The sequence below is a fragment of the Nocardioides sp. WJ219 genome (assembly GCF_058559815.1).
Genome location: NZ_JBZUJV010000001.1, coordinates 785,920 through 829,226, shown reverse-complemented (window position 1 = coordinate 829,226; position 43,307 = coordinate 785,920). Strand labels below are relative to the sequence as shown.

General features: G+C 70.3%; 37 protein-coding genes and 1 pseudogene (1 of these 38 running past the window's edge). 27 read left to right on the top strand and 11 right to left on the bottom strand.

All coding sequences use genetic code 11. The annotated features are described in order from the left end of the window. Positions 1 to 248: 248 nt before the first annotated feature. Entirely contained in the window at positions 249 to 608 is a 360-nt protein-coding gene (locus tag AC4MBH_RS04020; RefSeq protein WP_491793047.1) for a DUF7674 family protein, read from the bottom strand. Between the two features lie 811 nt (positions 609 to 1,419). Here AC4MBH_RS04020 and AC4MBH_RS04015 point away from each other — a divergent pair. Together AC4MBH_RS04015 and AC4MBH_RS04010 are read left to right on the top strand one after the other, a co-directional pair. Further along, a complete protein-coding gene (locus tag AC4MBH_RS04015) occupies positions 1,420 to 1,656 on the top strand; it encodes a hypothetical protein (protein ID WP_491793046.1) in 237 nt (78 codons plus the stop codon). Between the two features lie 232 nt (positions 1,657 to 1,888). Then, entirely contained in the window at positions 1,889 to 2,449 is a 561-nt protein-coding gene (locus AC4MBH_RS04010) for a sigma-70 family RNA polymerase sigma factor (protein WP_491793045.1), read from the top strand. A 137-nt stretch (positions 2,450 to 2,586) separates the two neighbouring features. Here the strand turns inward: AC4MBH_RS04010 and AC4MBH_RS04005 are convergent, their stop codons facing one another. Further along, a complete protein-coding gene (locus AC4MBH_RS04005; RefSeq protein ID WP_491793044.1) occupies positions 2,587 to 3,636 on the bottom strand; it encodes a serine hydrolase domain-containing protein in 1,050 nt (349 codons plus the stop codon). A 796-nt stretch (positions 3,637 to 4,432) separates the two neighbouring features. Between AC4MBH_RS04005 and pdxS the strand changes: the two are divergent. The 4 genes and pseudogenes from pdxS to gcvPB form a co-directional block, all read left to right on the top strand. Next, a pseudogene (gene pdxS, locus AC4MBH_RS04000) lies at positions 4,433 to 5,308 on the top strand (pyridoxal 5'-phosphate synthase lyase subunit PdxS); the annotation flags it as partial. A gap of 2 nt (positions 5,309 to 5,310) precedes the next feature. Continuing rightward, positions 5,311 to 6,603, top strand: a complete 1,293-nt coding sequence (locus AC4MBH_RS03995) for an ATP-NAD kinase family protein (RefSeq protein WP_491793043.1) — start codon at positions 5,311 to 5,313, stop codon at positions 6,601 to 6,603. Positions 6,604 to 6,639: 36 nt separating this feature from the next. Further along, complete coding sequence (gene gcvPA / locus AC4MBH_RS03990) at positions 6,640 to 8,043, top strand: aminomethyl-transferring glycine dehydrogenase subunit GcvPA (protein WP_491793042.1); 1,404 nt, start codon at positions 6,640 to 6,642, stop codon at positions 8,041 to 8,043. Beyond that, positions 8,040 to 9,587: an aminomethyl-transferring glycine dehydrogenase subunit GcvPB gene (gcvPB, locus tag AC4MBH_RS03985; protein WP_491793041.1), complete on the top strand. Its 1,548-nt coding sequence runs from the start codon at positions 8,040 to 8,042 to the stop codon at positions 9,585 to 9,587. Before gcvPA ends, gcvPB begins: the two co-directional genes overlap by 4 nt. 299 nt (positions 9,588 to 9,886) lie before the next feature. On the opposite strand, the gene AC4MBH_RS03980 is transcribed toward gcvPB, so the two are convergent. Next, on the bottom strand, positions 9,887 to 10,822 hold the full coding sequence (locus AC4MBH_RS03980) for an NADP-dependent oxidoreductase (protein WP_491793040.1): 936 nt from the start codon (positions 10,820 to 10,822) through the stop codon (positions 9,887 to 9,889). Between the two features lie 229 nt (positions 10,823 to 11,051). Between AC4MBH_RS03980 and AC4MBH_RS03975 the strand changes: the two genes are divergently transcribed. Next, positions 11,052 to 12,206 carry a sensor histidine kinase gene (locus AC4MBH_RS03975; RefSeq protein WP_491793039.1) on the top strand — a complete coding sequence of 385 codons (1,155 nt, stop codon included), beginning with the start codon at positions 11,052 to 11,054 and terminating at the stop codon, positions 12,204 to 12,206. Between the two features lie 197 nt (positions 12,207 to 12,403). On the opposite strand, the gene AC4MBH_RS03970 is transcribed toward AC4MBH_RS03975, so the two are convergent. After that, on the bottom strand, positions 12,404 to 12,811 hold the full coding sequence (locus tag AC4MBH_RS03970) for a RidA family protein (RefSeq protein ID WP_491793038.1): 408 nt from the start codon (positions 12,809 to 12,811) through the stop codon (positions 12,404 to 12,406). 602 nt (positions 12,812 to 13,413) lie between these two features. Between AC4MBH_RS03970 and AC4MBH_RS03965 the strand changes: the two genes are divergently transcribed. Beyond that, positions 13,414 to 13,992: a TetR/AcrR family transcriptional regulator gene (locus AC4MBH_RS03965; protein ID WP_491793037.1), complete on the top strand. Its 579-nt coding sequence runs from the start codon at positions 13,414 to 13,416 to the stop codon at positions 13,990 to 13,992. 8 nt (positions 13,993 to 14,000) lie between these two features. On the opposite strand, the gene AC4MBH_RS03960 is transcribed toward AC4MBH_RS03965, so the two are convergent. Continuing rightward, entirely contained in the window at positions 14,001 to 14,675 is a 675-nt protein-coding gene (locus AC4MBH_RS03960) for a response regulator (protein ID WP_491793036.1), read from the bottom strand. 170 nt (positions 14,676 to 14,845) lie between these two features. On the opposite strand from AC4MBH_RS03960, the gene AC4MBH_RS03955 reads away from it, so the two are divergent. The 4 genes from AC4MBH_RS03955 to AC4MBH_RS03940 all read left to right on the top strand — a co-directional run bounded on the left by AC4MBH_RS03955 (position 14,846) and on the right by AC4MBH_RS03940 (position 18,518). Next, positions 14,846 to 15,790: an ABC transporter ATP-binding protein gene (locus AC4MBH_RS03955; RefSeq protein WP_491793035.1), complete on the top strand. Its 945-nt coding sequence runs from the start codon at positions 14,846 to 14,848 to the stop codon at positions 15,788 to 15,790. Beyond that, positions 15,790 to 16,575 carry an ABC transporter permease gene (locus tag AC4MBH_RS03950; protein WP_491793034.1) on the top strand — a complete coding sequence of 262 codons (786 nt, stop codon included), beginning with the start codon at positions 15,790 to 15,792 and terminating at the stop codon, positions 16,573 to 16,575. Before AC4MBH_RS03955 ends, AC4MBH_RS03950 begins: the two co-directional genes overlap by 1 nt. A gap of 94 nt (positions 16,576 to 16,669) precedes the next feature. Continuing rightward, positions 16,670 to 16,969, top strand: coding sequence for a DUF1330 domain-containing protein (locus AC4MBH_RS03945; RefSeq protein ID WP_491793033.1), 300 nt, complete (start codon positions 16,670 to 16,672; stop codon positions 16,967 to 16,969). A 100-nt stretch (positions 16,970 to 17,069) separates the two neighbouring features. Beyond that, positions 17,070 to 18,518, top strand: a complete 1,449-nt coding sequence (locus AC4MBH_RS03940; protein WP_491793032.1) for a dihydrolipoyl dehydrogenase family protein — start codon at positions 17,070 to 17,072, stop codon at positions 18,516 to 18,518. Here the strand turns inward: AC4MBH_RS03940 and AC4MBH_RS03935 are convergent. Further along, complete coding sequence (locus tag AC4MBH_RS03935; RefSeq protein WP_491793031.1) at positions 18,509 to 18,889, bottom strand: hypothetical protein; 381 nt, start codon at positions 18,887 to 18,889, stop codon at positions 18,509 to 18,511. The genes AC4MBH_RS03940 and AC4MBH_RS03935 overlap by 10 nt on opposite strands. Further along, positions 18,886 to 19,935, bottom strand: coding sequence for a phosphatase PAP2 family protein (locus AC4MBH_RS03930; protein ID WP_491793030.1), 1,050 nt, complete (start codon positions 19,933 to 19,935; stop codon positions 18,886 to 18,888). Before AC4MBH_RS03930 ends, AC4MBH_RS03935 begins: the two co-directional genes overlap by 4 nt. A gap of 119 nt (positions 19,936 to 20,054) precedes the next feature. Between AC4MBH_RS03930 and AC4MBH_RS03925 the strand changes: the two genes are divergently transcribed. From AC4MBH_RS03925 to AC4MBH_RS03915, 3 genes are all read left to right on the top strand, one after another. Next, positions 20,055 to 20,804 carry a 3-keto-5-aminohexanoate cleavage protein gene (locus AC4MBH_RS03925; RefSeq protein ID WP_491793029.1) on the top strand — a complete coding sequence of 250 codons (750 nt, stop codon included), beginning with the start codon at positions 20,055 to 20,057 and terminating at the stop codon, positions 20,802 to 20,804. A 66-nt stretch (positions 20,805 to 20,870) separates the two neighbouring features. Beyond that, the gene (locus AC4MBH_RS03920; RefSeq protein WP_491793028.1) at positions 20,871 to 21,677 is read left to right on the top strand and encodes an SDR family NAD(P)-dependent oxidoreductase; all 807 of its coding nucleotides are present in this window, start codon (positions 20,871 to 20,873) and stop codon (positions 21,675 to 21,677) included. Positions 21,678 to 21,717: 40 nt separating this feature from the next. Then, a complete protein-coding gene (locus AC4MBH_RS03915) occupies positions 21,718 to 22,185 on the top strand; it encodes a MarR family winged helix-turn-helix transcriptional regulator (RefSeq protein WP_491793027.1) in 468 nt (155 codons plus the stop codon). 96 nt (positions 22,186 to 22,281) lie between these two features. Here AC4MBH_RS03915 and AC4MBH_RS03910 read toward each other — a convergent pair whose 3' ends face one another. After that, positions 22,282 to 23,184 carry a helix-turn-helix transcriptional regulator gene (locus tag AC4MBH_RS03910; RefSeq protein ID WP_491793026.1) on the bottom strand — a complete coding sequence of 301 codons (903 nt, stop codon included), beginning with the start codon at positions 23,182 to 23,184 and terminating at the stop codon, positions 22,282 to 22,284. Between the two features lie 153 nt (positions 23,185 to 23,337). Here AC4MBH_RS03910 and AC4MBH_RS03905 point away from each other — a divergent pair, with 153 nt between their 5' ends. From AC4MBH_RS03905 to AC4MBH_RS03885, 5 genes are all read left to right on the top strand, one after another. Continuing rightward, positions 23,338 to 24,183: an SDR family oxidoreductase gene (locus AC4MBH_RS03905; protein WP_491793025.1), complete on the top strand. Its 846-nt coding sequence runs from the start codon at positions 23,338 to 23,340 to the stop codon at positions 24,181 to 24,183. 146 nt (positions 24,184 to 24,329) lie between these two features. Further along, positions 24,330 to 24,926 (top strand): TetR/AcrR family transcriptional regulator, encoded by a 597-nt coding sequence (locus tag AC4MBH_RS03900; protein ID WP_491793024.1) that lies wholly within the window; start codon positions 24,330 to 24,332, stop codon positions 24,924 to 24,926. 71 nt (positions 24,927 to 24,997) lie between these two features. Beyond that, positions 24,998 to 25,825 carry a pyridoxamine 5'-phosphate oxidase family protein gene (locus AC4MBH_RS03895; protein WP_491793023.1) on the top strand — a complete coding sequence of 276 codons (828 nt, stop codon included), beginning with the start codon at positions 24,998 to 25,000 and terminating at the stop codon, positions 25,823 to 25,825. A 47-nt stretch (positions 25,826 to 25,872) separates the two neighbouring features. Next, on the top strand, positions 25,873 to 27,054 hold the full coding sequence (locus tag AC4MBH_RS03890) for an MFS transporter (protein WP_491793022.1): 1,182 nt from the start codon (positions 25,873 to 25,875) through the stop codon (positions 27,052 to 27,054). Position 27,055: 1 nt separating this feature from the next. Beyond that, on the top strand, positions 27,056 to 27,265 hold the full coding sequence (locus AC4MBH_RS03885) for an SDR family oxidoreductase (protein ID WP_491793021.1): 210 nt from the start codon (positions 27,056 to 27,058) through the stop codon (positions 27,263 to 27,265). 1,087 nt (positions 27,266 to 28,352) lie between these two features. Here AC4MBH_RS03885 and AC4MBH_RS03880 read toward each other — a convergent pair. Continuing rightward, entirely contained in the window at positions 28,353 to 29,201 is an 849-nt protein-coding gene (locus tag AC4MBH_RS03880; RefSeq protein ID WP_491793020.1) for an alpha/beta fold hydrolase, read from the bottom strand. A gap of 176 nt (positions 29,202 to 29,377) precedes the next feature. Between AC4MBH_RS03880 and AC4MBH_RS03875 the strand changes: the two genes are divergently transcribed. Beyond that, positions 29,378 to 29,959: a TetR/AcrR family transcriptional regulator gene (locus tag AC4MBH_RS03875; protein WP_491793019.1), complete on the top strand. Its 582-nt coding sequence runs from the start codon at positions 29,378 to 29,380 to the stop codon at positions 29,957 to 29,959. Between the two features lie 448 nt (positions 29,960 to 30,407). Next, on the top strand, positions 30,408 to 33,164 hold the full coding sequence (locus tag AC4MBH_RS03870) for an ATP-binding protein (protein ID WP_491793018.1): 2,757 nt from the start codon (positions 30,408 to 30,410) through the stop codon (positions 33,162 to 33,164). A gap of 13 nt (positions 33,165 to 33,177) precedes the next feature. On the opposite strand, the gene AC4MBH_RS03865 is transcribed toward AC4MBH_RS03870, so the two are convergent. Continuing rightward, entirely contained in the window at positions 33,178 to 33,501 is a 324-nt protein-coding gene (locus AC4MBH_RS03865) for a helix-turn-helix domain-containing protein (protein ID WP_491793017.1), read from the bottom strand. A 691-nt stretch (positions 33,502 to 34,192) separates the two neighbouring features. Here AC4MBH_RS03865 and AC4MBH_RS03860 point away from each other — a divergent pair. Beyond that, positions 34,193 to 34,687 carry an SUKH-3 domain-containing protein gene (locus AC4MBH_RS03860; RefSeq protein WP_491793016.1) on the top strand — a complete coding sequence of 165 codons (495 nt, stop codon included), beginning with the start codon at positions 34,193 to 34,195 and terminating at the stop codon, positions 34,685 to 34,687. 110 nt (positions 34,688 to 34,797) lie between these two features. Further along, a complete protein-coding gene (locus AC4MBH_RS03855; RefSeq protein ID WP_491793015.1) occupies positions 34,798 to 35,748 on the top strand; it encodes a GntR family transcriptional regulator in 951 nt (316 codons plus the stop codon). Positions 35,749 to 35,844: 96 nt separating this feature from the next. Here AC4MBH_RS03855 and AC4MBH_RS03850 read toward each other — a convergent pair whose 3' ends face one another. After that, positions 35,845 to 41,286: an Ig-like domain repeat protein gene (locus tag AC4MBH_RS03850; RefSeq protein WP_491793014.1), complete on the bottom strand. Its 5,442-nt coding sequence runs from the start codon at positions 41,284 to 41,286 to the stop codon at positions 35,845 to 35,847. Positions 41,287 to 41,950: 664 nt separating this feature from the next. On the opposite strand from AC4MBH_RS03850, the gene AC4MBH_RS03845 reads away from it, so the two are divergent. The 3 genes from AC4MBH_RS03845 to AC4MBH_RS03835 form a co-directional block, all read left to right on the top strand. Beyond that, entirely contained in the window at positions 41,951 to 42,154 is a 204-nt protein-coding gene (locus AC4MBH_RS03845; protein ID WP_491793013.1) for a hypothetical protein, read from the top strand. A 123-nt stretch (positions 42,155 to 42,277) separates the two neighbouring features. After that, positions 42,278 to 43,036, top strand: a complete 759-nt coding sequence (locus AC4MBH_RS03840; protein WP_491793012.1) for an ABC transporter ATP-binding protein — start codon at positions 42,278 to 42,280, stop codon at positions 43,034 to 43,036. Between the two features lie 143 nt (positions 43,037 to 43,179). Beyond that, positions 43,180 to 43,307, top strand: the start of a protein-coding gene (locus tag AC4MBH_RS03835; protein WP_491793011.1) for an FtsX-like permease family protein. It continues 1,657 nt past the right edge of the window; the window shows 128 of its 1,785 coding nt (coding positions 1-128); it begins with the start codon at positions 43,180 to 43,182; the stop codon falls past the right edge of the window.

Genomic DNA, 43,307 nt, shown 5'->3' with positions numbered 1-43,307 from the left:
CCGGTCGCAGACCATGGAAGAGCCACACCAACACCCGGTGGGCAGCCGCACAGAGAGCCACCCAGCCAGTCACCTAGACCGCAGTCTGGCCAGACCCCGATCCTGCAGTCGAGTCTCTAGTAGCCGCGCTGCGCGCGATCCGGGCCACACGGATGGCCGCGATGACGACCGTGAATGGGTCCCAAAGACTCCGCTCAGCCGACGACTGTCGCGAGCCGATCGCCCGCTCGTGCCGATGGGCGGATGGGTCACTTGCTGGCGTGCCGCTGCCGCTCGACCTCGTTCGCCAACTCGCCTGGCAGGGTCGTGATGAGCGGCTGCATGTCCGCTTCCCACCAGGCGAGGTCTTCGACAAACGACACGGCGATGGCGTTTCCGACGTACTCGTCGCCCTCGCGCAGCGCCGCTTCCAACACGCCAAGGAGACGAACGAGCGCGTCGGCCCTACCTTCTTCGAACCAGGCGAGCGCCAGCCGACGTAGGTCTGCGATCAGCAGGTGCAGGAGCAGTTCACCCTCTTGCTCGTCGAGGTACTCCCGCAAGGTAGTCGAGGACTCGGGCACCCCCAACGAAAGTCGGGAGACGAACTCCGGGGCGGTGAGGGCCATGCCCACATCTTGCCGCAAGAGTGCACGCTCATGCCGCGTAGCGGGCTCCGCCCGGCTGACCGCCAGATGGGCGGCAACCCGGCTCTCGATACTCCCCGTTTACTCCCCTAATTCAGCATGCCCAGACGTGATCTCGGGTGATGCCCAGCCGCCGGGATGACGCAGTTTCAGGCTTGGTTGACACGGATTGGTGATCATCAGTGATTCGGCGTGAAACGGCTTGGCCTACTCAGCGGGTTCGGGGTTCGAGTCCCTGATGCCGTACCACCACAGCCTCCGACCTGGTCACCCAGGTCGGAGGCTGTTGTCGTCTCAGGCCAGGTTGCTCCTTCCACTCGCCCCTCGTCCGTGCGGACCGCTTGCCGATCACGCCCCGCCGGCCGCGATGAGCAAGGACGAGAAGGCTCTACGTCCTCGTGGTCTCGCGTCGGTCGCCTGCGTAGGTGTCCATCGTTCCGGCGAGCGAGGTGCCGGCCCGTCCACGACGTCAGGGCGTCCGCGAGCCCCCTTCATCCGTACGGTCCGCCCCCCTACCAAAGCCCGACCCCCGGCGCCCTCTCGTCCGATGTGCCCGCCTTCCACGATCTGGATGATGCTCCACATGGGCACGAACCACCGGCGTACCGCACCTCGGCTCCGTCGTAGGACATCGGCGTGCCGGTCGGTCGAGGTCGATGCCACACGGTCGGCATGTCTCATCGCCGAGCACTTCCCTGCATGACCCGTCAGGTACCTCGCGACCGACGCAACGCCGCCCAGCGGTGGGCACGTGACGACTCACGGGGCCCCTCGCCGACCCAAGGAGAGATCGATGGATCAACCAGGCACCGACCCACAGGTACTGAATCGCCGCCTGAGCATGGCCGGCGCCGTGCTCGGCTTCGTGGCACTCCTCGTGGCTCCTTTCATCATCGGCCCCATGGGAGCCTTCTTCGGCTTCCTCGCCTACGGCCGAGGCGACAGGCCCTTCGGCTTGTACGTCGGCATCGGTTCCATCGTGACCACCATCATCGGAACCGTCATCGCCGTAGCGGTCCTGAACGATTGAGGGCTCGAACCTGCGTCCGGCGTCGAGACCACGACCGTTGACGTGGAGAGCTCACGGCCGACGCGGCCGAGACATGTTTCCTGGTGCGCCACTCCTCCGTGGGGGACGCAACCTCGACGACGCGCACGACACGGCGCGCCAGCTGCTGCAGCGACGCCTCTCGGGAGGAATGTTCATGCCTGGTCCCTGCCCGGCTGCGGGCCGGTCCGCTCCTGCCCTCATCGAGGACTTGGTGGCCGACCACGCCATGTCGGTCCTCGCATATGTCCGCACGATCCTCAAGGACCACCATGCGTCCGAGGACGTCGTCCAGGAGACGATGCTGAGGGCGTGGCAGCACCGGTCTCGGCTCTCCGCCGACGGCGGGTCGGTACGCGGCTGGCTCCTGACTGTGGCCCGCAACATGGCCCTCGACCGGCTTCGGAGCGCCGTGTCTCGGCACGAGGTGCTGACATCCCACGATCACGGTCTGTGGGACGAGCCGGGCGGACGCGGCTGCTCGGCGCGTCCTCGTCGGCCTGGCGATGGGGCAAGTCCTCTCCCCAGCCGCTCGACCTCGGGTGCACGACAGCTCGACCACGCCGATTCCATCGAGCGACGTGACGAGGTCGTCTCACTGCTCTCCGGGCTCTCACCCGCGCATCGCGAGGTACTGGTGTGGACCTACCTGGTCGGCCTCGGGGAGAAAGAGACTGCTGGAGAGCTGGGGGTGCCGGCTGGCACCGTCAAGTCTCGACGCCACTACGCGCTCATCGAGCTGCGCCGACGCGGTGCGCTGCCTCCAGAGGAGTAGAGCGACGGTCGATCGCTCTCACCCACCGCGGACGCAGGTCGGCCCCGGCGGACGGTGCTCGCGCACCTGACCACCGGGGCCGTCGTCGCGCCCGGTCGGCGCCGTCCGTCGGGGCGCGACGCCGACCGGGAACCAGGTCAGTGGCAGAGTGCCGCGTCGACGTCCCGCTCCACCTGGAGGATCTGAGCAGGATCCGTCGCGGCGCTGTTGACCGCGATGGCAGCGGAGCGTCCATCGACGGCGGTGGCGTGACGGATGTGGTAGCCCGGGACGTCACCGCCGTGGCCCCAGGCCTCGACGCCGCACGAGGTCGTGAGGCGCACGATGCCCAGACCGTAGCGGTCACCGCCGATCTGGGTGACGCCGGACGGCACCGTCTTCTTCATCTCGGCGAGCATCGCTCGGCCGAGCAGCCTCCCGCCGAGCAGGCCCGCGAAGAAGTTGTTGACGTCGCGGGGCGTGGAGATCAGCTGGCCGGCCGCCCAACCCCAGGACGGGTCGATCTCGGTCACGTCGACGCCGCCGTAGTAGCCGTGGAGGGCGTCGGCGGGCATGCTCCGGTCGCGCGGCGCCGGCCAGTAGGTGCGCGCGAGGCCCAGCGGCTTGATGATCCGCTCGGTGATCAGCCGGTGGATCGGACGGCCGGACGCCTTCTCCGCCACGAGGCCGGCGACGACGTAGTTGGTGTTGGAGTAGGAGAAGGCGGCCCCGGGGGTCCCGGTGGCCGGCTGGGTGAGGGCGGTCCGGACGAGGGAGAGCGGCGCGTAGTACTTCTTGATGGCCGCGAAGAAGTCCCCGGCGAGGATGAGATGGTCGTAGTCCGGCAGCCCGCTGGTCTGCTGCAGGAGCTGACGGATGGTGATGGTGCGGCCGTCGATGCCCTCACCACGCAGCAGGCCGGGCAGGTAGGTCTCGACGGGGGCATCGAGGGCGACCTTGCCCTCCTGGACCAGCTGCAGCACGACCGTGGCCGTCATGGGCTTGGTGCTGCTGCCGATCCGGACCTGGGCGCTGGGCTGGGCGGTCCGACCGGTCGCGGTGTCGGCGAGACCGGCGGCGAAGTTCTTGGAGCCACCCCACGAGCCGCGGACCGAGCCGGTCGCACCGACGAACCCCAGGTCGCTCACCAGGTGGTCGAGGCGCCCCTGCAGGGGATGCGTGGACGTCGTCGTGGTGGACGTGGTCACCGCCTGAGGCGGTGTCGGAGCATCGGCCGTGTGGGCGGCCGGGACGGTCACCAGGCCGGTGGCCAGCATCGCACCGACAGAGGCCGAAACCGCCCATCGGAGACGCCGCCCGCCGTGCCTGGAGGACGGGACGGAAGGGGGTTGAACCTGCATGTGGAGACTCCTCGAGTGTGGACTAGATGACGGGATGGGTCTTGGTTTGATCAACGAGAACGACGAGGCAGCAGTGGATCGTCGGGGGGCTACTTCGCCGGTCAGGTGCGGCCGAGGGGCTGCCCCGGGACGAGGGCGTTGACCCACCTCGAGCCGTCGCCTCTCGCGGCGAGCCCGGGAATGGCGCTCCGGTCGCGGCAGTCTCACCGGCAGTCCTGACTGGTTCGTCGACGATGTACGAGACCGAGGCGCGAGGGGTTCACTGCCGGACCTCGAGGCGACTCGTGACGAGACGCGACGCCTTGTGGCGAGACGAAGCGTCTTGACACGAGACGGACCGACTCGTATCGTCCGAGCATTGGAAAGTCCAGTCGAGACCGAGTGCTGCACCTGCCCCGTGTGGCTCGGGTCGGGCCGCGAGGTCGTCTCGACCGACGAGCCCGCCCGAGAAGAGGCGAACCCGATCGCGTCCGGCCATCCGGTCAGCGAGGCCGCGGTCCCGGGGTCCGTCCGCGAGCTCGCCGACGTCCACGTCGAGGAAGAGGGGTCCACCCAGATGCTGCAGGACGACACCAGACCGAACGGCTCGGGGTCACGAGATGGAACGGCGTGGGCGGTCGGTGGCGCCCACCCCCCGGTCGCCTCCGGCACGTCGCGCGTCAAGCGCGGCATGGCGGACATGCTCAAGGGGGGCGTCATCATGGACGTCGTCAACGCCGAGCAGGCGAAGATCGCCGAGGACGCTGGCGCGGTCGCCGTGATGGCTCTCGAGCGGGTCCCGGCTGACATCCGCTCACAGGGCGGCGTGGCGCGGTCGAGTGACCCCGACCTGATCGACGGCATCATCGAGGCCGTCGCGATCCCCGTCATGGCCAAGGCCCGCATCGGTCACTTCGCCGAGGCCCAGGTCCTGCAGAGCCTCGGGGTGGACTACATCGACGAGTCCGAGGTCTTGACGCCGGCCGACTACGCCAACCACATCGACAAGTGGAACTTCGACGTCCCGTTCGTGTGCGGTGCCACCAACCTCGGCGAGGCGTTGCGTCGGATCACCGAGGGTGCTGCCTTCATCCGCTCCAAGGGCGAGGCCGGGACGGGCGACGTGTCGAACGCCGTGACGCACATCCGAGCCATCACCGGGCAGATCCGTCAGCTCCAGGCGCTGCGCGAGGACGAGCTGTGGGTCGCTGCGAAGGAGCTGCAGGCGCCGTACGAGCTGGTCAACGAGATCGCCCGGCTCGGCAGGCTTCCCGTCGTGCTGTTCACCGCCGGCGGCATCGCGACCCCGGCCGATGCAGCACTGGTCATGCAGCTCGGCTCCGAGGGTGTGTTCGTGGGATCGGGCATCTTCAAGTCCGGCAACCCGTCCCAGCGGGCCGCGGCCATCGTCAAGGCCACCACGTTCCACGACGACCCGGACGTCGTCGCCAGCGCCTCCCGTGGTCTGGGTGAGGCCATGGTCGGCATCAACGTCGACGACATCCCCGAACCGCACCGGCTCGCCGACAGGGGCTGGTGAGCATGAGCGTGCTGCCGAGCATCGACCCGGCGCTCGTCACCGCGGCCGTCGCTGCCGAGCCCCCCGGTCTCGACTCGAGCGACCTCGCCGCCGTGCGCCGGCCCGTCGACGACCACCACGTCCTCGACAGGGAGAGCGCGACCATGGCCAGTCCTGCCACGACGGGCACGGATGAGGGACCCACTCTCGGCCTCATCGTCAATCCCGTCGCGGGCATGGGCGGATCGGTGGGACTCAAGGGCACCGACGGTCCGGACGTCCTGCAGGAGGCGCGGCGGCGCGGCGCGACACCTCAGGCCCAGGGCCGCGCACGCATCGCACTGACGCGCCTCGCGGAGTCGGGGACACCCCTTCGCGTCGTCACCGGGTCGGGTGAGCTGGGCGAGGTGCTGGCGCGCGAAGCCGGACTCGACCCGCTCGTGGTCCATCGACGTGGGCCGGGCGCGTCGTCCCCGGTCGACACCCGGGCGCTGGCCGAGACGATGGCGTCCCGATCCGTCGACCTCATCCTGTTCGTGGGTGGCGACGGCACGGCACGCGACGTGCTGGGTGCCGTCGGCGACCGGGTCCCGCTGCTCGGCGTCCCGGCCGGCGTCAAGATGCACTCGGCGGTCTTCGGCACCAGCCCGAGGAACGCCGGCCACCTGGCGGCCCTCTTCCTCCAGGGCAGTCCCAGGGCGCTGCTCCGCGAGGCCGAGGTCATGGACCTCGACGAGGTGGCCTTCCGCGAGGACCGGATCTCCGCGCAGCTCTACGGGTACGCCCGGAGTCCGTACGAACGGCACCTCGCGCAGAACGCGAAGTCCGGCGGGCAGGCCGGCGAGGACGGCTCGCTGGCGGCAGCCACCCGGCAGGTGGCCGCGCGCATGCGACCCGGGTGCCTGTACCTGATGGGACCCGGGACGACGACGAGGCGCGTCACCGACGCACTCGGCGTGCCGTCCACCCTGCTCGGCGTCGATGCGGTCCTCGACGGCGAGTCGGTCGGCCTCGACCTCGACGAGCGGTCCTTGCTGCGGCTCGCGGCCGAGCACGAGACCTACCTCGTCGTCGGCGTGCTGGGTGGGCAGGGCAGCCTGTTCGGCCGCGGCAACCAGCAGCTCAGTGCAGCCGTCATCCGCCGAGCAGGCCGCGACCGGATCATCGTCATCTCCTCGGTCGAGAAGCTCGCCGCCCTGGACGACGCCGTGCTGCGCGTCGACACCGGCGACGACGAGCTCGACGCGCAGCTCAGTGGCTACATCCGGATCGTGACCGGCGACGACCGCAGCACGGTGTTCCGGATCAGCACCTGACGACCTCCCACCACCTACAACCGAAGGAGACCTCCCGTGAGGGGACCCACCGCACATCCGTACATGGCCAACTCCGTACCGGCCATCCAGCAAGAGATGCTCGAGGCGATCGGCGTCGACAGCATCGAGGAGCTGTTCTCCCAGATCCCCCAGGACCACCGGAGCACGCGTCCGCTGGACCTCCCCCCCGCGCTCAGCGAGGCCGAGCTCAAGCGCCACCTCGTCGGGATCCTGGCGAGGAACCGCACCTGCGAGCAGAACCTGAACTTCCTCGGGGCCGGCGCGTGGCAGCACCACGTCCCCGCCGCGTGCGACGAAGTCGTTCGTCGCAACGAGTTCCTCACCTCGGTCTTCGGGGAGCCCAGCTCGGACCACGGCCGCAACCAGGCCTGGTTCGAGTTCTGCAGCCAGCTCGGCGAGCTGGTCGAGCTCGACCTCGTCGGCCTGCCGGTGCGCAGCTGGGGCTCTGCTGCGGGGCACGCCATGCGCATGGCCGCCCGCATGACGGGCCGCAACGAGGTCGCCGTCGTGCGTGCGATCGACCCCGAGCGACTCTCGGTCATCCGCAACTACTGCGAGCCCGTCGAGATGGCGAGCCACATCGCGGTCCGTCTGGTCGACTACGACCCGGTCACCGGCCTGATCGACCTGGACGACCTCCGCGCCGCGGTGGGCGAGCAGACGGCCGCGGTCTACTTCGAGACACCGTCCTACTTCGGCGTCATCGAGCACCAGGGCGCCGAGATCGCCGCCATCGCGCGGTCGGCCGGCGCCGAGACCATCGTGGGGGTCGACCCGATCTCACTGGGTGTGCTCGCCTCGCCGGTCGACCTCGGTGCGGACATGGTCGTCGGCACGATCCAGCCGCTCGGCGTGCACATGCACACCGGCGGGGGCGTGGGCGGGTTCATCGCCTCCCGCGACGAGGACCGCTACGCCCACCAGTACCCGACCCTGCTGCTCAGCATCGGCGAGACGCTCCAGGAGGGTGAGTACGGGTTCGGGCTGGGCCTGTTCGAGCAGTCCTCCTACGGACTGCGCGACGAGGGCAACGACTGGACCGGCCACTCCGTCTACATGTGGGCCATCGCCGCCACCACCTACATGGCGATGATGGGCCCGAAGGGCTTCGAGGAGATCGGCGGGCAGATCTTGCAGCGCGCGCACTACGCCGCGCAGCTGCTGTCGGAGATCGACGGAGTGAGCGTCACCTTCCCGCAGGGGTTCTTCAAGGAGTTCGTCGTCAACTTCGACAAGACCGGCACGAGCGTCGACGCCATCAACGAAGCCCTCCGAGACGTCGCCATCTTCGGTGGCAAGGACCTGTCGGCGGACTTCCCCGAGCTGGGGCAGAGCGCCCTCTACTGCGTCACCGAGATCCACACCCAGTCCGACATCGAGCGCCTCGTCGGCGCCATCAGGAAGGTCGTCACGCGATGAGCACGCAGCCCCAGCAGTACCAGGCGCCGGTGTGGAACGAGCCGATCATCATGGAGATGGGGTACCCCGGTCGTCGAGGAGTGCTCTTCTCCGACGTCGGGGAGGAGATCGAGTCCCGGGTCGGACCGGTCGCGGACCTCATCCCCGCGGCCGTACGCCGTCAGGAGCCCGCGGCCCTGCCGGAGCTGTCGGAGCCGGAGGTCCTCTACCACTACCTGCGCCTGTCCCAGCAGACGCTCGGCATGATGGGCGTCAGCCTCTTCGGTACCTGCACCATGAAGTACAACCCGCAGGTCAACGAGGAGATCGCGTGGCGGCCCGAGGTGACGGAGGTGCACCCGTACCAGCACGAGGACACGATGCAGGGCACGCTGGAGATCGTGCACAACGCGGACCTCGTCCTGCGGGAGATGTCGGGGATGGACCAGTTCGTGTTCCAGGCCGGCGGCGGCGCCGAGGCGGCCTTCACGAACTGTGCCGTGGTCCGTGCGTACCACGCGTCTCGCGGCGAGCTCGAGCAGCGCGACGAGATCATCACGACGATCCAGACCCACCCGTGCAACGCCGCAACCGCGGCTGCGGCCGGGTTCAAGGTCATCACGCTGATGCTCGACGAGAACGGCTACCCGTCCCTCGACGCGCTGAAGGCCGCGGTCTCGGACCGTACGGCCGGACTGATGGTGGGCAACCCCGACGACATGGGCGTCTACAACCCCGAGATGAAGGAGTGGGTGCGGATCGTCCACGAGGCGGGCGGCCTGTGCTTCTACGACAGCGCCAACTTCAACGGGACCATGTCGAAGATCCGCCCGCGCGAGATCGGCTTCGACGCCTGCATGTTCATGCTGCACAAGACGTTCGGTGCGCCCAAGAGCGGCGTCGGCGGCCCGGCCGTCGGTGCATACGGCTGCTCGGCCGAGGTAGCGCCGTTCCTGCCGTCGCCGCTCGCCGCACACGACGGTGAGCGCTACCACCTCGACTACGACCGCCCGCAGAGCAGCGGCAAGATCCGCGAGTTCTGGGGCAACGTCCCGGTCGTCCTGAAGGCCTATGCGTGGGTGCGCTCGATGGGTGCCGAGCAGATCGCGCAGGCGTCGGACCTGTCCGTCCTCGGCAACAACTACATGGAGAAGGGGCTGCTCGCGATCCGCGGGATCACTCGCTCGCACCCCGACCAGACGTCGCCGCGGATGGAGATGACCCGCTACAGCGTGCAGACGCTCAAGGAGGAGACCGGCGTCGACATCCACGACGTGCAGAACCGCATGGCCGACTTCGGCGTGGACCCCGCGTGGACCAGCCACGAACCGTGGCTGGTCCCCGAGCCGTTCACGCCCGAGTCGGGCGAGATGTACGGCAAGGAGGCGCTGGACCTGTGGGTCGCGGTGATGCAGCAGATCTCCGACGAGGCGTACTCCGACCCCGAGATCGTCAAGACGGCACCCCACAACCAGGCGATCCACCGCCTGAAGCCCGGGGTGATCGATGATCCGGACACCCGCGCCATGACGTGGCGGGCGTTCCGACGCAAGACCGGCCGCTAGGCCCGGCGACCCGTCGGGGTCCACGGTGCGACTCTCGGTCGAGAGCCGCACCGTGGGCCGTTGGCGATGCGACCCTCAGGGGTCCGAGTTCCTCCACCAAGGGGCGGCACCGCGCTGGCGCAGGCCCGCCGCGACCTCGCCGCCGAGCTCGAGAGCAGGCTCGACCGGGTCGGCGCACGCGACCGCTCCCACCTGCACCGCACCTTGCAGGCCATGCTGGACCTACCGCCGACCTCCGGCAGCTGACCTGTCCCGATCGAGATCGCCCGGCGGCCCGAGCGGTCCGAGGAGCTGGTCGATCAGCCGAGCACGATGACCGTCTTGCCGAGCAGTCCGCCGTTGCCTGCGTCAGCGTGGACCGCCGGCAGGTCCTGCAGCGGTCGGCGGTCGACCACGTGGACCTGCAGCCGTCCTTCGTCGATGCGGGTCACGACGTCAGCCAGGTGAGCCCCGTCGGGGACGACCCACACGCCCGCGGCGCGCACGGACCGTTCCTCGTCGGCCGGGATCGGCCCCGCAGAGCTCACCGCGATGCCACCGTCCGCCACGTACCTGGTCAGCCCCGGCAGGTCCTCCGGTGCCAGCCGGACATGGTTGACGACCACGTCGAACGGGCCACCGACCGCCTCGGGCCCGGCTGCGAGATCGAGGGGCCCGAACACCTGCGTCGCCCCGTAGGCGCGCAGGCGGTCGGCGTGCTGCAGCTGATCGACAGCGGTGACGGTGGCGCCGGCGTCCACGGCCATCTGGACCACCATGCTTCCCACGGCTCCCCCGGCGCCGTTGACCAGCACCGTCTGCCCCGCGGTGATGCCGGCGAGCTCGACGGCTGCCTGGCGCGCGGCCAGCCCGGTGAGCGGAAGCGCCGCGGCATCGACGAGCGGAACACTGCGGGGCGCTCCAGCCACGAGATCAGCCGCGACGACCGCGTACTCGGCCGCGCCACCGTGCGCGTCGAGGGGGAACATCGCGACGACCGGGTCCCCGACCCGCCATCCGCTGACGCCGGCACCGATCGCGGCCACCGTGCCGGCCAGGTCCAGCCCGGGGGTGATCGGAAGGGCAGTAGGGATCACCTCGGCGAGCACCCCGAGCCTGATGTGGTCGTCGACCGGGTTGAACGAGGTGGCCGCCACCAGCACGAGCACCTCGCCCGGCCCCGGGACCGGCTTGTCCACCTCCTCCTCGCGCAGGACGTCGACGCCGCCGAACTGGTGGTAACGAATCGCTCTCACGTGCTCTCCTCGGGTTGTGGTGTGGCACCCTCTCGTCGAAGGTCAGTTGCCTAGGCAACTCTCATGAGAGTGACTCAGTTGCCTGGGCAAGTCAACTAGCGGGCGGGGCAGCATGCCGATCCGGACGCGACGGGCGACCTCCGAGCACCCCTGGGGAGGTCCTTTAGCAGGGGTGGTGGGCGACCTCGGACCGATGCGGCACCGCGCGGGCGCGGCGTACCGTCGTGGCGTGCTGGACTCGAGCGGGCTGGGTGAGTCGTCCCAGGCGCCGCTGAGGCGACGGGACCACGCCTGGCGTCTGCTGGCGGCGTTCAGCTTCAGCATCGCTGCGTGGGTGGCCGTCCTCACGTACCGATCGGCGTTCGAGCGCACCACCGACGTGGCCCTCGGGATCCTCGCGCTAGGACTTGTACTAGTACGACGACGACAGCCACTGGCCGTCGCGGCTGCCACGGTGACGCTGGCTGCCCTCAGCTCCCTCGCCGCCGGGCCCTCGATCCTCGCCATGGCCTCCCTCGCCACGGGACGACGCTGGCACCAGGTCCTGCCCATCGGCCTGCTCAGCGTCGTCGGAGGGGAGACCTTCGTGGCGCTCAACCCCTCGACCCAGACCGACCCGAGATGGCTCACCGCGGCGTTGAACACCGTGTTCACCGCTGCGGTACTGGCGTGGGGCATGTACGTCGGATCGAGGCGCGAGCTCCTGTGGAACCTGCAGCGTCGGGCGCAGACCGCCGAGGACGAGCGGGACCTGCGCGCCGCCCAGTCCCGCCTGGAGGAGCGCAGCCGCATCGCCCGCGAGATGCACGACGTCCTCGCTCACCGGATCTCGCAGATATCGGTCCGAGCCGGTGCCCTCAACTACCGCAGCGACCTGAGCCGCGAGGAGATGCGCGACAGCGCCGGGATCATCCGCGAATCGGCGCACCTGGCCCTGACCGACCTGCGTGGCGTGCTCGGGGTGTTGCGCGACGACGTCGACGAGCCTCGACGCACGCCGCAGCCGACGTACGTCGACCTCGTCGACCTGGTCGAGGACGCGCGCCGGGCAGGGATGCGCATCGCCTACGCCGACGGTCTCGGGCCGGCCGCCGTGCCCGACGCGTTGGGTCGCACGATGTACCGGATCGTGCAGGAGGGGCTGACCAACGCGACCAAGCACGCTCCCGGCGCCGATCTGGAGATCGACGTGACCGGGGCGCCCGACGTCGGCGTCGCGATCGTGATGCGCAACGCGCTGGGGTTCGCCGGCTCGGCCACCCCCGGATCAGGCCTCGGGCTGATCGGCCTCACCGAGCGGGCCGAGCTGAGCGGTGGTCGGCTCGAGCACGCCCGCGAGGGCCGGGAGTTCGTGGTGCGCGCGTGGATGCCGTGGACGCCATGAGCGACCTACCGACTGGTCCGCTCGAGTCGTGGGATCGGCGGCGGCGCGGGCACGAGCCCCTGCATCGGTGAGCTGCTCCCGCTTCACCGCCCCCATGGGGGCGGTGGCTGCAAGCAGCAGGACGACCAGCACGCACCTGATCTGCGCGAGCTGGTCCCAGCTCGCCACCACCTCTCCGCACACGGCAGCGAGAGCGCTCATGCCAGGACGGCCGTCGCCTCGATCTCGACGAGGAGCTCCGGCACCCAGAGGGCCTGGACGCCGATGACGGTGAGGGGCGGCAGCGGTGTGCTGTAGCCGTAGGACCCCTGAGCGCGTGCCAGGCCCTCGAAGAGGCTGGGCGCCATCTCTTGGGTCCAGCCGACGACGTAGCAGGTGAGCCTGGCGACGTCGGTGACGCCGCCTCCGGCGCCGCCAACTCCTGTGGCGATGTTGCCGAGCGCGTCGTGGACCTGCCCGGCCAGGTCTGTCGAGGTGGGCTGTCCCTCGGGGTCGACCGCCAGCTGTCCGGCGAGGAGGACGATCCTGGAACCCGTCGCCGACGCGACCGGCGCGTAGTCGGACTGCTGCAGCAGGCCCTCGGGGTGGCTGAGTCGAACGGTCATGGCGGGTCTCCTCGGACGGGTGTGTCGTACTGGTGGGCAGGTGGCTGGTGGCGATGGGTCGGCGTCGCGGACAGGCAGCGTCCGGCCGAGCAGACGATGGTGTCCGGGTCAGCCCGGGCCGGCCTCGAGGTACTCGGCACGCATGGGCCTGGGGCGTTCGTGGGCATGCTGCGCAGGCCCGTCAGCCATGCCGTGACTGAGGGTGCGTGTGCTGGGGCGATCGCCGACGACGGCTGGCGGCGTCGCGCAGCGACGTGGTCCTGCCGCGCCGTCGGCACGTCGGTGACGGCTTCCCGAACCGCTTCCTCTCCTCGGAGGTGGCCAGGTAGGCCACGCCCGTGACGAGCAGGGCGCTGACCGTCACGGACAACACCAACATCGTCAACATCTCCAGGAACATGGGCATGACCAGTCCACATCGCTTTCTGTCGCGTGTCCCTCGGCTCCGACCTCCAGGCACCTGGCGTCACGGAGACAGCTCGTCACCACGCGTACGAGACGGGTGGAGCACATCGCCTCGACGTGGCGGGGGCTCCGCACGAACAATACGAGTCGTGCCGTCTCGCGTCAAGACGATCCGTCTCGTTGGGTAGGCTGCGCGCATGCCTGCCAAGACACCGGATCCCAGTCGGCGCAGCGAGCGAGCCCGTCACGCCATCCTCGACGCCTCCATCGCTCTCGTCGGCGAGCTCGGGTACGACAACGTGTCGATCGAGGCGATCGCCAGCCAGGCTCGCGTCGGGAAGCAGACGATCTACCGCTGGTGGCCGACCAAGGGACTGATCGTGCTCGAAGCCGCCACCCGCAGCCTCGACCCCGTGGTCGTCTTTCCCGACACGGGAGACATCGATGCCGACCTGAGGACCCACTTCTTCGGCATCGTGGACCTGATCTCGACCACTGGCTTCGGGCCCGCATATCGCGGCCTCATCGCCGCCGGGCAGTCCGACGTCAGCCTGTTGGCGGCTCTCTCCGAGCAGATCATCGAACCCAACATGAACGCGTTCGGCGAGCGTCTCGCCCTGGCACAGCAACGCGGGGAGGTCCGCGCGGACGCCGACGTGTCGACGTTGCGTGATCTGCTCTACGGCGTCATCGAGTACCGACTGATCCACCTGATGCCCATCGAGCCCGCCCACGTCGACGCCGTGCTGACGGTGACCCTCGCCGGGATGCGCTAGGTCGCCACTCAGGTCATGCCTGCGTCGTGGACGCAGATGGCGACCTGGACGCGGTTCGTGACGGCGAGCTTGCTGAAGAGCTGGGCGATGTGACCCTTCACCGTCGTCACGGACAGGTGCAGCTCCGCAGCGATGTCGGTGTTGCTCAGGCCGCGACCGACGGCGACGGCGACGTCCCTCTCGCGCGGGGTGAGAGTGGCGAGCCGCTGCCCTGCCTGGCGCGCCCGGCCGTCGTCACCCTTGTCCCGCAGCCGCGAGAGCAGGGTGCGGACCACCGACGGGGACAGCATCGGCTCGCCGTTCGCCACGCGGCGGATGGCCGTGACGATCTCCGGCGGAGGGGTGTCCTTCAGGAGGAAGCCGTCTGCGCCGGCACCGAGGGCCTCGACGACATAGGCGTCGGCGTTGAACGTGGTGAGCACGATGATCCGCGGGGGGTAGGGGCGGGACATCACGACACGGGTCGCGCGGAGGCCGTCCATGCGCGGCATCCGGATGTCCATCAGCACCACGTCAGGGTTGAGCCGGTCGACCTGTTCCACGGCCTCACGTCCGTCGACGGCCTCGCCCACGACCTCGAGGTCGTGGTGACCGCCCAGCATCATCCGCAGCCCGGACCGGACGATGCCGTCGTCCTCGACGATGAGGACACGCGTGGGGGCCTCGCCACTCACGGAGCCCACGGGTTCCACGCCTCAGCCCGACTCGTCGCCTCCCGCACGCCTTGAAGACTGGCACCCCCGACGTGGCCAGCGCATCAACCCGAGGTCGTCGGTCTCCCCTACCAAAGGACCGGAGAGGTGCGGCCACTTGTCAGATGCTCACTGCCGCGTACCGCCCCACGCTGGAGCACATGATCGAAGTATCAGGACTCACTCGTTCGTACGGCAGGTACACCGCCGTCGACGACGTCAGCTTCAGGTGCCGCCCCGGGCGCGTCACCGGCTTCCTGGGGCCCAACGGCGCCGGCAAGACGACCACCATGCGCATCATGGTCGGACTCACGTCGCCGAGCCGTGGCAAGGCCACCATCGGCGGCTACGACTACCACGACATCGTCAACCCGGGCCGCCACGTCGGGGTGCTCCTCGACGCGAGCGCCCAGCACGCGGGGCGCACCGGACGCGAGATCCTCACCGTCGGCGCCAGGACGATGGGGCTGGCCGGCTCACGGGTCGACGAGATGCTCGACATGGTCTCGCTCACCGACTCCGAGGCGAAGCGGAAGCTGCGCAACTACTCGCTCGGGATGAAGCAACGGCTCGGGATCGCCCACGCGCTGCTCGGCGACCCGGAGGTCCTGATCCTCGACGAGCCCGCCAACGGCCTCGACCCAGCCGGCATCAGGTGGATGCGCGACCTGCTCAAGGGCTACGCGCGTCGCGGTGGCACCGTCCTGCTGTCCAGCCACCTCCTCCACGAGGTCGAGCTCGTCGCCGACGAGCTGATCCTCATCGGTCACGGAAGGATCGTGGCCCAGGGGGACAAGGAGAGCCTGGGGTCCTTCGACACCACCGAGAGCGCGCTGGTCACCGCAAAGGACAACCACGAGCTCGCCGCGGCCCTCCGGAGGGAGGGCTACGAGTCACGGCCCGAAGGCGCCGGACTGCGCGTGGAGGCCAGCACCGCCGACGTCAGCCGTGTCTCGGTGCAGCACTCGGTGATCCTGACCGACCTCCGCAGCGGCGCCAAGGGCCTCGAGGACCTGTTCCTCGAGCTCACGTCGTCAACCCAACGTGAGGGCGAGAGCTCACCTCTCTCGCTCGCCGCCGTCCCGACCTCGCAGGGAGCGAGCTGATGACGATCGACACCGACCAGCCGATGCCGCGACTCGACTTCACGTCGACACCACCGATCAGGTTCTCGCGGCTGGTGTCCGTCGAGCTGCGCAAGAGCGTCAACACCCGGGCGGGCCGATGGCTCGTCGCCGCGGTCCTGGCGCTGACCGCGGCCGCCATCACCTTGTACTTCGCGATCGCCGACGACGGGGACAAGACGTTCGCGGACTTCATCGGGTTCGCCGCGAGCCCCCAGGGCTTCCTGCTACCGGTCCTCGGCATCCTGCTGATCACCAGTGAGTGGAGCCAGCGCACCGCTCTGGTCACCTTTGCGCTCGCACCGTCACGGACCCAGGTGGTCGGCGCCAAGATCGTCGCTGCCCTGCTGCTCGCCCTCGTCGCCTTCGTGGGGGCCGTCGCCGTCGCCGCAGCGGCCACCGCAGCCGGAGGCCAACGCGACGGCTTCGACGACGTCACCGTCGCGACCCTGGCACTGTTCCTCGCGCTCCAGCTCCTGGCGATCCTGCAAGGCATGGCCTATGGCTTGATCCTGCTCAACACTCCGGCGGCTGTGGTGGCGTTCTTCGTGCTCCCGACCGCATCCTCGATCATCTTCACCTCGGTCCCCGCTCTCGAGGACGTCGCCCCCTGGCTGGACCTGCAGACCGCGCAGAGTCCGCTGATGAACGGTGACTTCACCGTGTCCACCGAGCAGCTGGCCCGCATCGGCCTGACGGCCCTGATCTGGATCGTCATCCCGTTCGTCGCCGGTTGGTTCCGGGTCATGCGAGCCGAGATCAAGTAGCAGCAGGTGTCGGTGCGGCGCCGGACGTCGCACCCGCGCACGAGGATGCGCGACTGCTCAACCCGCCCACGACCCACGACGGAGGACCCCAGGCATGAGTGCCTACATCGTGTTCCAGCGCGACGCCACCCACGACCAGCAGGCCCTCGACCGCTACGCCGAACGCGCCGACAGCACGTTCGCCGGCCACGACGTGCAGGCCCTCGTCGACTACGGCCCGCACGAGGTACTGGAGGGGCCTCCCATCGAGGGCGTCGTCGTCCTGCAGTTCCCGGACGTGGCGGCGGCGAGGGCCTGGTACCACGGCGAGCAGTACCAGGAGGTGGTGCAGGACCGTCTCGCGGGCGCGACCTACCGGGCCGTGCTCGTCGAGGGTGTGGACGCGGGAACGTGAGCCTCATCCGGAGAACGTCCACGCCGACCTCGAGTCCGCGCCCCGGAGCACGGCGCGTGGCTCACCGACATCGTTCACGCGCAACGGGCAGGAGCCAACGATGACCGACCACAGCACCGACACCTGGGACCTCATCGTCATCGGAGCCGGCGCGGTGGGTGAGAACGTCGCCGACTACGCCACCAAGAGCGGACTCAGGACCGTCATCGTCGAGGCCGAGCTCGTCGGCGGCGAGTGCTCCTACTGGGCCTGCATGCCGTCCAAGGCGCTCCTGCGACCCGCGACCGTGCGCCTCGCCGCCCAGCGCGTCGCCGGCGCGAGCGCTGCGGTCACGGGCGACCTCGACGTCGCGGCCGTGCTCGAGCGACGCACCGGGTTCACGAGCGCCTGGAACGACGAGGGCCAGGTCACCTGGCTCGACAGCGCCGGCATCGACCTCGTGCGCGGCCACGGCCGGATCGTCGGCGAGCGGACCGTCGACGTGACGCAGGCCGACGGCGCGACCCGGCGTCTCACCGCGACGCACGCCGTCGCCGTCTGCACCGGCTCCCTGCCCGCCATCCCTCCGATCGAGGGACTCGTGGACGCGAAGCCGTGGACGAGCCGCGAGGCGACCTCGGTCACGCAGGTGCCCGGTTCGGTCGCGATCCTGGGTGGCGGCGTCGCGGCGGCCGAGCTTGCCACGATCTACGGCTCCCTCGGGGCTGAGGTCACCGTGATCCTCCGCAGCAGATTCCTCAGCGCGCTCGAGGACCTCGCCTCCGACCGCGTCCGCGCGAGCCTCGAGGAATCGGGCGTCCGCTTCGTGACCGCATCGCCGTCGAGCGTGACGCGCGCCGAGGACGGACGCGTCCACCTCACGATCGGGGACGACCTCGAACCGGTCGTCGTCGACGAGATCATCGTGGCCACGGGTCGTCGGGCCGTGTCCACAGGACTCGGCCTCGAGGACGTCGGCGTCTCACCGACCGACCTCCGGGTCGACGACTCGATGCGCGTCATCGGCGTCCCCGGTGACTGGCTCTACGCGGTCGGCGACGTCAACGGTCGCGCGCTCCTCACCCATCAGGGCAAGTACCAGGCGCGCGCGGCGGGCCTCGCGATCGCGGCTCGCGCCACCGGCACGCTCGCGTCCGACCGATCCTCGCGCCCTGAGCCGTGGAGCGACCACGCCGCGACGGCCGACCACGCCCACGTGCCCTCCGTCGTGTTCACGGAACCGGAGGTCGCGACGATCGGTCTGACGTCCGCGGCCGCCGCGAGTGCGGGCCTCCCCGTCCGCGTCCTCGACCACGACCTCGGCGCCGTCGCCGGCGCGGCGGTGCACTCGGACGGCTACGCCGGCGCCGTCCGGGCCGTCGTCGACACCGAACGCCGGGTCATCGTGGGGATGACGTTCGTCGGCCAGGACGTCTCGGAGATGCTCCACGCCGCGACCATCGCCATCGTCGGCGAAGTGCCGCTCGACCGGCTGTGGCACGCCGTCCCCGCCTACCCCACGATGAACGAGGTGTGGCTGCGCCTGCTCGAGGCCGAACGCTACGCGTGACGTCGCTTCCGCTGCCGGTCAGCTCGGTCCAGGACGAACGGCATCGTGTCGAGGAGGGCGGCAGCACCCGCGGTGGTGGGGCCTCCCGGGACGCTCAGCACGAGGCGGCGGCCTCGGGCAGCGAGGATCCGGCGGCTGATGGCCACCCCCGTCAGGAAGTCGACCGTCAGGGCCTCGACCGAACCCACCGTGAGGACCACGACGTCGACACGGTCGGGCAGGTCGCGCGCCAGCTGGCGCATCTGTCGGATCACCGACCGAGCGCCGACGTTGCGTCCCGTCGGCAGCGTCACCCGGGCGGCCTCCGGGCTCGGGCTGCTGGGGCGTCCTCGCGTCTCGTGCGGGGCCGGCGTTCGTGGCGGGTGGCTCATGGGGAGTCCTCCAGGACGTAGTCGCTCTCGCGAGCAGGGACGGTGCTGGTCGCGGCGGTGCTGGCGATGGCCGCGTCCGCCTGGACCTGGGGGTGCACCTCGCCCCGGCCCGCGCCCGCGCGTCGAGGACGCCGTCGCTCCCACGCCGACGCAACCCCCATGACGAGGGCCGCGAGGAGTCCGCCGGCCACCAGGTCGATCACGTAGTGCTCGCCGAAGTAGACCAGTGCGACGCACATGGCGGCGGGGTACAGGAGGAGGAGCCACCGGTACCTGCTCCGAAGCCTGCTGATGCCGTACAGCGTGACCAGCACGGCCGTCCCGGCGTGCAGCGACGGCATCGCGGCGACCGGGTTGCCGACCCCGTGGAGGACGACGTTGGCGCGCTCGATGCCGAGCTCGCCCCAACCACGGGAGGTCAACCGCTCGACCGGTCCGAGGTAGCCCTCCTCCGAGGCGAGCCAGGGCGGCGCCATCGGGTAGCCGATGTAGATCATCAGCCCGGCGAAGTTGAGTCCGATGTAGCGACGCATCCACGCCAGCCACTCGGTGCGGTCGGTCGCCCAGAGCAGCACGGCCAGGACGAGACCCACCAGGAAGTGCGTCGCATAGACGGTCGTGAGGCCCACCTCGAACCACTGCGTCGGTGACTCGAGGCGGCACGGGTCGCCGCACCATGCGCGTTGGAGGTGCTCGGTCGGGGTCGTTCCGCCGAACAGCCAACGATCGGCCTCGATGGGCATCGTCCAGTGCACCGTGATGTCGAACTCGTCGATCCATCCCCGGCTGAAGAAGTACGCCGTCAGCAGAGCCGCCGGGAGGGACCAGTCACGCAGGAACCCCAGGTGGTGTCGCCACGGTGCCTGGGCGTTCCAGGCGATCGTGCCGAGCCACGCGGCGATCAGGACCGTGATCGCGTCGTTCGGGATGCCGATGGTGGCCGACCAGGTGCCGACTGCGGCGACCCATGCCGTCATCGCCCCGGCGCGCACCCGACCCGACGTCCGGTCCACGGTGCGGCCGGGTGGCGGATGGACGTGACTCATGCCTGTCATCGTCGCGACGCCGTCGCGGTGGCGCATCGGACCTGAGCCGGAAGCAGACCGGTCCTTTAGTAGGTGCAGCACCGTCCCGCGGACGACGCCACTGCGGCGACAATGGCCGGGTGGCCCCACCCGAGACTGATCCCACCACCAGCCGAACGTTCCAGGTCGCGCTCAACGGCGGCACGGTCCACCCTGCGATGCCGCTGACCGCTGAGGAGATCGCCGCCGACGCGGCCGCCTGCGTGGCGGCCGGCGCCAACCTGCTGCACCTGCACGCGTACGACGACGAGGGCGTCGAGACCTTGGCCGAGCCGGCCGTCACCCGGGCCATCGAGGCGGTCCGCGCGCGATGCCCGGGCGTTCCGATCTCGATGACGACCTTCGCCCAGATCGAGCCGGACCCACGCCGGCGTCTCGCCACCGTCTCGGGATGGACGGTGCTCCCCGACCTGGTCCCGGCCAACCAGGGCGAGGCGGGGATCGTCGAGCTGACCGAGCTGCTGTCCGGGCGCGGTGTCGGAGTGGAGGCCTGTGTGTTCACCGTCGCCGACGCCGAGATCCTGGTGGGTCGAGGCGGTGTCGAGCGGTTCCGTCGCATCGTGGTCGAGCCCATGGAGCCCGATCCCGTGGAGGCGTGCGACCACGCGGTGGCGATGGAGGCCGTCCTGGTGCGGGCAGGCGTGCGGCTCGAGCAGGTCCACCACGGGATGGGTCCGGCGTCGTGGCCCGTGCTACGGCAGGCGATCGCGCGCGGTCACGGGATCAGGACCGGCCTCGAGGACATCCACGTCCTGCCCGACGACACCGGGGCCACGGGCAACCTCGCGCTGGTGCGCGCAGCGGCAGCACTGCTGGCCGGCGCCCCATGATCATGCCGAGATCCCGAGGTGCAGCCGTCGTTGACCTGGCACCGTCCGGGCCGTGAGGATTCACGCATGCTGCCCCCACACCTGAGCCTCGCCGGCCGGGTCGCACTAGTCACGGGCGCCGGTTCGCCGGACGGCATCGGCTTCGCCACCGCCCGACTGCTCGGCGCGCACGGCGCGGACGTCGCGGTGGCTGCCACCACCCGTCGGGTCCACGAGCGGGCTGCCGAGCTCGAGGAGCTCGGCATCCGCGCGATCGGCGTCGTCGCAGACCTCACCGACGAGGTCCAGGCGCAGGAGGCGATCGCTACGGTGGCGGGCGCCCTGGGGCCCCCGGATGTCCTGGTCAACAACGCCGGCATGACGAGCGTCAGCGGGCCGGCCGCCGCCGTCGCATCGGCTGGGAGCGAGTACGGCTCGGTCGCGGACCTCAGCCACGACCAGTGGCGGCAGTCGCTGATGCGCAACCTCGACACCGCGTTCCTGGTGACCCGTGCGGTCCTGCCCGGGATGCGGGAGCGGGGCTGGGGCAGGGTGGTCATGGTCTCCTCGGTGACGGGTGCGGTGATGGCGATGCGGGACACGGCGGCCTACGGCGCGGCGAAGGCCGGGATGCTCGGCCTGGCCCGCTCGGTCGCGGTGGACCACGCGGCCGAGGGCATCACGTCGAACGCGGTGGCACCGGGCTGGATCGCGACGGGCAGCCAGGCGGCGTTCGAGGTGGCCCAGGGCGAGCACACCCCAGTCGGGCGCAGTGCCACGCCCGACGAGGTCGCGGCCGCCATCGCGTTCCTGTGCTCGCCGGGGGCGTCCTACGTCACCGGCCAGTGCCTCGTCGTCGACGGCGGCAACGGCATCGCCGAGGAGCGTGGCTGACCGAGCCGCCGCGACTCCCCGATCAAGTACGGTGCCGACCATGACGAGCCCCGACCGCTGGCTCGATGAGGAGCAGCAGGAGACGTGGCAGGAGCTGCTCACCGTGGTCATCGCGCTTCCCGCGTTGCTCGACCGTCAGCTGCAGCGCGATGCCGGCATCTCGAACTTCGAGTACAGCGTCCTGGCACGACTCTCGATGACCGAGTCGCACTCGATGCGGCTCGGCGAGCTGGCCACCCAGGCGAACAGCACCCAACCCCGACTCTCCAAGATGATGACGCGCTTCGAGCACCAGGGTTGGGTGACACGACACCCCGACCCCGACAACGGCCGGTACACCTTTGCCACGCTGACCGAGGCCGGCCTCCAGAAGGTCGTGGACAGCGCCCCCGCACATGTCGACATGGTCAAGGAGCTGGTGTTCGCTCCCCTGACCCGACCTCAACAACGGCAGCTGGGCGCAGCGCTCGCCCGTGTCGCAGGCGAGTTGCGCGAGCGACTCGACTGAGACGCACCGGCGCGGCCAGACCTCACCCGTCGCGCTGCTCGGCTCTCGCTTCGCTCCATCCGGCGGATCCGGACGATCTGGCGAGCGGTCAGATCGCTAGAAGGAGTCCCCAGGCGCCACGCGAGCTCGCTCCATCACTTCACCTGCAGGATGTTGAGGGATCTTTGCCGCGAGTAGCTGGAGGGCGTGCGCGGAGCTGCTTCCCGGCTCGGCGTCGTAGACCATGATCGTCTGGTCGGAGTCGTCGCCGGGCGTGAGCGCCTGGTACGTGATGGTGAGGTCGCCGACGAGCGGGTGGTGATATCTCTTGCTGCCGATGCTGCGCTGGTGCACGCGGTTGCGGGCCCACAGGCGCCGGAAGTCGGGACTCTGGATGGACAAGTCTCCGACGAGCCGACCCAGCGCGGGGTCGTCAGGGTGTCGCCCTGCGTCCATCCGGAGCATCGCCGCCGTGTCTGCAGCGACCTGGTCCCAGTCGACGTAGAGCTCCCGGGCATGGGGGTCGAGGAACACGAACCTCGCTTGATTGCGGTCGGCAGCAGTCATGTTGGCAAAATCGGCGATGAGCAGGGCGGCCAGCCGGTTCTGGCCGAGGACGTCCAGCCTGCGCCCGAGCACGAACGCTGGCCGGAGCGCGGCCTCGAAGGTGTCGAGCAGGGCTTGCGTCGCCGAGGCGAGCCGCTGCGGTCTCACAGGACGTCGTCGTCGAGCAGCGGGAGCTGGCCTGGCGATCGCGTGCAGGTGCGCGCGTTCGACGTCGTCGAGTCCCAGCGCTTCGGCGATGGCATCGAGGACCTCAGGGGAAGCGCTCCGGCTGCGTCCCTGCTCGAGGCGGGTGTAGTAGTCGACGCTCACGCCGGCCAGCGTCGAGAGCTCTTCACGACGAAGTCCCTCCACGCGACGTCGACCGACGTCGGCGATACCGGCCTGCTCGGGAGTGAGCCGAGCACGTGCCGCACGCAGGAAGTCGGCGAGGCGCGGCTCGAGCTCAACGGACATCCCCCCAGTCTTCCAGCCGCCGGCTCGCGCCACGAGGGACGAGGGGTGCCCAATCTGTCCCAGGAAACCTTGGGCCTTCTCCCTGCTCTCTCCCGTGCAGACGATGAACGGGTCGCACCTTGCGGCGCAACCTCCCGAAAGGAACCACCGTTCATGTCTGTCTGGATGATCACCGGCGCCGCCCGCGGGCTCGGCCTCGAGATCGCTCGCGCCGCCCTGGCGGCGGGCGAGCAGGTCGCTCTCGCCGCACGTCGCCCCGAGAACTTGCCGGAGGAGGTCCGCGATCACGAGAACGTTCTTCCCGTTCGGCTCGATGTGACGGACGAGGCTCAGGTCGCCTCCGCTGTCGCGGAGGTCGTCAAGCGCTTCGGCACTATCGACGTGCTCGTGAACAACGCGGGCCGCGGTCTGCTCGGCGCGCTCGAGGAGATCACCGATGCGGAAGCGCGCTCGCTGTTCGACGTGAACGTGTTCGGACTGATCAACACCACTCGCGCCGTTCTGCCAGTCATGCGCGCCGCCGGGCACGGCAAGCTCGTCCACATCGGGTCCCGATCCGGTTTCGAGGGTGAACCGGGGGTGAGCATGTACTCAGCGTCCAAGTTCGCCGTCGCCGGTATCAGCGAGGCACTCGCGGCCGAGCTGGAGCCTTTCGGCATCCAGAGCATGGTCGTCGAACCCGGTGTGTTCCGCACCGACTTCCTCGACGCGTCCTCCGTGCAGCTGCCCGACGTCCTCATCGCCGCCTACGACGGCACCCCGGCGCACCTCACCCTCGACTGGGTGGGCGAAGCCAACCACACCCAGCTCGGCGACCCGGTCAAGGGCGCGGCGTTCATCTACCAGGTCGCCGCTGGCGAGAGGCTGCCCCTGCACCTGCCCGTCGGTCAGGATGCCCTGGATCGGCGCGCCGCGATGACCGAACGTATCGAGCGCGAGACCACGCCGCTGCGTGACGGGTCGGCCGCGACCGCGCACCACGTCCACGACCACGAGTGACGTGCCCGTTCGTCGTGGCGGCCTCCTCGCGTCGTTGGCCCCGGGGACGCGGTCCACGAGTCGCCGCACCCGCGAGTGCGTCGTCACAGTCCCCGGCACTGGACGGCGACGTTGACGTTTTACCGAACGTTCGGTAATCTCGCGGCATGAGTCGATCAACGTCCGTCGCCGACCCCGCCCTTCTTGCGAGCCTGGCCGGGGTGTTCCGCGCCCAGGGATACGCCGGCGCGTCCTTGAGTGCCCTGTCGGACGCCGCCGGGCTCCAACGAGCGAGCCTGTACCACCGGTTCCCGGGCGGGAAGCCGGCGATGGCCTCGGCCGTCCTGGCCGACGTCGACAGCACGTTCGCCGAGGTGCTCGACCCGCTGGCGGAGATCGAGCCGCCCGCCGAAGCAGTGGCGGAGATGGCTCGACGCGTCGCCTCCGCCTACACGAACGGGCGGATGAGCTGCGTGCTGGACACGATGACGCTCGAGGGAGCACCTGCTGAGGTGAAGGCGCAGGCCTCGGCCCTCGCTCACCGCTGGATAGGCGCCATGGCGCTGGTGGCGACCCGGTCCGGAGCCAGCGACGCCGACGCGGACCAGCGCGCACGCGCGGCACTGGTGAACATCGAGGGCGCGCTGGTCGTCTCTCGCGTGCTGGGCGACCCGTCGGAGTTCGACCGCGTCCTCAGGTCGCTCCCAGCACTGCTGACGGGTTCGTCGAGGACCGACGAGGCAGACCAGGGGTCCGGCCGATGAACTCGACCCACGACGGCGAGCAGGCCGTTCAGCAGCGCGCAGGCGAAGGGGGCCCCGGGTGGGGGTCGCCGATGTTCGACGCGCGCATCCCTGGCGCGTTCGCCCGGTTCCTGCAGGACCAGCACATGCTGGTCGTCGGGGCTGCGGATGGTCGTGGAGCGATGTGGGCGAGCATGTTGTCCGGACGACCGGGCTTCGTCGCCGCGGTGGACGACCGCACCGTGGTGATCGACCGCGTCCCCGCTCCGGGCGACCCCCTGCACGACACCTTCGAGACCGCGAGCGACATCGGGATCCTCGCGCTGCAGCCGCAGACCCGTCGGCGCATCCGGGTCAACGGAGTGGCCGTGCGGGACGAGGACCGGCTCGTGGTCAACACCGAACAGGTGCTCGGCAACTGCCCGAAGTACCTCCAGACCCGCACGGTCTCGGACATCGACGACACCGCCGAGCCGGGGCACGCCCAGCGGGCAACGGTCCTCACCCCGCAGCAAGCCGAGTGGATCCGGCAGGCCGACACCTTCTTCATCGCCAGCCGGTCCCCGGGCCATGGAGCCGATGTCTCGAGCCGCGGAGGCATGCCCGGGTTCGTCACCGTGAGCAGCCCCGGCCGCCTCCGCTGGCCCGACTACACGGGCAACCAGTTCTACATGACCTTGGGCAACGTGCACCTGAATCCAGCCAGCGGCCTGCTGTTCGTCGACTGGGAGAGGGGCCACACGCTGCAGCTCACCGGAAGGGCTCGCATCGACTGGGACCCCGAGTCCGCCCGCCCCTACCCCGGAGCGCTCCGGGTCGTCGAGTTCGACATCGAGGCGCTCGTCCAGATCGACCACGCGAGCCCCCTGCGGTGGCAGCTGCAGGAGTACTCGCGATTCAACCCCGCAACCGCGCGGTGACCGAGCGGCTCGCTACCAACGTCCAAGTCCCACACCCGAGGAGACGCGTGCCGCGCCACATCTATGCCTTGGCGATGGGGATCTTCGCCATGGTGACCAGCGACTTCGCCATCTCGGGACTGATGCCCGAGATCGACGAAGACCTCGGCGTCGGCATCCCTGCCCTCGGCTACCTGGTCACCGTGTTCTCACTGTCGATGGCTCTGGGCGGTCCCGCGCTCGCCATGTCGCTGCCCCGCTCGTCGCCTCGTCGAGCGATCCTGGTCTTGTTCGTCATCTTCCTGCTCGGCAACGTCATGGCGGCTACCGCCACCTCCTACGGCATGCTGCTGGTCGCTCGTGTCGTGACCGGAGCAGCGGCCGGAGCGTTCTTCGGGGTCGCGGTGACCGTCGCGGCTGCGACGACGTCGCCGGCGTACCGCGGTAGGGCCATCGCGGTCGTGCTGCAGGGCATGTCCATCGGCTTGACCCTGGGTCTCCCTCTGTCGGCCTGGATCGGAGGACAGCTCGGTTGGCGGGGCGCCTTCGCCGGCATCGGCGTCCTGGCCGTCCTCGCGGCCGCGGCCTCCGCCGCACTGCTGCCCGCACACTCCACCAGCGCCGGACCGGCCCCGCGCCTGTCCGAGGAGCTCTTGTCACTGCGCAACGGCCGGCTGTGGGCGGCGCTGCTGAGCTCGATGCTCGTCATGGGCGCGACGTTCGCGGCGTTCTCCTACTACACCCCCATCCTGCGGGAGCTGACCGGGATCCCTGGAGGCCTCATCCCCCTGATCCTCCTGGGCTACGGGCTTGCGAACATCGTCGGCAACGTGGTCGTCGGCCGGTTCGCCGAGCAGCGCACCTTCACGGTCCTGATCGTCGGGACCGGTGTCAACGCGATCCTGCTGCTGGTGTTCGCGGTCGCGACGGCCAATGCCTGGCTGGCCGTACCGGCGGCTCTTGGCACCGGTCTCGTCGGCGTGACGATGAACCCAGCGCTGGTCGCGCGCGTGCATCGAGAAGGCACGTCGGGAACGCTGGTCAACACGATCCACACGTCCATGATCACGGTCGGGGTGGCGGTGGGGTCCATGCTGGGTGCCGTCGGGATCGAGCTGTCCGGTGACCGGGCCCCGCTGCTGGTCGGTGTGGTACTCGCGGTCGCGGCGATCGTGTCCATGGTGCCGTTTGCTGCGAGCCGCGCCGGAGGCGTGACGCCGGACCCAGAACCAGCGCAGGCTCGGCATTGACGTGACCCCTGCGCCCGGCGGCACCCTGACCCAGGTTCTCGTCGACCTGGTTCCCGTCGACGAACTCGCAGCCGACGCGGCGTCGAACCCGCTCGGCCGATTGGCCGAACCTGCGGAGATCGCCTCGGCGGCTGTGTTCCTGGCGTCGGATGCGTCGAGCCACGTCAACGGTGTCGAGCTCGGCGTCGATGGTGGCTCCGCCCAGATCTAGCCGTCCGCCGGGACGGCTGTCGGGGGTCCGTGCCGGGAGCGTCCTCCGCGAGGAGCGACGCGGGTCAGCTGTCGATCGGCGCGGGGCTTCAGCCAGGAGGGGCGCGCCTGGGCCCCGCAACCCGCTGTCGAAGGACAGGAGGAGAGGGAAGTCCCCTGCGCAGCGACTCGAGGTCTACGCTGCCAGCGAGCCGAAGCGTGGCGGTCCAGCCGGTGGCGCAGGTCGACCTGTCGTCCACCTGGCGCCGGCGGATGTGACGGGCCACGACGGTGTCGCGGTCCTGACCGGTGCGCGCACGTGTCCCCAGCGCCCCGCCGATGGCGCGGTCCGGGTCCTCGACCATCTCGGTGCACTTCTCCAAGAACCCGCCGTCGTCGTGATCGAGTGCCAGCTCGTCCCCGGCGAGCAGCCGAGCGATGACCTCGTCGCTGATGACCTTGACGTAGTCGATCGCCCGGAGCAGTTGCCGCAGGACGTGTTCCAGCCGGCTTCAGACCTCGGGCAGCGGCTCCGCGCCGACCTGCCGCTCGCGGCCGACGACGAGTCGACCTGCAGGGGACGAGACCGGTCACCTCACCTACCCGGCCGACCAGCACGCCGGCTGACCGACGTCCGTGGCCCACCCCTCAGCCCGAAGCATCTCGCGGCAACGCGCGGTCGATGTCCAGGTCGCGCATCGACCAGCCGGCGGAGGATTGGGCGACCTCGCGGGCAAGTGCCCTCGACTCACGAGGAAGGGGCGTCAGGCTCCGCGACGACTGCCGCTGCCGCGGCCACGACGTCGTGCGGGTCGTCCCGACCTACCGGGTCGCTGCTCGGCGCCTTGTCCACACCCATCGCGCGGAGGGCGTCGATCACCTCGGGGAAGCTGTCCGGGGCCAGATCCCGCGCAGGGACAGCGCGTGTCGTGCGGGGTCGGTGCGTCATGTGCCCCGCGTCCCTGCTGCGGACCTCCACACGCCGGCGCTGACGAGGACGTCAGGACTGGTCCGAGGCGCGCCGTGCCTCGTGGCCGGGAGCCCACGCCCCGGGCCGCCACGGTCGGCGACCGAGCGCATCAAGGGGCCGGTCGGCGCCGTGGGTCTGGTCATCCGATGGAGCCGAGGAACGTGCGCAGGGCCTCGTTGACCTCGGCGGCGTGGGTCCCCAGCAGCCCGTGCGGGGCGCCCTCCACCTCGACGTACTGCGCATCGGGGAGCAGCCGACGGAACCGGCGGGCGGTGGCGTCGATCGGCAGGATCCGGTCGGCCGTCCCGTGCAGGATGAGAGCCGGTACGCCGCTGGCCCGCACCGCCTCCACGTCGGCGCGGAAGTCCTCGATCCAGGACGGGACCACGGCGTACGCCGCCACCGGCGCGCTGGTGACCGCCACGTTCCAGCTGGCGTCGACCGCCTCCTGGCTGATCCGGTCGCCGAGGAGCTCGTCGAGGTTGTAGAAGTCGGCGAAGAAGGTCCTGAACCAGGCGTGGCGGTCCTTGGCCGCGGCCGCCGCGATGCCGTCGAACACGCCCTGGGGAACGCCCTCCGGGTTGTCGTCGCGGGCGACCAGGAACGGTTCCAGCGCGGCGAGGAACGCCAGCCCGGCCACGCGCTCGGCGCCGTGCCGGGCGACGTAGCGGGCCAGCTCGCCCGTGCCCATGGAGAACCCGACCAGGACGGCGTCGCGCACGTCGAGCGTCTCCAGCAACGTGCTGAGGTCGGCGGCGAAGGTGTCGTAGTCATAGCCGGTACCGACCTTCGACGACTGACCGAAGCCGCGGCGGTCATAGCTGATCACCCGGTGCCCGGCGGCGAGCAGGGCGCGCGTCTGGTACTCCCAGCTGTGGCCGTCCAACGGGTACCCGTGGATCAGCACGACCGGCCGCCCACTCCCCTGGTCCTCGTAGTACAGCTCGACCGGCGTCGAGTTCTCGGTGCCGACAGTGACGTAGCCCATCATCCGCTCCTCTGCTGCTGACCGTAGGCCGGCGTCCTGGACTGACGTCGCTCCTACACGTTCCTGGACGGAGCCATCACCGTTGTTCCGGTGGTCGGCCCCTGCGTCCACCAAACGATACGAGTCGGCTCGTCTCGCGTCAAGACGGCTCGTATCGTCTTGTTAGGGTCACGGTCATGACCGTCCCTCCGCCCGACCCCGCGCGTCGCAACGAACGATCCCGGCACGCCATCCTCGACGCCTCCATCTCCCTGGTCGGCGAGCTCGGCTACGGCCATGTCTCGATGGAGGCGATCGCGACTCGGGCTCGTGTCGGCAAGCAGACCATCTACCGCTGGTGGCCCTCGAAGGGCGCCGTGGTGCTGGAGGCAGCGACGCGCCGCAGCACCGACCTCGTGGTCGGTTACCCCGACACGGGCGATCTCGTCGCCGACCTGCGACACCAGCTCTCGGGCATCGTGGACATGATCACGAACACGGGCTTCGGACCGGCATACCGCGGGCTGCTGGCCGACAGCCAGTCCGACCCTGACCTCTCGCAGGCGCTCTACGACCAGGTCGTCGCGCCGTACTTCGAGACGTTCGAGAGGCGGATGACCGACGCGAAGGAGCGGGGAGAGGTGCGCGCCGATGCCGACTCCTCGACGCTGGGCGACCTCATCTACGGAGTCATCGAGTATCGGATGCTCCACGACCTGCCCCTCGAGCTCGCGTACATCGACGCCGTGCTGACCATCACCTTCGACGGGGTCCGCTGACGTGTAGGACGTGTGCCACGAGGGCGTGGCAGGGGCTTCGTCGCGCTCGAGGAGCGGGCGTCGCCGGTTGGTCCCCGTGTGGGACGTAGCCCCCGGCGTCACCGCGGGCCTGTGCTGCGGCAGGGGTCAACGCCCACCGGTTCGCATGGTCCTGTCCACCGAACAGCACTTGGGGTGGTGCCGAGCGGCCTCGCCGAGCAGCCTGCGCGTGTGCGCGGGCCTCTCGGGGCGGAGCGCCGATGCCCACGACCCGCGCCAGCGCCCGCAGTCGACGGCCCGGGCAGGGACGAGGTCGAGCCCGGCCCGACCCGCCCCGTGAGCGGCTCGTGGTCGACGCTGCAGCGATCGGACTCGACCTCGGCATCGGGCCGCGAATTCGTGGTCCACTGTCATCGACAAGAACCCTGTTGTATGGACACACCCCGACTCGGGCTGGAGTAGGAGTGACGTGGCGGACCTCTTGGGTCGGAGCACAGAGCGTGCGGCCGTCCAGCAACTGCTCGCCGCGGCGAGGGACGGGAACAGCGGCACCCTCGTGGTGCGGGGGCAGGCGGGCATGGGGAAGACCGCGCTGCTGCGTTCTACCCAGGAGACTGCGGTCACCATGGGGTTCCGTCTCCTCTGGTGCACAGGGGTGGAGTCCGAGAACCAGTTCGCCTTCGCAGGCCTGCACCAGCTCTGCGAGTCACTGCTCGACAGGGCGGGAGACCTCGCCGCACCACAGGAGGACGCGCTCGGGGTGGCTCTCGGCCTCCGCAGTGGGCCTGCGCCCGACGGCTTCCTGGTGGGGCTGGCCACGCTCAACCTCCTGGCAGAGGCTGCTGAGGAACGGCCGTTGTTGTGCGTCGTCGACGATGCGCAATGGCTGGACACGGCGTCCGCTCAAGTCCTGGCCTTCGTTGCTCGGCGGTTGGCGGCCGAGCGAGTGGCGATGGTGTTCGCACTGCGGGAGGTGCCTCCAGGCGAGGTCGACCTCTTCGCCGGGCTCTCACCCGAGCTCGAGCTGGGCGGCCTGGACGAGAGCGACGCCCGCGCGCTGCTGAACAGTGGTGTCCACGCGCCGTTGGACGACTTCGTGCGCGACCGGATCATTGCCGAAGCACGCGGCAACCCCTTGGCGTTGTTGGAGCTGCCCCGGAGTGCGCAGCTCCTGCAGCTGGCCGGCGGATTCGAGCTGCCAGATGCGCTCAGCGTTCCCCGTCGCATCGAGGACAGCTTTCGACGCCACTCGGCGGGCTTCTCGGGGGACACGCAGATGCTGCTGCTGCTCGCCGCGGCCGATCCGACGGGAGACGCATCGCTGCTGTGGCGTGCCGCCGGACACCTCGAGATACCGCCCGAGGCCTTGGGGCCGGCGGAGGACTCAGGGTTCCTGGAGGTCGACACCCGCGTGCGGTTCCGACACCCGCTCGTGCGTTCGGCGGTCTACCGCGCCGCTACGCCCACGAATCGCTGCCGAGCCCATGGGGCCCTGGCAGCGGAGACCGACCCCGTGAAGGATCCGGACCGGCGCGCCTGGCACCGAGCGCACGCGGTCAGGGGAACGGACGAGGAAGCAGCGGCGGACCTGGAGCGCACCGCCGGTCGGACGCGCGCACGCGGAGGTGTCGCGGCCGCCGCTGCGTTCCTGCACCAGGCAGTGGGACTCACCCCCGACCCGGCTGCTCGCGCCACTCGTGCGCTGGAGGCCGCGCACGCCAAGCACGACGCCGGGTCGTCCGAGACGGCACGGGAGCTGGCGGCCGTTGCCGAGATCGGACCACTGGACGACTTGCAGCGCGCCCGCCTCCAGCTGCTCCGCGCGCGGATCTCCTTCCACCTGACCCAGGCTCCCGAGGTGGCGTGGATGCTCCTGGACGCCGCCGGAGCGCTCGCCCCGGTGGACGCCGGCCTGGCTCGGGAGACGTACCTCCACGCGTTGGATGCGGCACTGTTCGTCGGCGGCGGCGACAGGGGCGGCGTGCTCGACGTGGCCGCCGTCGCACTCGGGGCACCGGGGGCCCCCGACCCGTCCCGGCCGAGCGACCTGTTGCTCGACGGCCTGGTCACGACCTTCACGCGAGGCTACGTCGAGGGCGTTCCGGAGGTGCGGCGCGCGCTGGAAGCGTTTCGCGAGTGCGGTGTCGACGGTGAGGCGTTGGGCGAGATGGGCAGTCGTCGCTGGCTCTCGTTGGCGACCCGGGTCGCGGTCGGGCTCTACGAGGACGATGTCGCACGCACGCTGGCCGAGCGCAACGTCAGGCTCGCCCGCGAGGCCGGCGCGCTGGCCACCCTGCCCCAGGCGCTCGCTGCCTTGTCCGCCGTGCTGGTGCTGACGGGCGAGCTTCCGCACGCTGCCGAGCTGGCCGCAGAGGGCAGCACCATCTCCTCAGCCACGGGAGCTGTGCCACTGCGTTTCGCCCAGCTCTTCCTGCACGCCTGGCGCGGCCACGAGGGTGAGACCACTCAGCTGTTCGCCGACAGCACCGATGGGGTCAACGAGGGCGGCGCGGAGGCCACCCTGGCCTCCTACGCGCTGGCGGTGCTGTACAACGGGCTGGGAAGGTACCCGGCGGCCCACGACGCCGCAGCGCGTGCACGGCAGTCGTACGAGCTGACGAACAGCAGCCGTGGCCTGGCCCTCCCCGAGCTCGTCGAGGCAGCAGTCCGAGCTGACCGGCTGGAGAGCGCCAGGGCTGCCCTGGACGAGCTGAGCGTGCGAACCAGCGCGAGCGGCACCTCGTTCGCGCTCGGACTGGAGGCGCGCTCGCGCGCCCTGGTCAGCACGGGCGAGTCCGCAGAGCGCCACTACCGAGAGGCGATCGAGCGGCTTCAGGCCTCTCAGATGGTCAGCTACCTCGCCCGGACGCACCTGGTCTACGGCGAGTGGCTACGCCGCGAAGGTCGACGGCAAGACGCCCGGGAGCAACTTCGCACAGCCCATGAGCTGCTGACGAAGATGGGCGCGGACGCCTTCGCAGCGCGTGCCGGTCGGGAGCTGCGTGCTACCGGCGAGCACCCGCGCAAACGGAGCGCGCATCCCGCCAGCGCCCTCACCGATCACGAGCTCCTGATCGCCCGTCTGGTTGCCACTGGAGCCACCTCCAGAGAAGTCGGTGCGCAGCTGTTCCTGAGTCCGCGCACCATCGAGTCCCATCTGCGCAACATCTTCCGGAAGCTCGGCATCAGCTCCCGCCGGCAGCTCAAGGAGCTGCACCTCCCCTGACGGGACACCGCACTCAGGGGTTGCGCAGGATCTCCGAGATGTCAGCACGCGCCTGCTGCAGACGCTCGATGCTGGCTGCGAGCTCGTCGTCCACTTCCTGCAACGCGTCCTGTCCTCCTTCGCCGCCCGCGCCGATGGTCCCGATCCGGGAGAGCGGGACGCCCAGCGCGGCAAGGCGCCGGACCTGCAGCAGCCGCAGGAGGTCGCGCTCGCCGTACTGCTTGTAACCGTTGGCCTGGCGCGGGGGCTCGGCCAGGAGACCGAGCCGGTGGTAGTGACGGATCGTGTTGACGGTGGTACCCGCCAACGTGGCCAGCTCGCGCGTGCTCCAGGTCATCGCACTCCCTGGGGCAGCGGCCTCGTGCCGCTCGGGTGGGGGGTACTGCGCGATCCCGGAGCTGAAGCCATCAGAGCGACGGGGGGCGGCGCGTCCGGCCCGAGACGCATGGCTCGGCCTAGGCTTCGCGCCCTCGTCGGGACCAGCACGCCAACTCCTTCCGCTGCCGACTCCTGGATCGTCAGGCTCGCACTGGTGCTGGCACCTCGGCATCGGTAGAAGTCACTGATGTTGCCGTCGCGGCCTTGACGTCGTCCAGCCCTGCTCCGACCTGGGAGCTCTCGGTCCTCACCCGGACGGGCTGGAGGAGCAGGCCTGCTGCCCGGGCTGCGGCTCCACGGACGGACTCAGTCGCTGATCGGGGGCGCAGCAGCGAGCACGTGCTCGGCCGACCGTAGGAGGACCTGAGGGATTTCTACCGACGCGACGGTGCCGTCCCCGGCACGACGCTGGTGGAGCAGCCACGACGGCGGGACCGGATCAGCCGGGAACCGCGTGCCACTGAAGACCTCTGGGAGTGAGACGAGTCATGGGCCACATCACCGTTGGGAACGAGAACAGCTCGTCCGTCCACGCCGGCCCAGGGCGTTCGCTCGACCGCGCTGCATCCCGCACGGACATGCATCCGTCTGGTGGGGCTGCTGCTCGAGCCGAACGATCCTCCACACACTCACACCGGCAGGACGCACTGGTGGACCCGATCGATGTCCTGAGAACCGCAGGCTGGTCTCCGAGCCGCGTTCTACCGATGGGCGAGGTGGTGGCCACGCTGCAAGCACACGGCTTCGCCGTGAGCGAAGCCGCTGAGCAGTTCCTCGCCCGACACTCGGGGTTGGTGCTGCCGACGAGCAGCGCACGGCACGACCTCTGGATCGACGGTGCCCGGGCGTGTGACGAGATCGACCCGGGCTGGACGGCGGCCTACGGCGCGGCGGAGAAGTCGCTGTTCACCCCCGTCGGGGGCTGCTCGTACATGACGATCCTGGTCGCAGAGGACGGCGGGTTCTGGGGTAGCTACGACGATCTCTACGGGCCACTGGGTTCGACGGTGGAAGAGCTCGTGAGCGAGATGCTGACCCCGACGCCGACTCGGATGCTGCATCGCCAGGTCGAGGCCCGGCTGACGCACCTCACAGCGACACCGGCAGCACTTCTCGGTGCCGGCAACGACGTGCGGTCCAGGTGATCGTCACCGTCTGACTCAGGGTGTCCCGGCGCGCGGGGACCCTTCGCACGCGTCGGCGGACCCGGAGGCGCCCACCGCGCGTGGACACCATGCTGGCCTAAGATCCGCTAGTGAAGCGCATCCAGCTCAGCGAAACGTCCGGTGTTCCGGTCTTCCGGCAGATCATCGACCAGATCGTCTTCACCATCGAGGCCGGCGAGCTCAGGGGCGGAGACCGCCTCCCCAGCAGTCGCATCCTGGCATCCAACTTGGGCGTCAACCGCAACACGACCGCCCGCGCCTACGCCGAGCTGCGTCGCATGGGCTATGCCACCTCACAAGGCCGAGGCGGCATGGTCGTGACGCGGTCAGCGGACGCCCGCAGCACCCTCGCCAGCCACGAGCGCGCGGTCGCCTTGCTCGCCGGCCCCGTGCGCGAGTGCCTGGCCCTCGGCCTCACTGCGGACGAGGTGCGCCAGATCGCCTACCACGAGTCGCTGAACGCCCAGGCGGCCGCGATCCAGGTCTGCTTCGTCGAGTGCAACCAGGAGCGCGCCACGACGTTCGCTGCCGATCTCTCCGAGACGATCGGCTCCACCGTCCAGCCGCGCATCATCGGCTCGATCACCGGCGCCGACCTGTCCGCCGTCGACCTCGTCGTGACGACGTTCTTCCACTACGCCGAGATCCGGCGCCTGGTCCACTCGCTGGGGCTCGACGCGCCGCCCGAGGTCCTGGCGATCGTGGTGGCCCCCCACATCAGGACCTTGACGCGGCTCTGGGAGATTCCTCCGGATCGCCGCATCGGCATCCTGTACTCGACCGAGCACCAGGCCGAGCTGATCGGGCAGTCGTTGATCGACTCGGGACTCACCAACGTATCGGTGGTCCGGGAGACCGACGATGACACCCTCGCTGAGTTCGACCTCATCATCGTGCCGAGCGAGAACCCCGAGCTCAACCGGCTCGTCAAGGACCGCACCAAGGTCCTGGAGTTCGGCAACGTGCTCGACTCCGCCTCACGGCGCATGGTCTCCGATGTCGTCGACGAGATCCGCGAGCGCCGCGGTCGCGGACAGTGAACGCTCGTCCTGGACGATCCGCGCTGCCGAGCTCGACCTGCCGAGCCGGCGCGCGCCGCGCGGTTGCGCGGCGCGCGCCGGGTGGCGTGGATCCGGTCAGCGCTTGAGCGTAACTGCCGCGCTGGACCTGCCGGCGCCGTCGAGCGCGATGCTCAGCGTGGCCTTGGTCCTCGGCCGCTTGGCCAGCGCGGCGCGGGCCTGCTTGTTCAGCGTCACCTTGACCGTGCCAGTCCTGCCGCTGACGACCGAGACCCTGCCCGTGCCGAAGACCTTGCCCGCGGCCTTGAGGGTCAGGGTGCCGACGCAGCGGACCCCGGTGGGCTTGCAGGCGACCTTGACCGAGCCGGTGCGGCGGGACTTGTCAGCGTCCACCAGCAGTGGACGGACCGTCAGCACCGGCGTGGGTCGCGGCTTGGCCTTGACGACGACCGAGACGGTCGTCGCGCCGGCGGCTACCACGTCGTCACCGGCGTAGGTGACGGTCAGGGTGCGGGCGCCCGTGGTGGTGAGCGGTCCGGTGGCGACGGTCGCACTGCCGCTGACCAGGGTGGCGGTGCCGAGCACGGTGGCGCCGTCCCGGACGGTGACCTCGCCGGTCGGGGTGGCGCCCTTGGCAGCGACGGTGACCTCGACGCTGGTCGACCGGCCGACCTCGACGGTGGCAGGGCGTGCCGTCGCGGTCAGGGTCGGGGCCAACGGCTCGGGGTCGACCACGACCAGGGTCGCCGTGCCGGCGCTCGCCGTGACGGACCTGCTGCCGGCGTACGTCGCCACGAGGGCGCGGCTGCCGGCTGCGTCGTAGGGGCCGACGGCGAAGGTCGCCCTCCCCGCGACGAGCGCCACCGCGGCGCCTACCGGCTGGCCGTCGTCGGTCAGGGTGACCTCGCCGGGCGGGGTCAGGCCCTCAGCGGCGACCTCGACCGTGACCGTCGCGGGCTCCCCCGTCTCGACCGTGGCCGGGTCCACCGTGACGGTGGTCGTCGAGGCCACCGGCTCCGGCTCCTCGACCGTCAGCGTCGCCGTGCCGGCGCTGGTGGCCACGGTCGCGCTGCCGGCGTACGTCGCAGCCAGGGCCCGGGTGCCGGCCGCCGTGTAGGGACCGACCGGGAAGGTCGCCTTCCCGTCGACCAGCGTCGCCGCCGAGCCGACGGGCTGGCCGTTGTCGGTCAGGGTGACCTGACCGGACGGCGTCGCGCCCGAGGCCGCGACGGTGACCGTGACGGTCGCCGTCTTGCCGATCTCGACCGTGTCCGGGTCAACCGAGACGGTCGTGGCGGAGGTGACCGGCTCTGGCTCCTCGACGGTCAGTACCGCGGTGTCGGAGCTGGCCGTCACCGTCTCGCTGCCGGCGTACGACGCCACCAGGGCACGTGTGCCCGCCGCGTCGTACGGCCCGACCTCGAACGTCGCCGCTCCGTCGACGAGCTGCGCCGGCTCGCCCACCGGCGCGCCGTTGTCGCTCAGCGCGACCGCACCGGTCGGCGTGGCGCCCTCGGCAGAGACCCGGACCGTGACCGTCGCGGTCTCGCCGACCTCGATGGCGTCCGGATCCACCGACACGGTGGTCGTCGACGCGACCGGCGCCACCGCGTCCAGGTTCTTGATCTGGATGTCGCGGAAGTACACGTCGTCCGTGAAGCCGTGGGTCTGCAACCCGATGTGCGACGGCAGGTTCATCCGGTTGGGGTCGACGTCGGTGTAGTCGTTGATCAGCACGTCGTTGAGGTAGACGCGGATGCGGTCTCCCTCGACGACGATCTCGTAGCCGTTCCACTGGCCGGCCGGGTTGAGTACTGCGTCCCGCGCAGCGGCGTCGGGCGCGGCGAAGTTGTAGATCGCGCCGGTGGTGCTGTCGGGGTCGTCGGTCGGGTCGATCTGGACCTCGTGCCCCTGGGTGATGGGCAGCCGGGAGTTGCTCCCTGGATCGGGGAAGCCCACGAAGACGCCGGAGTTGTCGTCGCCCGGCATCATCCAGTCCATCTTCAGCGAGTAGGCGTGGTTGATCGGGGTGGTGTGCCACCACAGGCCGGACGCACCCACCGAGCGCACGGAGCAGTCGGCCATCCGCACGAACGTGCCGCCGTCGGCCATCTCCCAGCCGGCCATGCTGGCCCGGGTGCCGTCGAAGAGCATCGTGTAGCCCTGGTCCGGGACGGTCGGCTCGCAGGCCTCGGGCTCGACCGGCGGTTCACCGAGGGTGAAGTCGTCGAACGTCGCCGTCTCGGCCCCCGTGCCGTTGTACGCCGCCGGGCCCACCATCGGGTTCGCCAGACCGTTGGTGGGGAAGCCGCGGCCGATCTCGGTCCAGGTGGCGCCGTCGTCGACGGAGAGCGCACCGTGCAGCAGGTCGCCGTCGGACCACATCCGCAGCCGGGCGTCGGTCTGCTGGCCCGCGGTGATCGGGGAGGTGGCGGACTGCAGGTTGCCACCGGTCACCCGGGCGAGCAGGGCCACCCACCCGTTGGTCGGGTGACGCATGAGCGTGACCTTGCCGTAGTTGCTGTTGTTGCCCCAGACGGTCAGGCCGGCCTGGATGTAGTCGTCGGTGCCGTCGATCGAGACTGTCGACTCCGCCATCCACGGCTCGTTGCCGAGCACCGGCTGCAGGATGATGTTCTTCGCGGAGGTGTTCGTCCCACTGAGGTCGCCGGCTTGCGCGTCGATCTCGAGCTTGCCGTCGGCCACGCGATAGCCGTTCTTGTCCTCGTTGACGATCGTCGTCCAACGGCAGCGGTCGAGCTCGTCGCCCTCGAAGGTGTCATCGGGTGCGGCCGGGTCGCACGTCACCGGCGCGGCGCCCTCGACGTCGAGGTAGTCGAGGTTGACGTTGCCGTCGTCGCCGGCGCCGTAGCGGAACGCGATGGTGTTCGGGCCCGCGCGCAGCGGCAGCTGGTCGGTCCAGGTGCCCCAGGTCGCCCACGCGCCGGTGTTGACCAAGGTGATCTGCCGGGCGACCCCGTTGACCTCGACGGTCATCCTCTTGTGCTGGCCCGGGGTCGGGTTCGGCCCGTTGGCGTAGCCCAGGCGCACCGGGTGGTCGCCCGCGGTCGCTGCGTCCACCGTGATCTCGGCAGCGGCGCCCACAGCGCGGAAGCCGGCGACGAAGCCGGCGCCGGAGTAGCCGGGGTGCTCGGTCCGGGCCTGGGCTCCGCCGGACAGCCGTCCGGCCTCGAGCTCGTGGCGGACGGCCTGCCGGGGAACCACCTCGAGGTAGTCCAGGTTGATGTGGCCGCGGTCGCCGGTGCGGTGTGCGAGCTCGACGACGTTGGCGCCCTGCGCGAGATCCACGGTCTGCGCGAACGTCCGGTAGTTCTGCCACGTCGAGGTCGACGGCAGGACGATCTTGCGCTCGACGCCGTTGACCACCAGCGACATCTGCTTGGCCTCGACGCCGGCCGGGTTGGGCCCGTTGGTGTAGCGGAGCGTCAGGGTGTGGGCGCCGGCCGTCTCGGCCGCGACCTCGGCGCGCACGCCGTCGCCCGCGGTGGCGAAGCCACCGACGTAGCCGCCGCCGCTGAAGCCGGCGTGCTCGGTCTGGACCCGGGCGCTACCGAGGAGCTGCTGGTCCTCGGCCTCGTAGAGGCCGTCGGGCGCCGGCGTGGGCTCGTAGCCGGGGAGGCTGTTGAGGGTGTACCAGGCCTCGGTGTTGTAGAGCGTCTCGCCCGACGCCGAGCTGAAGGGCCTCGGGGAGCGCAGGTGCACGACGCGGTCGGGGCGCAACCCGTCGATGGCGAGGGTGACGGTGCGACCGTCCGCCGAGGCCGTGGCCGAGGCGACACGAAGCGTCTCCTCGCCGATCTTCGGGCCCCCGTACTGGGCCGTCGGCCGGTAGCCCCACTGCTTGACGACGTACTTGCTCGCGAGGTCGGTGAGCGTCTCGGCGCCGACCGGGTGGGTGTAGGTGATCTCGAAGCCACCCTCGACGACCTCCATCGACAACATGTCGAAGGGCGTGACGCCACTGGGGACCAGCTTCTGCAGGCCGTACGACAACTTGCCGGCCTGCTGCCAGTTGCCGCCGCCGCCGATGCCGCCGACGATGACGGTGCCGTCGTCGTGCATCAGCACCTCGTTGATGCCGGCCTCCAGGCCCTGGGTGCCCCGGAACAGCGCGCCCTGGTACTCGCCGTCGACCTTCTCGAGGAAGGCGCGCTGCAGGCCGCCGTAGGTGACGTCACCGATGAGCATCTGACCCACGAACGGGCCGCCGGGGATGGAGACGGGCGTGCTGGGCGAGTTGGCGATCTCGTTCTGCGGCATCCACAGCACCGGCTTGGTGGCGGTCTTGTCCTGGAACGGGCCCGCCGGGTTGGTGCGGTGCTCGAAGAACCGGCCGGGCTTGACGTGCACCAGCTTGGAGGCCGGCAGCCAGGCGCCCTGGTTGTCGGTCACGAACATGCCGTCCTCGGGACCGAACCCAATGCCGTTGGGCGTGCGCAGGCCGCCGGCGACGATCTCCATCGCGCCGGTGGTGTCGTCGATCGCGACGGTGTTGCCACGCGTCTGCGTGCCGTCGGGCAACGAGGGGGCCAGCTGCGGGTCGGTGGTGGCGCCGCCACGGTTGATCGACACCGAGGTGTTCAGCCAGAACTTGCCGTCGCGGTGCAGCAGCCCGAAGGCGAACTCGTGGAAGTTGTTGCTCGTCGGCACCTGCCACAACGACTCCTTGACGTCCAGCTGGGCGTCAGCGTCGGTGTTCTCGAGCCGGCTGAGCTGGTGCTTCTCGGAGACGTAGTACTCCTGCACGCCGTCGCCGTCGACGTCCACGACCGCGAGCCCCTGGGGCTCGCGGAGGCCGCCGTACAGCTCGGTCAGCTGGACGTCCTCCGGGCCGTCGGCGGCCTTGGCGCCGGCGAGGCGGTAGAGCCTGCCCTCGGTGTTCTGGGTGGCGCCGTCGCCGCTCGCGCCCCACGTGAGGACGAGGAGGTCGTCGCCCTGCCAGGCCAGGCCGGTCACCTTCGGGTTGAACCCCGTGGGACGCAGGTCGACCAGCTCGTACGCCGGGTTGACCCCGTCGAGCTGCAAGCCGTCACCGGGCGAGTCGAGGGCGCCCTCGCACTCCTTGTTGCCCGGCGCGGTCACCCGCGTGACCTCGGCGGGGGTGGACAGCACGGAGTCCGGGACGACGGTGAAGGCAGTGTCGCCCGGCTTGCGCCAGCTCAACGTGAGCCGCTGCCCGCCCCGGCGCTCGAAGTGCTCCACGAACAGCTCGTGGCTGCCCGCCGCCAGCGTGACGTTGCCGGTCTTGGGGACGTCGACCGCCGGCAGGCCGTCGTTGTCGACGACGACCTGGTCGTCGATCGACAGCTTGGACCCGTCGTCGCTGCGCAGCTCGAAGGCGTAGCTGCCGGCCGTGGCGATGTCGAGGTCGGCCGTCACGTGGGTGACGAACCGGTCCTGCCGCGCCGCGTCGCCGAAGTCGGTCGGCGTCGACCAGTTCACGGTCGAGCGGAGGAGGTCGACGTTCGGCGTCTGTCCCTGCTTGAGGGTGCACAGCTGCTGCAGGTCGTACGGCACGTGGTAGACGCGCATGGTCACGCCGGGAGCGTTCCCCTCGGGTGGGGCGGCCAGCGCGCTGGCGGGTGCTGCCGGGGCGGCAGTGGCGAGAAGCCCGCCGCCGAGGGCCGCGAGGACGCCCCCGACGACGAGCCTCCTGGCGCGACTCCCAACGGGCGAGTGGCTGTTCTGAGGCACGAGGAGCGACCTTCCAGCGGTTATGACGACGATCACACGAATGACTGGGGCATTATGTCGTTCATTGTCCTACTTTTGTCTACCCCTCAGTCAGTACTGTCTGCCCCGATCCTCGGGATCGCCCCCGAGGTCGTCGATCCATCGAGCGACTCCGGTCGGCCGGCCAGCCGGTCGGCCGGACGAGCAGCGGGCTGCGTCCCAGGGAGGTCGTCGCCGCGACGAGCGCGTCGTCCTGGAGGCCACCGCTGAGCGCGTTCTCTCCTGAAGGGCACGAGGCAACCGCAGCAGGGGCCGAAGCGCCCGGCACCTCACCGTCGCCTCCCCCACGACGCGGCGACGACAGGCAAGGACTCGGGGATTCTCACCGACGCGAAGGTGCCGCCGCCGATGCGAGCGTGGTGGCACGGCAGTGCCCCGCGGCTCTGGGGCGAGCGGGAGCGCTCCGCCCCAGGATCCCGGCTGCGAGAGCGCCCTTCGACCCGGGATCCGCGACACAAGAGGAACCGTCATGTCCGCCTGCCTTGCCATCGACGTCGTCGACCCCGCCGTCGACCCCGACGGCTCTCCCTCCGTGACGGACCCCTCGTTCCAGGTGGAGCGCGGCGAGCTGAACGCCCTGCTGCGCACCAACGGCGCGGGCGGCGAGACGACGTCGACCGGGCGCTGTGGCCGCGCGACCGAGGAGAGGCGAGTGACCTGCAGCGCCCGCTGAACGGCGTCGGAGTCGGCCCCTCGCTGGGTGCGCGTCTTCGCCGGTCCCGCTGCGGCTCCGTCGCCTCCGGCAGGCCGTCCATCGCCCACCACCGCTACCCCTCATCACCCAGGAGCCCCACACATGACCAGCACTCCGATGCCCACCGCACCGCTGACCGAGACCGCGGTCGCTCTGCGCGACGTCCGCAAGACCTACCAGGAGGGACGAGCAGCCACCGTTGCGCTGCGCGGGATCTCCCTGAGCCTGCCGACCGGATCGACCACCGCGATCATCGGTCAGTCGGGGTCCGGCAAGTCGACGCTGCTGAACTGCGCGGCAGGCCTCGACCGGCCCACGAGCGGAGACGTCGTCATCGGCGGGCATGACATCAGCACGTTCGACGACGACGAGCTGACCCGGTTCCGGCGCGACAACGTCGGCTTCGTGTTCCAGTCCTACAACCTCATCGGGCACCTCGACATCCGCGACAACGTCCAGCTCCCGCTGGTGCTGGGCGGCCATGGTGCCGACCCCTCCTGGACGACGCACGTGGTCGACCGCCTCGGCCTCGGCGACCTCCTCGACCGGCTGCCTGGCGAGCTCTCGGGCGGTCAGGCCCAGCGCGTCGCCATCGCCCGGGCCCTCGTCGCCCGGCCCACCGTGGTCTTCGCCGACGAGCCCACCGGGGCCCTGGACTCCGCCACCGGCGCGGCGGTGCTCGAGCTGCTGCGAGACACGGCGCGCGACCTCGGCCAGACCATCGTCATCGTCACCCACGACAGTCGCGTCGCGGCGGCGGCTGAGCGCGTGCTGGTGCTGGCCGATGGCCTCGTGGTCGACGAGATGGTCGCGCCGAGCGTCGAGCAGGTCTCCGCGAGGATCCTGGCGGTCGGCCGATGAGCTCCGCAACCTCGGCGAGTGCCCCGGCACCCGTCGGCGGCTCCGGCAGCCTGCGCCACCTGTCCTTTGCGGGTGCGCGGGCAAGCTGGACCGGCGCGGTCGGAACCGGTCTCGTCATCGCCATGGCGTCGACGTTGAGCACCATGACCGGAGTCTTGTTCGAGTCGGGGCTGCGGGAGCCCGCCGGCAGCGGCGGCGCCCTGGTCACCGTCGCGTCCTCGCTGTCCGGGACCGCCCTGTTCCTCGTCGTGCTCGTCGTCGCGTCCACCAC

What these genes read in the sequence shown, in the direction of transcription:
- AC4MBH_RS03865 (WP_491793017.1), bottom strand. Translation starts at nt 33,501, where the DNA reads ATGACCTGGAGCACGCGCGAGCTGGCCACGTTGGCGGGTACCACCGTC.
- AC4MBH_RS03905 (WP_491793025.1), top strand. Translation starts at nt 23,338, where the DNA reads ATGTCTGTCTGGATGATCACCGGCGCCGCCCGCGGGCTCGGCCTCGAG.
- AC4MBH_RS03915 (WP_491793027.1), top strand. Translation starts at nt 21,718, where the DNA reads ATGACGAGCCCCGACCGCTGGCTCGATGAGGAGCAGCAGGAGACGTGG.
- AC4MBH_RS03970 (WP_491793038.1), bottom strand. Translation starts at nt 12,811, where the DNA reads ATGACCGTTCGACTCAGCCACCCCGAGGGCCTGCTGCAGCAGTCCGAC.
- AC4MBH_RS03955 (WP_491793035.1), top strand. Translation starts at nt 14,846, where the DNA reads ATGATCGAAGTATCAGGACTCACTCGTTCGTACGGCAGGTACACCGCC.
- AC4MBH_RS03930 (WP_491793030.1), bottom strand. Translation starts at nt 19,935, where the DNA reads ATGAGTCACGTCCATCCGCCACCCGGCCGCACCGTGGACCGGACGTCG.
- AC4MBH_RS03950 (WP_491793034.1), top strand. Translation starts at nt 15,790, where the DNA reads ATGACGATCGACACCGACCAGCCGATGCCGCGACTCGACTTCACGTCG.
- AC4MBH_RS03920 (WP_491793028.1), top strand. Translation starts at nt 20,871, where the DNA reads ATGCTGCCCCCACACCTGAGCCTCGCCGGCCGGGTCGCACTAGTCACG.
- AC4MBH_RS03940 (WP_491793032.1), top strand. Translation starts at nt 17,070, where the DNA reads ATGACCGACCACAGCACCGACACCTGGGACCTCATCGTCATCGGAGCC.
- AC4MBH_RS03910 (WP_491793026.1), bottom strand. Translation starts at nt 23,184, where the DNA reads ATGTCCGTTGAGCTCGAGCCGCGCCTCGCCGACTTCCTGCGTGCGGCA.
- AC4MBH_RS03880 (WP_491793020.1), bottom strand. Translation starts at nt 29,201, where the DNA reads ATGGGCTACGTCACTGTCGGCACCGAGAACTCGACGCCGGTCGAGCTG.
- AC4MBH_RS03840 (WP_491793012.1), top strand. Translation starts at nt 42,278, where the DNA reads ATGACCAGCACTCCGATGCCCACCGCACCGCTGACCGAGACCGCGGTC.
- gcvPB (WP_491793041.1), top strand. Translation starts at nt 8,040, where the DNA reads ATGAGCACGCAGCCCCAGCAGTACCAGGCGCCGGTGTGGAACGAGCCG.
- AC4MBH_RS03935 (WP_491793031.1), bottom strand. Translation starts at nt 18,889, where the DNA reads ATGAGCCACCCGCCACGAACGCCGGCCCCGCACGAGACGCGAGGACGC.
- AC4MBH_RS03845 (WP_491793013.1), top strand. Translation starts at nt 41,951, where the DNA reads ATGTCCGCCTGCCTTGCCATCGACGTCGTCGACCCCGCCGTCGACCCC.
- AC4MBH_RS03875 (WP_491793019.1), top strand. Translation starts at nt 29,378, where the DNA reads ATGACCGTCCCTCCGCCCGACCCCGCGCGTCGCAACGAACGATCCCGG.
- AC4MBH_RS04020 (WP_491793047.1), bottom strand. Translation starts at nt 608, where the DNA reads ATGGCCCTCACCGCCCCGGAGTTCGTCTCCCGACTTTCGTTGGGGGTG.
- AC4MBH_RS03995 (WP_491793043.1), top strand. Translation starts at nt 5,311, where the DNA reads ATGAGCGTGCTGCCGAGCATCGACCCGGCGCTCGTCACCGCGGCCGTC.
- AC4MBH_RS03895 (WP_491793023.1), top strand. Translation starts at nt 24,998, where the DNA reads ATGTTCGACGCGCGCATCCCTGGCGCGTTCGCCCGGTTCCTGCAGGAC.
- AC4MBH_RS03900 (WP_491793024.1), top strand. Translation starts at nt 24,330, where the DNA reads ATGAGTCGATCAACGTCCGTCGCCGACCCCGCCCTTCTTGCGAGCCTG.
- AC4MBH_RS04015 (WP_491793046.1), top strand. Translation starts at nt 1,420, where the DNA reads ATGGATCAACCAGGCACCGACCCACAGGTACTGAATCGCCGCCTGAGC.
- AC4MBH_RS03965 (WP_491793037.1), top strand. Translation starts at nt 13,414, where the DNA reads ATGCCTGCCAAGACACCGGATCCCAGTCGGCGCAGCGAGCGAGCCCGT.
- AC4MBH_RS03945 (WP_491793033.1), top strand. Translation starts at nt 16,670, where the DNA reads ATGAGTGCCTACATCGTGTTCCAGCGCGACGCCACCCACGACCAGCAG.